Annotated in this window: 46 protein-coding genes (1 of these 46 only partly in view); 18 read left to right on the top strand and 28 right to left on the bottom strand. The window is 67.7% G+C overall.

Going from position 1 to position 46,911, the window contains the following annotated elements; genetic code table 11:
• A partial coding sequence (locus tag AC1D29_RS16090; RefSeq protein WP_477899123.1) for a sigma factor-like helix-turn-helix DNA-binding protein occupies window positions 1-135 on the bottom strand: 135 nt, incomplete at its 3' end.
• A gap of 119 nt (window positions 136-254) precedes the next feature.
• Here AC1D29_RS16090 and AC1D29_RS16085 point away from each other — a divergent pair.
• The 3 genes from AC1D29_RS16085 (at window position 255) to AC1D29_RS16075 (ending at window position 2,396) form a co-directional block, all read left to right on the top strand.
• Window positions 255-518 (top strand): hypothetical protein, encoded by a 264-nt coding sequence (locus AC1D29_RS16085; RefSeq protein WP_477899115.1) that lies wholly within the window; start codon window positions 255-257, stop codon window positions 516-518.
• A gap of 164 nt (window positions 519-682) precedes the next feature.
• Window positions 683-1,825, top strand: a complete 1,143-nt coding sequence (locus AC1D29_RS16080) for an ImmA/IrrE family metallo-endopeptidase (protein ID WP_477899113.1) — start codon at window positions 683-685, stop codon at window positions 1,823-1,825.
• Window positions 1,815-2,396: a PIN domain-containing protein gene (locus AC1D29_RS16075; protein ID WP_477899111.1), complete on the top strand. Its 582-nt coding sequence runs from the start codon at window positions 1,815-1,817 to the stop codon at window positions 2,394-2,396. The genes AC1D29_RS16080 and AC1D29_RS16075 overlap by 11 nt, the downstream gene beginning before the upstream one ends.
• A 1,177-nt stretch (window positions 2,397-3,573) precedes the next feature.
• On the opposite strand, the gene AC1D29_RS16070 is transcribed toward AC1D29_RS16075, so the two are convergent.
• The 7 genes from AC1D29_RS16070 to AC1D29_RS16040 all read right to left on the bottom strand — a co-directional run bounded on the left by AC1D29_RS16070 (window position 3,574) and on the right by AC1D29_RS16040 (window position 13,024).
• The gene (locus AC1D29_RS16070; RefSeq protein WP_477899109.1) at window positions 3,574-3,714 is read right to left on the bottom strand and encodes a cysteine peptidase family C39 domain-containing protein; all 141 of its coding nucleotides are present in this window, start codon (window positions 3,712-3,714) and stop codon (window positions 3,574-3,576) included.
• Complete coding sequence (locus AC1D29_RS16065; protein WP_477899107.1) at window positions 3,711-4,817, bottom strand: TraB/GumN family protein; 1,107 nt, start codon at window positions 4,815-4,817, stop codon at window positions 3,711-3,713. Before AC1D29_RS16065 ends, AC1D29_RS16070 begins: the two co-directional genes overlap by 4 nt.
• A 332-nt stretch (window positions 4,818-5,149) precedes the next feature.
• Window positions 5,150-5,740, bottom strand: a complete 591-nt coding sequence (locus AC1D29_RS16060; protein ID WP_477899105.1) for a carbohydrate binding domain-containing protein — start codon at window positions 5,738-5,740, stop codon at window positions 5,150-5,152.
• 37 nt (window positions 5,741-5,777) lie between these two features.
• Window positions 5,778-8,630, bottom strand: coding sequence for a hypothetical protein (locus tag AC1D29_RS16055; protein WP_477899103.1), 2,853 nt, complete (start codon window positions 8,628-8,630; stop codon window positions 5,778-5,780).
• 52 nt (window positions 8,631-8,682) lie between these two features.
• Window positions 8,683-10,011 (bottom strand): HlyD family type I secretion periplasmic adaptor subunit, encoded by a 1,329-nt coding sequence (locus AC1D29_RS16050; protein WP_477899101.1) that lies wholly within the window; start codon window positions 10,009-10,011, stop codon window positions 8,683-8,685.
• 46 nt (window positions 10,012-10,057) lie between these two features.
• Window positions 10,058-11,761, bottom strand: a complete 1,704-nt coding sequence (locus AC1D29_RS16045; RefSeq protein ID WP_477899099.1) for a type I secretion system permease/ATPase — start codon at window positions 11,759-11,761, stop codon at window positions 10,058-10,060.
• A gap of 639 nt (window positions 11,762-12,400) precedes the next feature.
• Window positions 12,401-13,024 carry a hypothetical protein gene (locus AC1D29_RS16040; protein ID WP_477899097.1) on the bottom strand — a complete coding sequence of 208 codons (624 nt, stop codon included), beginning with the start codon at window positions 13,022-13,024 and terminating at the stop codon, window positions 12,401-12,403.
• A gap of 227 nt (window positions 13,025-13,251) precedes the next feature.
• On the opposite strand from AC1D29_RS16040, the gene AC1D29_RS16035 reads away from it, so the two are divergent.
• Entirely contained in the window at window positions 13,252-14,058 is an 807-nt protein-coding gene (locus tag AC1D29_RS16035) for a TSUP family transporter (RefSeq protein ID WP_477899095.1), read from the top strand.
• Here the strand turns inward: AC1D29_RS16035 and AC1D29_RS16030 are convergent.
• The 3 genes from AC1D29_RS16030 to AC1D29_RS16020 form a co-directional block, all read right to left on the bottom strand.
• A complete protein-coding gene (locus AC1D29_RS16030; protein ID WP_477899121.1) occupies window positions 14,055-14,555 on the bottom strand; it encodes an ECF-type sigma factor in 501 nt (166 codons plus the stop codon). The genes AC1D29_RS16035 and AC1D29_RS16030 overlap by 4 nt on opposite strands.
• A 28-nt stretch (window positions 14,556-14,583) precedes the next feature.
• Window positions 14,584-15,780, bottom strand: coding sequence for a serine/threonine-protein kinase (locus AC1D29_RS16025; protein WP_477899093.1), 1,197 nt, complete (start codon window positions 15,778-15,780; stop codon window positions 14,584-14,586).
• 97 nt (window positions 15,781-15,877) lie between these two features.
• Window positions 15,878-16,150: a DUF4242 domain-containing protein gene (locus tag AC1D29_RS16020; protein ID WP_477899091.1), complete on the bottom strand. Its 273-nt coding sequence runs from the start codon at window positions 16,148-16,150 to the stop codon at window positions 15,878-15,880.
• Between the two features lie 77 nt (window positions 16,151-16,227).
• Here AC1D29_RS16020 and AC1D29_RS16015 point away from each other — a divergent pair, with 77 nt between their 5' ends.
• On the top strand, window positions 16,228-18,813 hold the full coding sequence (locus AC1D29_RS16015) for an ATP-binding protein (RefSeq protein WP_477899089.1): 2,586 nt from the start codon (window positions 16,228-16,230) through the stop codon (window positions 18,811-18,813).
• Window positions 18,814-19,418: 605 nt separating this feature from the next.
• Here AC1D29_RS16015 and AC1D29_RS16010 read toward each other — a convergent pair.
• From AC1D29_RS16010 to AC1D29_RS15995, 4 genes are all read right to left on the bottom strand, one after another.
• Window positions 19,419-19,613, bottom strand: coding sequence for a hypothetical protein (locus AC1D29_RS16010; protein WP_477899087.1), 195 nt, complete (start codon window positions 19,611-19,613; stop codon window positions 19,419-19,421).
• A 356-nt stretch (window positions 19,614-19,969) separates the two neighbouring features.
• Window positions 19,970-20,152: an MbcA/ParS/Xre antitoxin family protein gene (locus tag AC1D29_RS16005; protein ID WP_477899085.1), complete on the bottom strand. Its 183-nt coding sequence runs from the start codon at window positions 20,150-20,152 to the stop codon at window positions 19,970-19,972.
• A 333-nt stretch (window positions 20,153-20,485) separates the two neighbouring features.
• Window positions 20,486-21,484: a competence protein CoiA family protein gene (locus AC1D29_RS16000; RefSeq protein ID WP_477899083.1), complete on the bottom strand. Its 999-nt coding sequence runs from the start codon at window positions 21,482-21,484 to the stop codon at window positions 20,486-20,488.
• 418 nt (window positions 21,485-21,902) lie between these two features.
• Window positions 21,903-22,874: a LysR family transcriptional regulator gene (locus AC1D29_RS15995; protein ID WP_477899081.1), complete on the bottom strand. Its 972-nt coding sequence runs from the start codon at window positions 22,872-22,874 to the stop codon at window positions 21,903-21,905.
• Window positions 22,875-22,975: 101 nt separating this feature from the next.
• Here AC1D29_RS15995 and AC1D29_RS15990 point away from each other — a divergent pair, with 101 nt between their 5' ends.
• Entirely contained in the window at window positions 22,976-23,350 is a 375-nt protein-coding gene (locus AC1D29_RS15990; protein ID WP_477899079.1) for a nuclear transport factor 2 family protein, read from the top strand.
• Window positions 23,351-23,367: 17 nt separating this feature from the next.
• Here AC1D29_RS15990 and AC1D29_RS15985 read toward each other — a convergent pair whose 3' ends face one another.
• Complete coding sequence (locus AC1D29_RS15985) at window positions 23,368-23,913, bottom strand: pyridoxamine 5'-phosphate oxidase family protein (RefSeq protein WP_477899077.1); 546 nt, start codon at window positions 23,911-23,913, stop codon at window positions 23,368-23,370.
• Window positions 23,914-24,023: 110 nt separating this feature from the next.
• Entirely contained in the window at window positions 24,024-24,914 is an 891-nt protein-coding gene (locus AC1D29_RS15980) for a LysR family transcriptional regulator (protein WP_477899075.1), read from the bottom strand.
• 95 nt (window positions 24,915-25,009) lie between these two features.
• Between AC1D29_RS15980 and AC1D29_RS15975 the strand changes: the two genes are divergently transcribed.
• The 3 genes from AC1D29_RS15975 (at window position 25,010) to AC1D29_RS15965 (ending at window position 28,089) form a co-directional block, all read left to right on the top strand.
• Window positions 25,010-26,035, top strand: a complete 1,026-nt coding sequence (locus AC1D29_RS15975) for an NAD-dependent epimerase/dehydratase family protein (protein WP_477899073.1) — start codon at window positions 25,010-25,012, stop codon at window positions 26,033-26,035.
• Window positions 26,032-26,775 carry a proteasome-type protease gene (locus AC1D29_RS15970; RefSeq protein WP_477899071.1) on the top strand — a complete coding sequence of 248 codons (744 nt, stop codon included), beginning with the start codon at window positions 26,032-26,034 and terminating at the stop codon, window positions 26,773-26,775. Before AC1D29_RS15975 ends, AC1D29_RS15970 begins: the two co-directional genes overlap by 4 nt.
• 210 nt (window positions 26,776-26,985) lie before the next feature.
• The gene (locus tag AC1D29_RS15965; RefSeq protein WP_477899069.1) at window positions 26,986-28,089 is read left to right on the top strand and encodes a PEP-CTERM sorting domain-containing protein; all 1,104 of its coding nucleotides are present in this window, start codon (window positions 26,986-26,988) and stop codon (window positions 28,087-28,089) included.
• Between the two features lie 24 nt (window positions 28,090-28,113).
• Here AC1D29_RS15965 and nadC read toward each other — a convergent pair whose 3' ends face one another.
• Both nadC and AC1D29_RS15955 read right to left on the bottom strand, forming a co-directional pair.
• Entirely contained in the window at window positions 28,114-28,980 is an 867-nt protein-coding gene (gene nadC, locus AC1D29_RS15960; RefSeq protein WP_477899067.1) for a carboxylating nicotinate-nucleotide diphosphorylase, read from the bottom strand.
• A complete protein-coding gene (locus tag AC1D29_RS15955; RefSeq protein WP_477899065.1) occupies window positions 28,977-29,675 on the bottom strand; it encodes a fumarylacetoacetate hydrolase family protein in 699 nt (232 codons plus the stop codon). Before AC1D29_RS15955 ends, nadC begins: the two co-directional genes overlap by 4 nt.
• Here AC1D29_RS15955 and AC1D29_RS15950 point away from each other — a divergent pair.
• Window positions 29,674-30,582 (top strand): septal ring lytic transglycosylase RlpA family protein, encoded by a 909-nt coding sequence (locus AC1D29_RS15950; protein WP_477899063.1) that lies wholly within the window; start codon window positions 29,674-29,676, stop codon window positions 30,580-30,582. The genes AC1D29_RS15955 and AC1D29_RS15950 overlap by 2 nt on opposite strands.
• On the opposite strand, the gene AC1D29_RS15945 is transcribed toward AC1D29_RS15950, so the two are convergent.
• The gene (locus tag AC1D29_RS15945; RefSeq protein ID WP_477899061.1) at window positions 30,579-31,325 is read right to left on the bottom strand and encodes an SDR family oxidoreductase; all 747 of its coding nucleotides are present in this window, start codon (window positions 31,323-31,325) and stop codon (window positions 30,579-30,581) included. The two genes, AC1D29_RS15950 and AC1D29_RS15945, sit on opposite strands and share 4 nt — an antisense overlap.
• Window positions 31,326-31,376: 51 nt before the next feature.
• Here AC1D29_RS15945 and AC1D29_RS15940 point away from each other — a divergent pair, with 51 nt between their 5' ends.
• On the top strand, window positions 31,377-32,570 hold the full coding sequence (locus AC1D29_RS15940) for a GGDEF domain-containing protein (RefSeq protein WP_477899059.1): 1,194 nt from the start codon (window positions 31,377-31,379) through the stop codon (window positions 32,568-32,570).
• Window positions 32,567-33,730 carry a GGDEF domain-containing protein gene (locus AC1D29_RS15935; protein WP_477899057.1) on the top strand — a complete coding sequence of 388 codons (1,164 nt, stop codon included), beginning with the start codon at window positions 32,567-32,569 and terminating at the stop codon, window positions 33,728-33,730. The genes AC1D29_RS15940 and AC1D29_RS15935 overlap by 4 nt, the downstream gene beginning before the upstream one ends.
• Here the strand turns inward: AC1D29_RS15935 and AC1D29_RS15930 are convergent.
• Window positions 33,727-34,749 carry an alpha/beta hydrolase gene (locus AC1D29_RS15930; protein WP_477899055.1) on the bottom strand — a complete coding sequence of 341 codons (1,023 nt, stop codon included), beginning with the start codon at window positions 34,747-34,749 and terminating at the stop codon, window positions 33,727-33,729. The two genes, AC1D29_RS15935 and AC1D29_RS15930, sit on opposite strands and share 4 nt — an antisense overlap.
• A gap of 90 nt (window positions 34,750-34,839) precedes the next feature.
• Between AC1D29_RS15930 and AC1D29_RS15925 the strand changes: the two genes are divergently transcribed.
• On the top strand, window positions 34,840-35,448 hold the full coding sequence (locus tag AC1D29_RS15925) for a DUF4337 domain-containing protein (RefSeq protein ID WP_477899053.1): 609 nt from the start codon (window positions 34,840-34,842) through the stop codon (window positions 35,446-35,448).
• A 59-nt stretch (window positions 35,449-35,507) separates the two neighbouring features.
• Here AC1D29_RS15925 and AC1D29_RS15920 read toward each other — a convergent pair whose 3' ends face one another.
• The gene (locus AC1D29_RS15920; RefSeq protein ID WP_477899051.1) at window positions 35,508-35,756 is read right to left on the bottom strand and encodes a hypothetical protein; all 249 of its coding nucleotides are present in this window, start codon (window positions 35,754-35,756) and stop codon (window positions 35,508-35,510) included.
• 85 nt (window positions 35,757-35,841) lie between these two features.
• Window positions 35,842-37,890 carry a M13 family metallopeptidase gene (locus AC1D29_RS15915; RefSeq protein ID WP_477899049.1) on the bottom strand — a complete coding sequence of 683 codons (2,049 nt, stop codon included), beginning with the start codon at window positions 37,888-37,890 and terminating at the stop codon, window positions 35,842-35,844.
• 180 nt (window positions 37,891-38,070) lie between these two features.
• On the opposite strand from AC1D29_RS15915, the gene AC1D29_RS15910 reads away from it, so the two are divergent.
• The 3 genes from AC1D29_RS15910 (at window position 38,071) to AC1D29_RS15900 (ending at window position 41,556) form a co-directional block, all read left to right on the top strand.
• Window positions 38,071-39,003: an NAD(P)-dependent oxidoreductase gene (locus tag AC1D29_RS15910; RefSeq protein ID WP_477899047.1), complete on the top strand. Its 933-nt coding sequence runs from the start codon at window positions 38,071-38,073 to the stop codon at window positions 39,001-39,003.
• Window positions 39,004-39,083: 80 nt separating this feature from the next.
• Complete coding sequence (locus AC1D29_RS15905; RefSeq protein WP_477899045.1) at window positions 39,084-40,181, top strand: patatin-like phospholipase family protein; 1,098 nt, start codon at window positions 39,084-39,086, stop codon at window positions 40,179-40,181.
• 88 nt (window positions 40,182-40,269) lie between these two features.
• On the top strand, window positions 40,270-41,556 hold the full coding sequence (locus AC1D29_RS15900) for a M23 family metallopeptidase (RefSeq protein WP_477899043.1): 1,287 nt from the start codon (window positions 40,270-40,272) through the stop codon (window positions 41,554-41,556).
• Here AC1D29_RS15900 and AC1D29_RS15895 read toward each other — a convergent pair.
• The gene (locus AC1D29_RS15895; RefSeq protein ID WP_477899041.1) at window positions 41,553-41,798 is read right to left on the bottom strand and encodes a hypothetical protein; all 246 of its coding nucleotides are present in this window, start codon (window positions 41,796-41,798) and stop codon (window positions 41,553-41,555) included. The two genes, AC1D29_RS15900 and AC1D29_RS15895, sit on opposite strands and share 4 nt — an antisense overlap.
• Window positions 41,799-42,047: 249 nt before the next feature.
• On the opposite strand from AC1D29_RS15895, the gene AC1D29_RS15890 reads away from it, so the two are divergent.
• Window positions 42,048-42,746: a DUF899 family protein gene (locus AC1D29_RS15890; RefSeq protein ID WP_477899039.1), complete on the top strand. Its 699-nt coding sequence runs from the start codon at window positions 42,048-42,050 to the stop codon at window positions 42,744-42,746.
• Window positions 42,747-42,771: 25 nt separating this feature from the next.
• The gene (locus tag AC1D29_RS15885) at window positions 42,772-43,398 is read left to right on the top strand and encodes a LysE family translocator (RefSeq protein ID WP_477899037.1); all 627 of its coding nucleotides are present in this window, start codon (window positions 42,772-42,774) and stop codon (window positions 43,396-43,398) included.
• Between the two features lie 3 nt (window positions 43,399-43,401).
• Here AC1D29_RS15885 and AC1D29_RS15880 read toward each other — a convergent pair whose 3' ends face one another.
• From AC1D29_RS15880 to AC1D29_RS15865, 4 genes are all read right to left on the bottom strand, one after another.
• Window positions 43,402-45,798 (bottom strand): ATP-binding cassette domain-containing protein, encoded by a 2,397-nt coding sequence (locus AC1D29_RS15880; RefSeq protein WP_477899035.1) that lies wholly within the window; start codon window positions 45,796-45,798, stop codon window positions 43,402-43,404.
• Window positions 45,799-45,825: 27 nt separating this feature from the next.
• Window positions 45,826-46,236 carry a VOC family protein gene (locus tag AC1D29_RS15875; RefSeq protein ID WP_477899033.1) on the bottom strand — a complete coding sequence of 137 codons (411 nt, stop codon included), beginning with the start codon at window positions 46,234-46,236 and terminating at the stop codon, window positions 45,826-45,828.
• Window positions 46,237-46,330: 94 nt separating this feature from the next.
• The gene (locus AC1D29_RS15870) at window positions 46,331-46,750 is read right to left on the bottom strand and encodes a helix-turn-helix transcriptional regulator (protein WP_477899031.1); all 420 of its coding nucleotides are present in this window, start codon (window positions 46,748-46,750) and stop codon (window positions 46,331-46,333) included.
• Window positions 46,751-46,788: 38 nt separating this feature from the next.
• Window positions 46,789-46,911: the final stretch of an AAA family ATPase gene (locus AC1D29_RS15865; RefSeq protein WP_477899029.1), read on the bottom strand. Its footprint extends 1,761 nt past the window's final position; only the last 123 of its 1,884 coding nucleotides appear in the window; its start codon lies off the right edge, out of view; its stop codon occupies window positions 46,789-46,791.

Raw genomic sequence — 46,911 nt, 5'->3', positions numbered from 1 at the left:
CTCTTGGTCGCCGGCGCGCAGGTACTTCCTGATGGTGTTGCGAGACAGGCCGGTGCGTCGGGCTATCTCGCGGATGGACAGCTGCTCTCGCAGGGCCCACCGCCTGATGACACTCAGTGTCGCCACGTCAATCACTCCAGTGCTCCTGCCGCAAATAGCGGCAGGCTAGGGTTCATACGTGGGTCAGGTTTGAACGGAAATCACTGAATGGGGTGGGTCAGGTTTCGGAGGAAATCAACAACCTGCTCAACGCCATGATCGCACTCATCATCTCCTTCTTGAGGCTGCTCGGTGGGTACGTCATGGCGGCCGTCTGGTATCTGACGCGGGCTGCGGCCCGCGTGCAGGCCTATTGCGCACAACTGGCTTCCGAGGTCGATGAGCTGTTGGCCAATCGGCTAGCGACGGCGAACCCCAACGTCGTGGATGTGGAAGCTCGCGTGGTTCCGGAGCCCGCGCGCCCTAGCCCCTCTCGCCCGAAGAAGCCATTCCGCTACCAGCGCTCGCGTCGCATGTAAACAGGAGCGAAGAGCGGCTTCAACGTCGCGAAGTCGACATGCTTTAAGGACGCCGCGTCGACCAAGGCGAGGCTGCCGTTCAGCGAAGCATGGACATGCTTCAGCCATGGAGTCGATGCCGGCTGCACGGCGCTCGATCTGCCAGGCGAACCTATCATTCTTGGATGGGAATCAATCTCGCCATGTTGGGGGCAAAGCTCGCCAAGTACCGCGACCAGCTCAAGGAGTCGGTCGCGGAAGTTGGGGCGCTGACTGGCATTGACGCGGGTCGGTTGGAGCAAATCGAGGCCGGCGCCGCGGAGCCCACTGGCGATGAGGTCTTGATCCTCGCCGATCACTTCCAGTGCGATTTCAAGTTCTTCATCTCGAACGAGCGGGTCGCCCCCTTTGAACAGACCGACACGCTCTACCGCGCGCACGGGCAGGACTTCACGAAGGCCGATCGTCGGGCAGTTCAGGAGTTCTTGTATCTGTGCGAGACCGAAGCGTTCTTGATGGTCGAGCTGGGGCGTTCAGCCCACGAATTCGAGTTCGTGCCAAGGGGCACCTACATGAAGGCGCATGGCGAAGAAGCTGCCCACGCTCTGCGGGCAGCGCATGGCTATGGCGACCACGAAGTGCCGCGCGACGTCTACGACGAGTTCCGCAAAGCGGGGGTGCATCTCTTCAGACGGCACCTGGGCAACTCTGACATTTCAGGGCTCTTCATCAACCACCCGGTCGCCGGCAAGTGTGCGCTGGTCAACTACAGCGAGGATGTGTACCGGCAACGGTTCAGTGCGGCGCATGAAATGGCGCACGCCATATTCGACGGCGACGAACAGGCAAGCGTCTCCTACTACTCGCCGCGCGGGAAGGACCTGCGAGAAGTGCGGGCCAATAGATTTGCCTCGTGCTTCCTGATGCCGCCCGCTTTTCTTGCAGGCCTTCCCAACCCCCGCCGATGGAGCGACGAAGATGCGGTGAACTGGGCAAGCAAGCTGCGTGTGAGTTGTCACGCCCTTGGCATCGCGCTACGCGAGGCCCAGCTGGTAGACGACTTCCGTAGCCAGCAGATTCAGCAACTTCATGTGCCGAGAGACGCAAAGATTGACCCCGAACTACCGGAGAGCCTGACCGAGGTCCAGCGGGAGCGCAAGGCCCGCCTGCTGCAGCTGGGGCTGTCGGACTTCTATGTCGGGCTTTGCTTTGATGCTTGGAAAGAGGGCATCATCAGTGTCGGGCGCCTCGCCGAGGCGTTGTTGAGCAGTCCGGCGGAGTTGGCCGGGCTGGCATCTCTGTACGGACGGAGCCTCCATGGCCATTGACCCGTCCAAGTTCCACCTCATCAACGTCGCAGATACCTGCTCAGTGTGGAACGTGCTGTCCTCGCCGCGCCTCTACAGCGCAGCGAAAGAAGCGAAATGCGACTTCTGCATCACCGAGTTCGTACGGTACGAGTGCCTGGTCAAGCCGCGAAAGGCGCCCAGCGCGGCGGACGACAAGCTGATAAAGCGGCTGAAGACAGAGCAAGGTCGTGGCGCGTTCCGAGCACACGCTTGTTCGATTGATGATTTGCAAGCCATCGAAATGCTGGAGAAGCGAAAGCGCCTTGGCAAAGGTGAGCTTTCGTCTATTGCCTTTGCGATGAAGATTCGGCAGGCAGTGATCACTGACGATCAGAAGGCCCGCAAGCTAGCGTCAGACGCCGGTCACGCGCTGGTGCAGACGACACCGCATCTTTTTTCGTGGCTCATGTTCACAGGGAAGCTTGGAGACTCGGACAAGGCGCTCGTGATCCAACAGCACGAGGAGATGGACCAGGATCTCGCACCGCATTTCGAGAAGGCATATGCCATGGCGTTGGAGTGCAAACTCAACAGCGTGCCTCGCGGCTGAAAAGGTGAGCCCCTAGCAGCCCTCGCTCTTCTGTCTAGGCCGTCAGTGATGGCGAGCAAAGCCGCTAGCGTGATGCCGAATGCCTGGCCGTGACGTCGACTGCAATGCGGCCGCCCAACAGCGCGTCGCGGTGAGTCTTCTGCTCCTGCAGCTCCTCTGGGCTCGCCGGCGGCCCCTCCAAGGTATAGATGCTGCCGGACCTGGTCACGATCTGCCCCCCTGTGTATTCCAGTGGCCGTGAGCATCCAGTTCAGCACGATGAGCACGCGATCCGGTGCTCATGAGCACCGGCGGCGGCCCCGCACGAGCGCCACCTCAGCGATTGCTGACGGTCGCGACCGGCGTTCTCGCGGCAGCAATGTGCCCAAACACGCCGGCAGGCACTGTTCTCAGCCCACGTCGGTTCGATCAAGCATTGGGGATATCGCGTGCGCGCCAAATTTCCTGAACGGTGTCTGGACGGGTCCGAATGAGGCTGATTTTGGCGTTGCTGGACGGTTCGAGGAGTGCATGAAAGGTCTGCCTGGCCGCCGAAATTTCCGGGCTCAGCACGGCTACAACACCTCTGCTGATGGTCGCCCGGAGGTGGCCTATCGCCTCAGCGCCTCCCATAGGAAGGTCTGCCTCGGCGGGATTCCGCCTGTACTGGTAATTGCTGGTAATTCTCGATAATTGGGCGGGAAGAGCCGGTTGGGCTCCTCGGGGCCAGCGCCAAATTTACAGCGCTATCAGCTTAGGCCCTCCCTGGGCAACAGCCCCGGCGGGTATCGTCCATTGAGACAACCAACGACAGGTGGCGGGACCGCTTCGGGCTGGTTTCAGCCGCTCGGATCCGGCAGTCGAGCGGCTGCAAAGTGCCCAAAGGAGCCGTCGGCCGACCGGGCGCCTGGAGCCTTGGCTCCGTGCCGACCGGCCGTTGTGGAGGCGCCGGATCACGGCCTCGGATGTCGGCTTAGGGACAGGAAGCCGTCATCTCTTAGCTTGTGAAACAGCTATCCAAGCGATCTTGCCGCCGCTCACCGCGTCAAACTACGGTGATGCTGGACGGGCCGGACGGGTGATCTCGACCAAAGCTGCATGTCGCTGCAGTACTGAACAGATTGGCTGCTCCAATTCAATTTGGTCCCAGTTCAGACTGCGCAGGACCGTGCACTAGGTCGTTTGACCGCCTGCCGTCTCATATGTGCCGGCCGTGATAGCTGGCGACCATCGACAGGCACGCCAGCCCGCATTTCGCGGCTTCGATCTGAAAGACCACGGGCACGCGACGACGGCCCCATTCGAGCCTTGCCAGCTCCGGCAGGAAGGAGCCGCTCACGGCAGATACCCCTGCTTGAGATCCTTCTCGGACTCTACGGCCGTCACGGAGAAGCTACGTTCGCGCAGTAAGGACAGTAGGCCTGGCTGCGTCTTCCCCTGGACGATCAGATCCGGCAGGTGCATCGCGCCTACGACGGCTACGACACGCGCGTTGCGGGCCGAGACGTCCAGCAACCTGTTCAGCCAAAGCAGATTCCGGTTGCGCACGGCGATCTCATGAACGGCGGGTGTCCGAGCCGGGCTCGTGCCGGACAAGACTGCTGCCTGCGAGGACTGCGAGGTCGTGAATTCACACGCTGGCCGGCGGTCAATGCATGCCAGCGTGCTGACGAAAGAGGTTTCCAGGTCAGCGCTGGCTGCCTGCCATGACGTGCCGGCACGGTTGAGCCACTGCAGCAGGCGCTGGGCTCCCTGCAGTTGCTCGCGGAGGTACGCATCCCGGATGTCGGGCGCCGCGGCGCAAAGGGCGGCCCAACGGTCACCGATCGTTTCGATGGGCCGGATCTCGGGCAACGCCCGACCTGAGGCGTCCAGGCGAATCAGGCGCTGTGCCAGGCCGCGGAACAGGCCCTCGACGCCTTGGCGAGCCGGCGCGTCCTGTGCGGCAGCCAGGCGCTGCCATGCGACGCTCGAGAGCTGGGGTAGCACCACGTAGTCCAGCTCCAACTCGCCATGGCGCAGCAGCACGTCGCCATTGGAATTCCACGCCGGCTCGAACGCCTGGAATTGAAGGGTCAAGTCTCTGACGGTGGCCTTCGTTGCGTCGGTGTACGACGTTGCTCGCTTGTCGATCGGCAGGGCCGGCTTGCCGCCCGGTGGCGAGGCGCAATCCGCAGCCAGGTACATCGCATCGGCCGCGGTCGGATGCCACGGTGCACCGTTCTCGATCAGAGCCACCTGTGCCGCCCGGTATGCCGGCGCAATCACGCGCTCTGTGTAGCCATCGCCCTCCAGGCGGGTGCCGTAGTGGCTCTCGGCCACCACCAGGATGCGTGCATCCCCTCGACGCAGGACATATGCCCGGGCGTGCGCAACGGATGCAGCCGTCGCATCGCCGGCAATCAGCGCGAGGGCTGCCGTCATGGCCAGTGCGAACGACAAGCCGATTCGAGGGCGCCGCGCTGGACGAGCGGCGTCGAATGGTGGGATGGGGGTCAGGGGCGTCATATCAATGGACTGCGGCGAGCGGCAATCGGGATGCATGCGCAAAGCAGGCGGTAGATGGTTCGTCGGTTACCGGCGGCAGCGGCCGTTGAACCATTAGAACTGGATCGGCAGTTAACCTTCCAGCGATGGTCGATCTGGCGCGGTGGGCGGCTGCTATGCGCACCAAGCTGCCGACGGCCTGCCGGTCCGCGTCCCGGGGGCAGGTCAGTGCCCAAAGCGGTCATCGACCAATCCGCCGAACCAGTGGAGAGGACCGGTTTGAGCGATCACTCGAATCGGCTGCGGCGAGTGAGTCGCGTGCGAAGTCTTCTGCCCATTGCACCACCCAAGGCCGCCAGGGCGATGCTGGCCAGCCCCGGCGCGGCGGGTTCGGGCACCGTTCTCGTTGCCCGTTCGGACACGGATACATCGTCGAGATAGAAGAAGGCGGGCTCGTGGAAGAAGGTGAACCGCAGGTCGGTGGCGGTCCCCGTCGCGGTCAGCGCCACGGTGTACTGCTGGTAGCTCGTGGCTGGCATATCCGTCAGGCTGACTTCCAAGGCGCCATCATCCCAATTGAAGTCGAAAGAGTTTGGCGTTCCCGATTCGGCGCGCAGCCAGAAGCTCACGTCGTAAGTGGCGCCTGCCTGGGTCGCGAGGGTCTGAAAGATTCCTCCCGGCCCGCTGAGCGAGCCAAAGTTCGCTCCGAAGTCGCCGCTGTGGACCGCATTGCCTGCGCCAACGGAAGAAAAGTCGGTGTCGCCGAACTGGGTCCAACCGGTGAAATCCCCTGCCTCGAAGCCACCGTTGACGACAGGGGCGGCATGCACGATGCCGGCAGACATCAGCGCGCACAACGCAACAGCGTATCTGTTCATATTTGACCTTCGTAGTTGAGAGCTCGGCCGCGTGGCCTCATTGGATGACGACGTTGTTACCGAGCCCGCCGTCGAGCACATCGTTGCCGGGGCCGCCGATCAGCACGTCGTCGCCGTCGCCGCCAAAGAGCGTGTCGGCGCCGTCGCCACCGAACAAGACGTCGTCACCCATGCCGCCGTCGGCCACCAGCTGGATGCTGCCTGCACTCAGCCCGCTGGCATCAACGACATCGTCCCCGCCCAACGCGTTGATCACCAGGCGGTCAAGGCTGGCCTCGAAGTTTTCGATGATCACGGTAGCCGCCAAGCCGATCACCTGCACCGTGTTGCCGTTGCGGATGACCTGAATCACGTCGTCGCCGTCCGTGCCCTGTAGCACGATGGTGTCGGCCTGGCCGTCTCCGGTGCTGCCTCCAGTCGAGCCGGCCAGATTGATGTGCACCTCGTCTACATCGGTGCCCGAGAGATCGCCAACTGTGATGGTGTCGGCACCGCCCAGCGCGTTGTAATCAATCACTTCGGTGTCATTGAGGTCCATCACCACGTTGGCGACGTCTCGGGAGAAGAGCACGCGGGCACCGTTCGCCGAGATCTGAATTTTCTCAGCTATGTTGGCGCCGTTGAACAGCATCGCGTCGCGTCCGGCCTGGCCTTCGATGATGTCGTTGTCATCGCCCGGGTTCCAGACGAAGGTGTCATCGCCAGCGCCCATCAGCGCGGTGTCGTTGCCGTCGCCGCCGCTGATGAGGTCATTGCCGGCACCGCCGATCATCGTGTCGCGGCCCAAGCCGCCGTTGAGTGTGAGCAGCGGGCCGTTGACCTGCAGGCCGCTGGCGTTCATGACATCGTCGCCGGCCTGGCCGTTCAGAACGATGCGGTCCAGACCCGCGTCCATGAAGGACACAGCGGTGCTGCTGCCCTGGCCGAAGATCTTCACACCGTTGGCGTTGCCGGTGATGTTGAAGGTGTCGCTGCCCTGAGTAGCGTTCACCGTCACCGTATCGGCTGCGCCATCGGCCACACCGGCCGCGCCGCGCAGGTCGATCAGCACCTGCGTCACGTCGGTCCCGACGAGGTCGCCGACGATGATGTTGTCTGCACCGCCAAGCGCACGGAAGTCGATCTTCTCGACGTCGTTCATATCCATTGTCACGTTGGCCACGTCGCGCAGGAACAGCGTGCGGCCGCCATTGGCGGCGATGTTGACGGTTTCGGAGGCGTTGGAGCCGGAGAACTGCATCGTGTCCCTGCCGTCCTGGCCTTCGAGCGTATCGCTGCCGTCGCCCGGGTTCCACTGGAACACGTCGTCACCGGCGCCCATCAGGGCCATGTCGTCTCCGTTGTCACCGACCATCAAGTCGTTGCCGTCGCCGCCAAGCAGACTGTCGGCGCCCTGGCTGCCCCACAGGGTGTCGTTGCCGGCGCCGCCATCGAGCACGAGCTTCATCACGCCCGCAGGCAGGGCGGTCGCCGTGATCCTGTCGCTGGCATTGCCGCCATTCACCACAAGCGTGTCGTTCGCGCCTTCGGCGTTGCTGATCGACACCTGAGCGAAAAGCCCGACGACGGTGACGCCGCTGCCGGCACCGGAAATGTCGACGATGTCGTTGCTACCCGTTCCTTGCAGCACGACGCTGTCGGCCGCCCCGTCGCCTGCGCTGCCGCCTATCGTGCCCGCCAGGTTCACGTTCACCTGGCGCAGGTCGGTGCCACTCATGTCGTTAACGGTCAACGTGTCACTGCCACCCAGTGCTGCCAGGTCGATGCGTTCGACGTTGTCGAGGTCCATCACGATGTTGGCGACGTTGCGCGTCTGGCGCACGCGGCCGCCGTTGGCTGCGACGTCGAACACCTCGCCGATGTTGCTGCCGTTGAAGGCCATGCGATCGTCGCCGCCGCCGCCGTCTACGGTGTCGCTGCCGTCGCCCGGGTCCCACTGGAACACGTCCTGGCCCTCGCCGAGGAAGATGCTGTCGTTGCCTTGCTGGCCGTCGATGAAGTCGTCGCCTTCGCCGCCGAACAGAAAGTCTGCGCCGTTGCTGCCAAGTATGGTGTCGTTGCCCGTGCCGCCGTCGACGGTGATCTCGATCAGCGCCGCCAGGTTGCCTGTGGCGCTGAAGGTGTCGTCGCCGCCGTTCATGTTGACGACCAGACGCTCTGTGGTGCCAATGTCCAGAGCGAACGGCGCCGGGTTCAGGCGGTCGAAGCGCACGCGCGTGCCGTTGGCAGTGGCCGTGAAGGCTTCGGAGCCGTTGCCGCCATTGACTTCAGCGGTGTCGGTACCGGCGCCACCTTCGAACAGGTCACTGTCGTCGCCCGGGTTCCAGATCAGGCGGTCGTTGCCGGCCTCGCCGAACATCTGATCATCTCCATCGCCGCCGGTGAGCACATCGTCGCCTTCGCCGCCGAACAGGAGGTCGGAACCGCCCTTGCCCAGCAGCGTGTCGTTGTCGCCCTGGCCGAACAATTGGTCGGCGCTCGAGCCACCGGTCAGCAGGTCGTTGCCGGCGCCACCGAAGAGGTTGGCTCTCGGCAGGGCGCCGTTGCTTTCGTCGAGCGCGATCACGTCGTTGCCGCCCTGGCTGAAGACCTGGATCAGCGACGTGTTCGCCACGGTGGGCGAGCCACCGATCACTGACACGGCGCCGCCGTTAACCAACAGTTGACCGGCGGCGTTGCGACCCACGGTGATGGTGTTGTCCAGGAGGTCGCCGAATACGGTGAGCGTGCCACCGGAGAAATTGCCGCCGATGGCGTCTGTTTCGGCTTCGGGCACCAGCAGGCCTGGACTCAAGGCCTGTTTGGCGGCGTCGACGTTGGCGCCTCGTTCCAGCGCCCCGCCGAGCGTGGACGTCTGGCCGATGGGGACGCGGGTCTGGGTCGTAAGCATGATGATTCTTTCGATGCAGGGCAGATGTGGAGGAAACGGATTTCAGACACGGTCACGGCTCGCGTAGCGCGCGGCGGCTGAACAGGTCCAACGGGCCGGCGAGGTAGCCGATGAGGCTGCGCGCGCCGGTGGAGACGTACACCTCGGCGGGCAGGCCGGGTTGAAGCGGTGGCAGGCCGGCGCGTTCAAGGGCCGCGGCGTCCACCTCGACGGTGGCGTGGAACCACGTCCGGCCGGTGGTCGCGTCTACGCTGCGGTCGGGCGCGACCGTGGCCACGCGTGCCGGCAATGCCTGCGCGTGCCGCATTGCGCTGCCCAGCAGCTTGACCTCGGCGCTGCCCCCGGCGCGCACGTGCTCGACGTCCGAGGTGGCGATGCGGGCCTCGAACACCAGCCTCTCCTTCGACGGCACCAGGTCGAGCAGCACCTCGCGCGGCCCGACCACGGCGCCGGTGGCCGCCACGCGCAGCGCCATGACTGTGCCGTCGGCCGGGGCCCGCACGGTCTGGCGCTCGGACTGGTCGCGGCTGGGCTGCAGGCGTTCTTCCACCTCGCGCAGCAGCGCGCCCGCTTCGCGCAGTTCGTCGGCGGCCTGGGCTTGCGCCTGCAGGCGCAACTCGGCAATGCGCGCTCCTATTTCGCTGCCGCGTTGCCGTACAGCCGCCAGGTTGCCTTGGTGTTCGGCCAGGCGGGCCGCGTAGTCGGCGCTGATGCGCTGCAGGCCGATGAGACGTGAGCGGTGCACGTAGCCCTGGTCGGCCAGGCGCTCGTTCATCGTCAGCTCCTCGTTGGACAACGAGGCCGAAGCGTTCGTGGACGCGATTTGACGTTGCAGCGCCGTGACCTGGGCCTGCGCTTGTTCGGCCTGGGCCCGCAGTTGCATGGTTTGTTCTTCGAGCGTGCGGCGACGCGCTGCGAACAGCGCGCGCTCGCGGGCGACGTGGCCGGCGGCCGCGGCATCCTGGTTCAAGTCCGCGGGCACCTCGAAGGCGGGCGCGCCGCTGGCCTCTGCCTCTGCGCGCGCCACCCGCAGCCGCTGCGCGCGGCGCTGGTCCTGCAGCACGGCGAGCGAGGCATCGGTGCGCAGGTCGCCCACCACCATCAAGGCCTGGCCGACCTTCACGGCTTGGCCTTCGCGCACCAGGATCTCTCGCACGATGCCGCCCTCGGCATGCTGCACCGTCTTGCGATTGAGCTCGACCTTTACCTCTGCCGGTGCCACCACGGCGCCGGCGATGGGTGCCAGCGCCGACCAGACGCCGACCAGCGTCACCGCCGTCGTCAACGTCACCAGGGCCTGAAGCATCAGGCGACGGACTGCGCGGCGGGCTTCGACCGGCGCATCGGCCTGCAGCAGTGCGGTGGCGAGGGTGGTGTTCATGGCGGCGCGTTTCGATGACGGGGGCGTGTCGATCTCACGAAGGAAGTCAAGCTGTAGCCGCGACGGCATTCACCGCGCGTATGTGCGACACCACAGTGCCCATGGCCTCCAGCTGCCCGTCCTTGAGGACTGCCACCTTGTCGAGCGCCGCCAGAACCGGCTTGCGGTGTGTGACGACGACCACCGTCGTGCCGTTGGTTTTCAAGGTGCGCAGTGCGGTGACGAGCGCCGCCTGACCCTCGCTGTCGAGGTGGGCGTCCGGTTCATCCAGCACCACCAACTTGGGCGTGCCATACAGCGCGCGCGCCAGGGCGATGCGCTGCCGCTGGCCGCCCGAGAGCTGGGTGCCGCCATCACCCAGCGGCGTGTCGTAGCCCTGAGGCAGTTGCAGGATGAGTTCGTGGGCGCCGGCGCACTGAGCCGCGGCAACCACGGCTTCGGCATCTACCGGTCCCAGGCGGGCGATGTTCTCGGCCACGCTTGCTGCGAACAGCTCCACGTCCTGCGGCAGGTAGCCGATGTGCGGTTCCAGGCGCGTGCGGTCCCAGTGCGCGATGTCGGCGCCGTCCAGCCGCACATGGCCGGCCAGAGGCCGCCACAAACCCAGCAACAGGCGCACCAGCGTGCTCTTGCCCGAACCGCTGGCGCCGACCAGCCCGAGGCTTTCGCCGGGTGCGAGTGTCAGGTCCAGCCCCTTGATGACTGCCGGGCGCTCGCGGCTCGTGGCAAACACTAGGCGCTGCACATCCAACCGCCCCACGGGCACGGGCAGCGGCAGCCGCTCGGATTCAAAGGCAGCGGTGGATGCGTCGGCCAGACGCGCCCACGCGGCGCGCGCCTGCACCAGCTTGTGCCAGCCCCCGATGAGCTGAGCCGCCGGTTGCAGCGCACGGCCCACCAGCAGGGTAGTGGCCACCATGATGCCGGGCGACGCATGATCGACGATCACCAGCCACGCTCCATAGGCCAGCAGGCCGGCCTGCAGCCCTTGCTGCAGCAGCCGCGCACTGGACGCCAGCACCGCGCTGCGGACCGACAGCGCATGCAGCGCTTCGGCCAGCCGCGCCTGTTGTTGTGCAGCGTGGTCCACCGCGTGCCGGCTGCTCCCGAGGCCGACGATGGCTTCGGCACGACGCAGGAGCGCCGTGCTCCCATGCTGTGCGCTGCGGGTGTGGCGCTGCACGGCCTCGGCCTGCACGCTGGTGAGGCGGTTCGTCAGGGCGCCCAGCGCGAAGAGCGCCAGCGCGCCCGCCGCCGCGGCCAGGCCCAGCGGCACGCTCATCAGCAGGATCACCGCCAGATACAGCGGCAGCCACGGCACGTCGAACAGCACGACGATGCCGCCGGTCATGTAGCTGCGCAGCAAGGCCACGTCGCGCAGAGGGTCGGCCGGCTCCAGCGCCGCGTTCTGAGGCGATGCGCGCCGCTCCAGCATGCGGCGCAGGGCCAGAGGCCACAGCACGCGCGATAAGGTCGCACCGGCGGCTTCGACGGCGCGCGTGCGTGTCAGGTCCATGACCCAGGCGAGTAACAGCGCGACGACCACCAGCGCCGAGAGCATCACCAGCGTCTCGACGCTGCGGCTTGTGAACACGCGCTCGAAGACCTGAAGCGTGAACAGCGACGGGACGAGCAGCGCCAGGTTCAACACCAGGCTGCATCCTGCCGCCAGCAGCACCGCGGGACGCAGCGGGCGGGAAAACAGCCAGCCGGCGTGATGCGCGGAAAGCGAGTTGGAGTTTGTCGCCATGCCTGTGTTGTCACGTTGATGGGCTATCGCTGTGGCCGATGCCGTGGGTTCTTCTGAGAAGTCGCGGTCTGGACTTACCCGGGTTTCGCGCCGCTTTGCTCTTGGGTCCGCCTCTTGTTTCAGCCGTGCATCCGTGCCCAAAGAGGATCCGTGAACCGGGCTCACTTGAGCTCTCATCAGCAAACATGCCCCTACGTAGGTGACATGGCGGAGGACGAAACTCGCGTTCTGAAACGGTTCTGCCGCCAGGCGCCGCCGGATCTAGACGCACTCACCGCCGTAAAGGTCGTCCACTCGCTCAGTTGCAGACTCGACGCGCCCCATTGGATGGTGGGGCTGTGATCGTTGTCATCCCCCACATTCGCGCAATGGCCGTCACCGCATTCTTAAGTTTGATGACGGTTTGAACCTAGGCAGCAGAGACGAAGGCGGCTTGAATGGCAGCAACCGCTGCGGCGCCGCCTTCGACGTCAATCTCGACCTTTCGCTTCGGCAACTTTTCAGAACCTTGGACGAAGCCTGCAGAGGACTGCACCCAGCCTTCAGGCAACAGCAACTGACGCGCAGCAGCTCTGCAGCGTTCTCGGTCGAGCGCGGGGTGACGCCCATCCGCTGGCCCAGCCGCATGAACGGGCCGCTTCAGTTGCGTGAAGCCATACGCTGGCTATCGCAGGAGACGCGCGGGTTCCAGTCTGAGAAGCTGCCGCTGGGGTTCTCCTCCCAGGCCCAGACGTGCAGCTCATAGAACGCGGGCAGCGCATAGCGGTTGGGCTCACCGACAAAGTTGGCGAGGTGCCCGTCAACCTGCGGCGCTGTGCCGGGCGGGTTGCGGCCTGCCCATTCGCTTGCGAGCACCAGGTATTCCACGCCGACGAGGCGGTAGGTACCGCCGCGCTCGGGCTCGTAGATCAGCAGTTCGGGCTCGTCGGCCTTCAGCAGTCCGTCGTGCAGCCGCTCGGGCTTGATGAAGTGCACGCCCATCGCCCCCTCGTTGGGGCCGCTGACGCAAGGCGTGGCCTGCACCCAGCCTTCGCCCAGTGCCACGTTGATGTCGAAGTAGCGCCGCGTCGCGTGGCGCACCTTGTTCACGAGCGGCGCGGTGATCGCGTTTTCGCCACCTCCGTGGTTGTGTCCGGCCGCCGTGGTCATGTCGACCGCCATCGCGCCGGAGGACAGCGCGATCGGCAGCATCAGCGCCGCGGCGCGAACGAATCGGGGGAGGCCAGCGCGCCGCGGCGCGTTGATGTGTGTCGTGTGGGTCATGAGGTTCCTGTGCCGGACAAGGCGGCGATTGAGTTGTCGAAACGCGGCCCGCAGCAGGGCAGGTCGCCGTGGGGAGATCGCAGACGCGGCGCCAAACCGGACATACCCCCCACGAATCGCACAGGAATGTCCAGTTCGCGGCCGCAATCGCGATTCCCCCGAACGCCGGATTCGTCCAAGGCCCGCGCCGCGGCGCCACCGGTCCGGCGTTCTTGCTTGCCCCCACCATGCCTTCCTTCTTCGACTTCACGTGCCTCGTCGGCCCCGCCTCCGCGCTCGCACTGGCCGCCATCTACACGACCGCCGCCGTCTTCAGCGGCCTGTCCGGCTTCGGCTTCTCGGCCATCGGTTGCTTGAGTCTGATGGTGCTGCCGCCACAGCTCGGCATCGCCGTGCTGATGGGCTTGTCGCTGCTGACGCAGGCCTTCAGCCTCGGCTCGCTGTGGCGCGAGTTGCGTTGCCACGCTGGTCCATGGCACCGGCGCGATGGCGTGCTGCCCTACCTCGCGGGCGGCACCGTGGGCATGCCCATCGGCTTGCGGGTGCTGGCTGCCGCCGGTACGGCAGAGCTGACGGCGGGCCTCGGCGCGCTACTGGTGGCCTATGCGGCATGGTGCCTGTTCAAGCCGGCGGCGCTGCGACTGTCCGAGCGGGCGTCCAGCCCCGGCTGCTCGTTCATCGTCGGCGCGGCGGGCGGCATCGTCGGCGGGTTCTCCGCCTTCCCTGGCTCTGCGATGCTAGTGTGGAACAGCCTGCACGGCATAGGCAAGCACCAGGGCCGGGCACTGACACAGCCGTTCATCCTGTGGATGCAGCTGGTCGGCTTGGCCGTGCTCGCGCTGGTCAGGCCACAGCTGTTCAGTCACAGCTTCTGGATGATTCTCGCGGCAGCGGCGCCGGCGGCCTTGCTGGGCAACCTCGCTGGCGTGGCCATCTACCGACGCACGGGCGATGTGGGCTATCGCAAAATCACGCTGGCCGCGCTCGGCGTGGCCGGCCTTGGGCTGCTATTCAAGGCCGTGCTGACGCGCTAACTCATCGCATACCGCAGCAGCAAACGGGCCTTTTCCCACTGGCGCTGCACCGTGCGCTCGGACACCCGCCGCATCGCCGCAATTTCCGCGAATGTGAAACCGCAGAAGAACTTCAGGTCGACCACCTCGGCCAGTCCGGCGTCGAGCGCTGCCAGCTCCTCCATCGCCTCGGCCAGGTGGTCGATCTGGTCTGGCGGTGCGGGCGACACGGCGTCGATGTTGTCGGCGTCCAGCGACGTGACGACGAAGCCACCGCCGCGTTTGTGGGCGCAGCGCGCACGCAGCCGGTCGATAAGCAGGCCTCGCATCGTGCGCGCCGCGTAGGCAAGAAAGGAGCCTGGCGTTTCGAAGGCTAGCCGGCTGCGTTTGCCGATGTCCAGCCAGGCCTCGTGCACCAGCGTCTCGGCGCCAACGAGGTGCTGCCAGCCGCTGCGGCGCACCTCGCGCCGGGCCATTCGGCGCAATTCTTCATACAGCGAATCGAAAAGGTGGTTCATAGACATTCGGTTCCCAGGCTCAAGTCGATCAAGGCAATCGCGACGCCCACGCAGTGGCGACGCAGCAGGCCGCCCCACCGGTGCGCGAGCGAATCCCGCCTGGCCAGCACCGGCTGGCACGCAGGCAGCGCAGCACGTCGGCCGCGCAGGCGGCGGCGGATGGGTAGCGCTCGGCGGGGTCGCGGCGCAGGGCCGTCGAGACAATGCGCTGGACGTCACCCTGCAGCTGCCGCCTTAGCCGCTCGGTTTGGGTGCCGCGCGCCGCGGCAATGGCCGCCGCGGCAGGTGGGTTCGCCGGCAGGGCGTTGGCCAGCGGCGGCGGCGGCGCGGCTTGCAACATTTGGCGTATCACACCTCGCCCGCATGTCGTCGCGCTGACGGGGCTGCGCCCGCAAAGCAGCTCGTACAGCAGCAGACCGACAGCATGCACATCCGTTGCCGCGGTTGCGGGCAGGCCACGGAGCTGCTCCGGCGCGGCGTAGCGCAGCGTCATCACGGGGCGGCCCTCCGCGGTCAGCGGGGCGCTCTGGCTCCGAGGAGCGCCCTGCCATCTCGCGATGCCGAAGTCCAACAGCTTCACGCGCCCGTCTGGCGTCACGAGGATGTTGCCGGGCTTGATGTCACGGTGCAAGATGCCATGGCTGTGCGCATGCGTCAGCGCGCGCAACACCTGCCCGACAAGCGCCAGTCGCGCGGCCACGTCCAAGGCGTGCGCATCACAATGCGCATCGATCGGCAGGCCGTCGACATGCTCGAGCACGAGGTAGGGCTGGCCCGCCGGCGTCTCGCCCACATCGAGCAGCCGCGCGATGTGGGGATGCGCGAGACGCGCCAGGATGGCACCTTCCTGCCGGAAGCGCGCAGCGCCGGGCCCGCCCAGCAGCGACAAGTGAAGCAGCTTGATCGCCACGGGTGACAGAGACCGCCCCTCGACGCGCCGCGCCAGCCACACTGAGCCGCTGCCGCCCGATCCCAGCGCCGCCTCGACCCGGTAGGCGCCAAAGCGCTGGCCCACCAGCCCCGCCGGCAGCTGGCCCGCCATCAGCGTGCCGCTAAGGAAGCCACCGAACGCGGCGGGCAGCGCCGCGCGCAACTGCGCCGCGAGCCGGGGCTCAGCGAGTGCGACGGCCTGCAGCCGCAGCGCCCGGGCGGGCTCGTCGAGCTCCAGCAGCTCGTCCAACACACGGCTGAAATGCGGCCACTGGCGGCGGTCCGGCAGCTTCATGGGGACGGTGGAGGGTTTGGCGTGGATCCCAGGTGGCGGCCACGTGATCTTTCACGCGCCGTGGGCACGGCGGTCCAGCACCGCTGCCGTCTAATCCTCATTCCGCGGTCGACGGGTCAATGACGGTGCGGATCTGGGACACCTTGTCGCACGGGAACCCGCCTTCGCGGGCATGGCGGAGGATCGCAGCCTCGTCCGGCGCCAGGTAGATGCAGTACAGGCGGTCATCCGTGACATAACTCTGTATCCATTGAATGCCGGGCCCCATGCTGTTCAGCACGGCGCAGGATTTTTGCGACACGGCCTTGAGGTCCTGCGGCGTCAGCTGGCCGGCACCGGGGATGTTTCTTTCGATGACGAATTTGGGCATGGTTGCTCCTTCGGTTGAAGAGCCCTCATGCTCGGCGCTGCGACCGCGGCGCGTACTTAAACGGTTATGAATTGCCGATGAAAACCACTGCGTCCTCTCCTCTCGCACTGACGGCCGAAGCCCCCGACGCGCCGCCGCGCGATGAGTACCGCTTCGGAGAGTTCGTGCTGCGCCCGAAGGAGCGCCAGTTGCTCAGGGCCGGCGAGCCGCTGGCTGTCACCGCCCGCGCCTTCGACGTGCTGGCGCTGCTGGTGCAGCGCAACGGCCGCCTCGTGAGCAAGGACGAGCTGATGCAGCGCGTCTGGGCGGGCGTCATCGTCGAAGACAACAACATCGCCGTGCAAGTGGCGCAGCTGCGCAAGCTGATCGGCGCCCGCGCCATCGCAAACATCTCCGGCGTCGGCTACCGCTTCGCCGTGCCGCTGGCAGACGCCGGCTACGCCGACAGCGACACCCTGGCGTCGCACGCGCCCAGCGCGTCGGGCAACCTTTTGGCACGGGTGCCGGCGCTCATCGGCCGGCAGCCCGAGCTGGCCGAGCTGGTAGCCCTGCTCCGGGCACAGCCGCTCGTCACGGTCTGCGGCGCTGCAGGCATCGGCAAAACGCACCTGGCGCTCGCCGCGACGCGGCAGCTGACGCCGCACTTCGCCGACGGCGTGTTCTGGGTGGAACTCGCGCCGCTGACCGAGCCATCGCAGGTGGCTGCGCTGCTGTCGCGGGTGCTGGGCATCAAACTCGCCAGCGAAGACGAGCCACTCGCCGTCATCGTGCGAAAGCTAAAAGCACTGCGCATACTCATCGTGCTGGACAACGCCGAGCACCTGCTCGACGAGACGGATCGCATCGCGCAGGCGCTGGTGCAGGGCACCGAGCAGCTGGCCCTGCTTGTCACCAGCCAGATCCCGCTGCGCGCGCCGGTCCAGCAGCTCTATCGGCTGGGGCCCCTCGAGCTGCCAGCTGACGACGCCACGCCCGACGAAGCGCGCAGCTGCGGCGCGCTGCAGCTGCTGGCCCAGCGCGCCGCGGGGTGCGGCAGCTCATTGCGATGGGACGAACACAGCACTGCCCTCGCCGCCGGAATTTGCCGCGAGCTAGACGGCAACGCGCTGGCTATCGAACTCGCCGCCGCGCGACTTCCGTCGCTGGGCATCGCGGGACTGGCGTCGCGGCTGCACCACCGCCTGAGCCTGCTGGCCCCGCCGTCGCTGGCCCAGCCCTCGCGGCGCAACGCGCTGGCTGCGGCGCTGGACTGGAGCCACGGCTTGCTCAGCGAAGCCGAGCAGCGGATATTCCGGCGCCTGTCCGTATTCCCCGGCTCGTTTGACCTCGACTGGGCCGCCGGCTGCCTCGCCGACGAGTCGATGAACGCCTGCCGCGTCGTCGAGGTCATACTCGATCTGGTCGACCGCTCGCTGGTGAGCATCGACCGTGCGAACGCACCGCGCTACCGCCTTCTCGAAACGGGCCGGTTGTTCGCGAAGGGCAAGCTGGCGCAGTCAGGGGAGGCCGCAGAGATTCAGCTGACCTTCATGCGCGGCATGCGTTGCCTGTTCGAAAAGAGCTTCGACGAGCACTGGCAGCAGCCGCCGACGGCTTGGACGGCGCGATGGACGCCGGAGATCGACAACCTTCGCGTCGCCTCGGATCTTGCGCTGCACGCCGATGTCGAAACCGCCATCGCGCTCTACGGCAGCGGCTGGCCGCTGTGGCTGGCGCTGCTGCAGCATGGCGAGGCGCGCACTCGCGGAGAGATACTGGCCGGCCGCATCACGCCCGAGACGCCGGCGCGCGTGGCCGCACTGTTCTGGGAGGGCCTGGCACGCGCCCACAGCACCGAGTTTCCGCCACGGGCCCGCGAGGTCGCCGAGCGCGCTGCGCGGCTGTTCGCCGAGCTGGGCGACGCGCGTGGGCAGTACCTCGCATGGTCGGAATACGCCTTCAACTGGCGCGTGGACCACCCGGACGCCCGCCGCGCGATGGCCCTGGCCAAGGCCGTGGAAAACCCGCGCTGGCCGTCCAACGTGCTGTCACGCGGGCGCACCACCGAGGCCACGCTGGACCTGACGGCCGGCAAGATCGACAGCGCGCACGCGCTGCTGCTTTCGGTCCAGGCGCTGTGCGAGCGCGACGGCGATGTCGAGGGCGTGCTGCGCGCCGGCACGAACCTAGCCGACGCGGAGCGGGCGGCGGGGCGGCTCGACGAATCCGTCGCGCGTAGCGAGGCGCTGCTGCCCCTGATTCCGAAGGACGGCACATCGCCCGCCGAGTTCAGCATCTTGGGCAATCTCATCGGCGCGCTGGTGGCGCAGGGCAACCTAGCTCGCGCAAAGGAGATCGTGCAGGAATGCTGCAGCCGCCAGCGCCGCATGGCGGCCGACAACCTTTGGTGCGCGCTCGACGCGCTGGCACTGCTGCACGCGTTCGGAGGCAACTGGCGCACCTCCGGCCGTCTTGCTGGGGCCGCGGATCGCGCCTACCGCGACCGCGGGCAGGAAAGCCGGCAGCCCAACGAGCTGGATGACCGGCATCGCTTGGACTCCATCCTGGCCCGGCACGTGGACGCCGCCGATCTCGCCGCGTGGCAGGCCGAGGGCGCCGTGTTGGAGATGGCCGAGATCTGGCGTTCAGCGCTCGACGTGGCCAGCCTGCGCTTCAAGACGTGACCTGGCGCCTCCCGGCTGAGGCCCAATGACACTATGCAGACCATCTAGGGTCCGTCTGAGCTTCCAATCGGCCAGTCCTGCACTTCAGTCGAGGTGGTCGGACGTCTCGTATGGATCGACTTGACGCGGTCGCGCCGCCAAGGACCGGTCGTTAAACGATGTACAGATTTATGTCACTGTCGAGCGACCGGCTCGAACAGCGAAGCCGCGCCGTGCCGCAACCCGAGCGACTGGTTTGGCGGGAGCGGCCACTCAGATCCAGTACCGCGACCGACTGAGATCATTGTGTTGATGTCCGGCGAGTTTCTGCTACGGGCACCGGCGCTGGATGACTGGTGTTCGTTGTAGCCGCCGTTCGGGCCTCTAGCGGCGAACGTCTCAGAACAGCCTGGACCCGCAGTTCGACCGAAGTCTGCTATGGGCACATTGCTGCCCCACGACTGATGAAGCCGAGCGGCAGCAACCAGCCTGAGGCGGCCAGCATCTCCCCATTTGGCCCTGGACCGAGTGGTCAAGTCGCCGGACACGCTGCCCTGCGCGACACCTCCGGACAAGGTGCTCATCAGGCGCCGGATTCCGTGCTCAGAAGACGCTAGACCTGGTGCTCAGGTCGCGTCGGAATATGCACCCCCTTCGAATTGCCCTACCGGGCTCGTGATCCTGAGCTTGGTTGCGATGATCCAACCGACAGCCAGTCGCACGAGGCTGTCGTCGTCATCCACCGCCTCCAGCACCGACCAGCTGCGCAGCGTGGCAGTCGATGGCGACTCGGGGAATCCGATGGGTGCCAACAGATTCATGGATGCATCTCCGTCAAGTTGCGACTTCAACGAAGGCGTCGCAGCTGGGCTCTGCGTTGCGGAGTGATGCCCACTACCTGCGGCCGCCGCGCTTCTCTGTCCCCGATTGCCGGCTTTGAGCGTCGGCCGTCAGGCTTCCTCCCCTCGGCTTCGAAAGAGCCAACGGCTTTTTCGAACCGGCCATCAGGCCGGCTGCGTGGCGCGGCTCAGTCGCCATGAGATCGAGAACCTGCTCGCGCGTGAGGCCTGTAGCGAACACGCGTGCCGCCTTCGCCGCCAACTCAGGAGAGATGACAACGTGCTTACCTGTGGCAATGCGCACTCGTTTCACTGGAAGTCACCCCACTGGTAGCTGCTTAGGCAGGAAGACCGCCGCGCATCTGCTCAAGAAGGACTTCTACCCGTTGCTGTCCGTCCTCGGTGACCATCAACTGCGCCGGTGTCGCGCCATTGAACTCAGGCAACGGCTCAGCAAACCAGGTATCCAGCCAATCAGACAGCGCGACGTCGTCGCGGGCGCCGCCACTGTCTTCGATCATCTGTCCCAACTTGCTCAGAAGCGTGGCCTTGGCTCGTGTGGATACCTTCAAGATGAGCGTCCCAGATCTGCATGTGTGCAGCCGCTCGTGGCAAGACGACGGCGTCCGAGGCGACGCGGCCGCGCGATCCTAGAAGGCACCGATCGACTGCGCACCAAAGCTGCACTCATATTACACATATAAATCGACGGCTCAAATCTCATGACCGCATACGTGGCCAGTATTCTTTTGGCACCGGATTCGCGAGAGGCGCGAGTTACTATACAAGTCGCTCGCTTGTATATCAACACCCCGGGAAATAGTATTCCCGCTTTGAATAGCTTGGCGGACTGATTAGCGAATCTTGGCGATAAAACGGTCGACCGGGGACGGCCCTCGCGCGCCTTCGATGTCCCGCTGCGGCATCTGCCCGAGCGGCGCGAGGCCCATCAGATACAGGAAGTTGTCGCCAAGCGGAGAGCCACAGTGGGCGCAGTTGTTCATCCAATACTTGCCGCCGTAGGCCTTGCTGTTCCTGAAGCGCACCGACGGTGGTCTCGGCGCGGGCGGTGTCTCCTCTGCGAACGGCGCGCCTTCCCACCAGTACACCGGCGTGTCTTGCTTGCAGCTCCAGCAGTTGTCCAGCGCGCACAGGTAGGTCGCCTTGCCAAGCTCGCTAGGCCGGGCGAGCCCGTCGCAGGGCATGCCGAGCGCGGCCGCCACCGAGTGCACCTTCTTGCCCCAGTCGCGGCAATCAGGGCACCGCACCGGCTTCAGGCGCCTCCGGTTGTTCGGCCACCAGGCGAAGGGTCCTTCTGGGTTGCGATCGAAGTCACCAAGAACATCGGCGGCTCGCAGCTCTATCCATGGGTGCTGGAGGTCGAGCCCCTTCTTCTGTCCCACCAGGTGGGTGTGGAAGATTTCAACTACCAGCGCGATGGCATCGTCGCCCTCCGGGCCTCGCACGCCTGCAACGTCGCAGACGTATGTGCCTACGGGCACTTCGACGCGCGCCCGATCAATCGCTGATGGCGGCACGGCATAGGGAAAGTCAGCGCTGCACCAATCGCAGCTCAGCTTGATCGACACCAAAGAACTAGCCGCCTTGGCGTTGTCGTTCAGGATCTGCTGGGCCAGGCGCTTTGCGGCCTGATGCTCCGTTGACTCCGGCGAGCAGGCCTTGCCGCCTCGGTGGGAAAAGTGAGGCCGCAGTTTGGCGCCGCGGTGTAGGTCGAGTTGGTCGTCGCAGCCTGGGCAACGATGCTCTTCGCCGCGCACGGCAACGGATGCGTGCACCAACCGGTCGTCAGCGTTGAGCCCGAAGGGGAGGAGGATCGGATTGAGTCGGAACACGGCGCAAATCAGGATACCTGCGCCTGCGCCGCCCAAGCCGCCGGCTCCGCGCCAGGCAACGGCGACGTAGCCCGCCTGATTGGCGTGGTCCCGGCGGCCCAATTTCAGGCCAATCTTTGCCCACCATCTGGCATCCGGACAAATATCTTGTTGTCGCGGCAGGATTTAATTCCTGGCCAAAGCCGGAACGCGCATTTATTTATGGCCGACCTTTGACGAAAAAGGGGTCAAAAAGCTCATTTCGGCACCACGAATATCCATCGTCAATCGAGTATCTGGGCGAAGATCGGCCAAGAATTGGTCAGAGTTGTTGCGAACTTGTGGCCAATCTTGGAAGCGAGTCACACGGCTAGGTGCTTTTTCTTTGCCGGTACCGTACCAGCGCCGTGAACCGGCCGCCGGAAGCGGCATGCAGAGGTCACAACGCAGCTTGCTTGATTTCTAGCGGTCGGTGGGCGGTCGCCCCTCCGTTGGCGGCCCCAGGCATCATGCTGGCGACAAAGTCGATGAACGCTCTGACCTTGGCCGGCACGTGGTTCCGACTGGGGTAATAGACGTAGAGAGGGAACGTCTCGCCAGGCCAGTCCGTCAGAACTGGCTCCAGCGTGCCCGCACGCAGGTGTGCGTCGATCCCGAGGTCGATCACCTGAGCGATCCCGTAGCCAGCAAGGCAGGCGCCAATCTTGGTTCCCGCATCCGTGACCGTCAGGTTCCCGCGGACAGCCACCTTCACCTTCTCATCACCACGCCAGAACTCCCATTCAAAAGGCCTGCCGGTCGCCGGGTCGATGGCCTGGATGCATTCATGGCCATCGTCGACGAGATCCTTGGGCGACCTGGGTCGACCACGTTGCGCTAGGTAGGACGGCGCGGCCACCGTCAGGACCCGCGGGCTGTACAGCCTGCGGCAGACCAGGCTTGAAATGGAAGGCGGTCCAAACCGTATGGCGAGATCGAATCCGTCGCTCACCAGGTCCGAGAGGTCGTTCCTGGTCTCCAGCTTCAGTTGCAGCGCAGGGTGGTCCGTCAGGAACTGGGCCAGTTCTGGTGCCAGCACAAGGCGAGCGAACACAGCGTCGCACGCCACACGCAGTGTGCCGTTGACGACGGAGGTCTGGTCCGAGGCGCCGACCGCCGCCTCTTCAATCCCCTGCAGGAGCGGCAGCACCTTGGACAACAGCTCATGCCCGGCATCCGTCACTTCCACATGTCGGCTGGTGCGGTGCACAAGCTTCGCGCGCAGGCGGTCTTCCAATCGCTGGATGGCGCGACTCACCGCAGGCTGAGTCTTGCCAAGACGAGATGCAGCACGACCAAAGCTCTTGGATTCGGCCACGGCCGCAAGGGCAAGCAAGTCGCCGACAAGTCGTCCATCGAGGCCTTCCACCATCTATGTGTTCCGGTAATGGCAGCGATGACCGATTCGCAGTAGCCGAGGGCAGGTTGAGCTTTCACTATACGAGTCGTTCGACTCTTGAAAGAAAGCCAGCCATGACCCAGACCCAAGCCGTCGTCGCCTTGATGGATGACTATTTCAACTTGGCCTATGAACCGAAGAGCCGTGACTTCAACAAGGTCTTCCATCCGAGCTGCCTGGTCCAGTGGCTTCAGGATGGCCAGCTGAACACCTTGTCGTCGTCGGACTATGCGGCGCTCATCAACGGGAGGCCGAGTCCTCGCTCAACTGGCGCTCCGAGAGATGAGGCGGTTCTCGCCATGGCGCACATCTCGGAGAGCCTTTCCACAGCGACTGTGAAGGTGCGGATTGGAAAGAAGCTGTTCAACGATCACTTCGTGCTGCACAAGCTGGAAGACCGCTGGTTGATCACAACCAAGGCGTCCTTCGTGGCGCATACGTTCGACTGAAGCGCATCTCCGCGCGATCAGAGCTTCAGCTTGCCGTGCACGCCCTCGTCCACGCGTTGGCCGGTGAGCGCGCCGAACAGCATCTTCATGCCGGCGATAGCGGCACCGTGGCGGTTGTCCCAGTACTCGCCGCTGACCGGGTCCACGCGCAGCAGGCTGATGCGCGGATCGTTCTCGCCCTCGGTGAACCAGGCGCGCAGCTTGGGGGTCCACAGCCGGTGGATGGTCGCCTTGTCGGTCACCTCGGTGGCGGTGCCGTCAAGCTTAAGGTGGCCGCTGTTGTCGCCCTCCTTGAAGAACAGCGTCACGCGCGGGTCGCGGTCCAGCTCGATGTTCTTCAGGCTGTCGACCTCGGTGAAGAACCACAGCCGGCCGCCGTCATCCACCTCGATGACCGTCATCGGCCGCGCGTGCAGGCCGGCGCTCATGCTGAAGGTGCAGAAGAAGCAGCTGTTGCCGGACTTGACCAGGTCGGCGATCTTTTGCGCGGCGGCGGGGCCGCTCAGGTTTTCTTCGGTGCTGACGTCCTGGTCGGACGGATGGTTGCGGCTGGCGTCTTGCATGTCGGCTCCTTGGGCATTGACTGACTCTGCAGCCTATTGAGAGCGCCGCCGCGCGGGTGTCGGCCACCAGGAGGGCGCGCTGTCGGAAGGCGCCGTCGGGCGCCCGATCGTCACGCCGTCACGTGGCGCGACAGCTCGGCTACCAGTGCGTCGAAGACGACGCGGCAGGCCCGGTTCTGGCGCAGGTCCTCATGCATGGCCACCCAGGTCTCCAGCGGCCAGGCGAAGGCGCCCGCCAACACACGCTCCAGCACTGGCTCGCGCTTTGCCAGCGCGACCTGGCAGACGCCGATGCCGGCGCCGGCACGCAGCAGCGCAAGCTGGGCGAGGTCGGAGTCGCAGCGCAGCGCAAAGCTCTCGCGGCCCATGCCACCCATGCGCAGGGACCCGGCACGGATGAAGGGCGTGATGGTGTCGAAGCCGATCAGCGTGTGGCCGCTCAGCTGCGCCAGCGTGGCCGGGCGGCCATGGCGGTCCAGATAGTCCGGCCGCGCATGCAGGCCCAGCTCCACGCTGCCGACGCGCCGGGCGATCAGCTGCGCCTGCTCGGGCGGCGTCATGCGCACGGCGATGTCGGCCTCGCGGCGCAGCAGGTCTTGCAGCTGGTTGCTCAGCGCCAACTCGAGCACCAGGCCGGGGTGCTGCCCGCGCAGCGCGGCGAACACGCCCGCCAGCACCTCCACGCCGATGACCTCGCTGGCCGTCACGCGCACGGTGCCACGGACCTCGTCGCCGCGCGCCGTCGCCGCGCGTTGCAGTGCCGCGGCGGCGGTCTCCATCTGCTCGGCGTGGCCACGCAGCGCCAGCGCCGCCTCGGTCGCCAGCAGCCCCGTGGGCGAGCGGGTGAACAGCGGCTGGCCCAGCGCCTGCTCCAGCGCGGCGATGTGGCGGCCCACCGTCGGCTGGGTCAGCCCCAGCCCGCGCGCAGCGCCGGACAGCGAGCCCTCGCGCAGCACGCCCAGGAAGGTGTGCAGCAAGTCCCAGGGCAAGGTCGAAGCCATGCATAAATGTATAGCCGCAAGCTCAAGATCAGCAATTCCCAAATGGGCTGCCGGTTTCCAGAATCCGCTCATCGACAAACGGCTGGAGAGCAGCGATGGCAGGCAAAGACAAGACGGTTCTGGTGCTCGGCGCGAGCGGCGGCATTGGCGGCGAGGTGGCACGGCAGCTGCGCGACGCCGGCTGGCGGGTGGTGGCGCTGCAGCGCGGCCTGGCCACGGCCCAGGAGCAGCGCGATGGCATCCATTGGCTGCGCGGTGATGCACTGAACGCCGCCGACGTGCACGCCGCTGCACGCGACTGCGGCGCGCTCGTGCACGCCGTCAACCCGCCCGGCTACCGCGACTGGGACCGCCTGGTGCTGCCCATGCTGCAGAACAGCATGGCCGCGGCGCAGGCCCACGGTGCCACGCTGCTGCTGCCGGGCACGGTCTACAACTTCGGCCCCGACGCCTTCCCGCTGTTGCACGAGGACTCGCCGCAGCGCCCCGTCACGCGCAAGGGCGCGATCCGCGTCGAGATGGAGGCACGACTGCGGGCCGCCAGCCAGCAAGGCCTGCGCGTCATCATCGTGCGTGCCGGCGACTTCTTCGGGCCGCGACCCGGCAACAGCTGGTTCTCGCAAGGTCTGGTGCGGCCGGGCAAGCCGGTGACGGCCATCAGCAACCCGGCCGCGCCCGGCATCGGCCATCAGTGGGCTTATCTGCCCGACGTCGCGCGCACGATGGTCGAGCTGCTGGCGCGGCGCGACACGCTGCCCGCGTTTGCCAGCTTGCACATGGCCGGCCACTGGGACGGCGATGGCCGCCGCATGGCCGAGGCCATCCAGCGCGTCGTCGCCCGCCACACCGGCAAGCCGCCGCGCGTCAGCGCCTTCCCCTGGTGGCTGCTGACCCTCGCGTCGCCCTTTGTCACGACCTTCAAAGAGATGCGCGAGATGCGCTACCTGTGGCAGCGGCCGGTGCGCATGGACAATGCCCGCCTCGTCGCGGCGCTGGGCCGGGAGCCTCACACGTCGCTGGACGACGCCGTCGAGGCCTCGCTGCGCGGCCTGGGCTGCCTGCCCCAAACGGGGCCCGATCGTGATAATCGGGTCAGCTTGTCTGCCACCACCTCCCCATGACCTACTGCGTCGCGATGCGCCTGCGTTCAGGCCTGCTGTTCGCCTCCGACACCCGCACCAACGCGGGCGTCGACCACATCGCGAGCTTTCGCAAGATGCACCAGTTCCAGATCCCGCATCAGCGCGAGATCGTCATCCTGAACGCGGGCAACCTGGCGACCACGCAGTCCGTCATCTCCATGCTGAACGCGCGGCTGAATGGCGAAGGCGAGCACCTCCTCAACGTGGCCAGCCTCTACGACGCGGCGGTGCTGCTGGGCCGCACGCTGAAGGAGGTCGTCGACCGCGACAGCGACGGCGGCTCGCACAGCCAGGGGGTGGACTTCGGTGCCAACTTCCTGATCGGCGGCCAGATCAAGGGCGAAGGCCCACGGCTCTTCCACATCTACCCGCAGGGCAACTTCATCGAGGCGACCGAAGACACGCCCTATTTCCAGATCGGCGAGAGCAAATACGGCAAGCCCATCATCGACCGCGTCATCCGCTACGACACGACGGCGTTGGACGAAGCGGCCAAGTGCACGCTGGTCAGCTTCGACTCGACCATCCAGTCCAACCTGTCGGTGGGCCTGCCCATCGACATGCTGATGCTGCGCGCCAACCAGTTCGACATGGCGATGAAGCCGCCGCACCGCATCGGCCGCGACGACCCGTATTTCCTGGCACTGCGCACCGGCTGGAGCGCAGGCCTGCGCAAGGTCTTCGACGAGCTCCCCAACGAGCCCTGGTTCGACGCCTGACGGCCTCCCGCGGCGCGCGGGTCGTCAACGCGAGTCATCTCGCGGCGCGAAGGATGACAACGCTTTCCACTCATTCGCCTGTGTCGACGGTTTTGACAGTGCGTTGGCGGGCTTTGGAGTCAACTGCATGGAAATCAACAACTTAGGGGGGCTGGCCCGATAAATGCTCATTTCTGACTGCAGCAGACCAACTATGCGCGGAGGTGGCATATGAAGAAGAATCTCTCGGGGGCGCACGCACTCTGGCTTCTCGCCTTGTCCTTGTCGGCCGGTTCGGCCCTCGCGGCGCCACTGCCCGTCTACTCCCCGACCTACCCCTCGCCCAACTCAGCCTGCGCGACCAACGGCAACTTCGTGTCGTGCTCGACGACGGTGCTGGACTATCTGGCGACCAACAACTACCCAGGCTTCACCGGGCCGTACTCCTTCGCCGCGGCGCAGGGCAAGTTGATCGACACCATCGTCGTCACGGCCAACAACGGCAACATCCTGAACAACGGCGACCAGGTCAACCCGTCCGAGGACGGCTTTTCGACCAACAACGGCGGCAACAAGAAGTACTTCTTCACTGGCGACGCCAACGACCCCGCCAACAACGGCGCGCTGTCGGGCGACACGCCCTTCAGCTGGGACATCGGCCTGGCCGCGCTGAACCAGAAGCTGACCTTCGACGGCGCGTACCACAAGATGGCCATCGCCTTCGACTTCAACAATCCGCAGGGCGACATCGCCAGCCTGCCGATCTGGGCGCTGGTCACCATCCGCGACAAGGAAGGCGTGCTCAGCAACAAGTACTTCGAGACCCAGGCGCTGGACCTCGGTGATCTCTTCAAGGACCCGTCGCTGTACGTCTCGGACAAGACCTTCGACGGCAGCGCCATCACGACACCCGGCGCCGACGACTTCGCGCTGACGGTGGGGACGATCTGCGTCGTCAACGCCACCGTGTCCTACCCGTCACCCGACGGCACCACCTGCCCCAGCGGTGGCAGTCCGGTCAAGACGAACCGGGCCTCCAACGAGGTGGAGTTCATCAACTACCTGCCGTCGCTGGACGCGCTGGACCTGCAGGCTCAGGGCTATGACACGATGTCCGTGCAGATCTGGATGGGCTGCTTCAACAACGGCGTGCGTGGCGCCGGCCCGGCGCTGGCGGATGGCGGCTCCATCGGCCCCTGCGACACCGGCGGCTTTGGCGACATCTTCCTGCTGGCCGCTGCCGCCGAGCCGGGCCGCCTGCCCGAACCTGGCACGCTGGGTCTCACGGGCCTGGCACTGCTGGGGCTGTGGCGCCGCCGCCGCGCGGCGCACTGAGGCGCGACTCGCCTTTCCTGCGCTTCAGACCGGCCCGAGCACCCGCATCGAATAGTCCACGGCCCTGACGTCCTTGGTCAGGCGGCCGATGGAGATGCGGTCCACGCCGGTCGCGGCGATCCAGCGCAGTTGATCCAGCGCCACGCCGCCCGACACCTCCAGCAGCGCGCGGCCGCCGTTCACCGCCACCGCCTCGCGCATCTGCGCTTCGCTGAAATTGTCCAGCAGCACGCTGACGGCGCCGGCGTCCAGCGCCTCGTGCAGTTGCGTGACGGTCTCGACCTCGATCTGGATGTCCACGCCCGCATCGAGCGCCTGCGCGGCGCGCAGTGCGGGTGCGACGCCGCCGGCCGCCGCGATGTGGTTCTCCTTGATCAGGATGCCCGCGTACAGCGCCAGCCGCTGGTTCTGCCCACCGCCCACGCGCACCGCGTACTTCTGTGCCAGGCGCAGGCCGGGGACGGTCTTGCGCGTGTCCAGGATGGCGCAGCCCTTCGCGTTCGGGCTGGCGCCGGCCACCGCGTCGACATGGGCGCGCGTGATCGTCGCCGTGCCCGACAGCAGCTGCAGGAAGTTCAGCGCCGGCCGCTCGGCGCTGAGCAGCGCGCGGCCGTCGGCCTCGATCCGGCAGGCCAGCGTGTCCGCCGTCATCGCGGCGCCCTCCTCGTACAGCCATTCGATGTGGCTGCTGGCATCCAGCGCGGCGAACACGCCGTCGAACCAGTCGCGCCCGCACAGCACGGCCGCCTCGCGCACGCGCACCAAAGCGCTGACGCGCCGGCCCGCGGGCACCAATTGGGCCGTCCAGTCGCAGCGGCCGATGTCTTCGGCCAGCGCTTCGCGGATGTTGCGCGCGCGCGCCTCGGCCAAGGTCTCTTCGGTGAACTTCACTCCGCCGGCCCCACGGTCAGCTGGATCTCGCCCAGGCCTTCGATGCGGCCCACCAGCACGTCACCCGGCACCACGGCACCCACGCCGGCCGGCGTGCCGGTGTAGATCAGGTCGCCAGGGTGCAGGTGATACAGGTGCGAGAGGTTGGAGACGATCTCGGCCTGGCTCCAGATCATGTCGGCCAGGTCACCACGCTGCTTCTCGACGCCGTTGACCGCCAGCGTGATGGCGCCCTTGTCGAGCGCGCCGAGTTCGCTCTTGCGCACGATCTCGCCGAGGATGGCCGACTGGTCGAACCCCTTGGCCGTGTCCCAGGGCTTGCCGCCGGCCTTGGCCACGGCCTGCAGGTCGCGGCGCGTCATATCCAGGCCCGCGGCATAGCCCCAGATCGCGGCGATGGCCGCCTCGGGCGTGACCTTGAACACCGGCGCGCCGATGGCCAGCACCAGCTCCATCTCGTAGTGATAGTTCTTCGTCTCGGTCGGGTAGGGCACCGTCGAGCCCGAGGGCGTCAGCGCGCTGGCCGGCTTGGTGAAGTAGAACGGCGGCTCGCGCGTCGGGTCGGCGCCCATCTCACGGGCATGATCGGCATAGTTGCGGCCGACGCAGAAGATGCGGCTCACCGCATATCGGGCGTCCGTGCCGCGCACGGTGGCGCTGGGAATCTCGGCCGGAGGAAAGACGAAATTGCTCATGGCATGGCTTCGACATTGGAAGGACAGTGCGCAGCATACTGGGCTGGCCCTGGCGCTGGTCGTGCTGGCGCTGATGACCGGCTGCGCGACGCGCCCCTCGCTGCCCGGCGTCGGCATCGACCGCGACGGCCCGCTGCCCAACCCGCCGGCCGACCTGGCCAAGGTGCCCGACGCGCTGCCCCGCGTCGAGTCCATCCGCAGCGGCGGCCCCAACAAACCCTATGAGGTGCTGGGCGAGCGCTACGAACCCATCACCGGCGACGCGCCCTACGTCGACCGCGGCCTGGCGTCCTGGTACGGCCGCAAGTTCCACGGCCGCCCGACGGCCAGCGGCGAGGTCTACAACATGTACGCGATGACGGCCGCGCACCCGACGCTGCCCATCCCCAGCTATGCCCGCGTGCGCAACCCGGCCAACGGCCGCGAGGTCATCGTGCGCATCAACGACCGCGGGCCCTTCCACAAGGGCCGCATCGTCGACCTGAGCTACACGGCCGCGCTGAAGCTGGACGTGCTGCGCGGCGTCGCGCCGGTGGAGGTGCGGCGCATCACCTACGCCGAGATCCGCGCCGGCCTGTGGAGCAAGCCGGCCGACGACCCGCCGCCCGTCTTCGTGCCCGAGACACCGCCCGGCGCGCCGCAGCGCGAGACCACGGCCGTCGTCGCCACCGGCATGAACTACTGGCTGCAGTTCGGCGCCTTCGCCAAGCTGGACGGCGCCGAAGGCCTGCGCCAGCGCGTCGCCGAGGCCGACCTGGGCCTGCTGCCGCTGCTGACCATCGTGCGCGAAGGCGGTCTGCACCGGCTGCGCGCCGGCCCGTTCCCCAGCGCCGACGAAGCGCGCCTGCAGGCCGACAAGCTGCGCACGGCGCACGGGCTGGACACCAGTCTGATCGAGAAGCGCTAGCGGCCGCCGCCCACGTCCAGCAGCGCGCCCACCGTGTAGCTGGCTGCGTCCGACAGCAGCCAGGCGACGGCCTCGGCCACCTCGTCGGCGCGACCCATGCGCTGGATGGGGATGTCCTTCACCTGACCCTGCGCCCGCTCCAGCATGCCGCTGCTGGCGTGGATGTCGGTCTCGATGATGCCCGGCCGTACCGCGTTGACGCGTATGCCCTCGCTGATCAACTCGCGTGCCAGGCCCTTGGTCAGCGTGTCGATGGCGCCCTTGGTGGCCGCGTAGTCGACGTAGATGCCGGCCGAGCCGAACTCGGCCGCGCGCGAGCTGAGGTTGACGATGGCGCCGCCCGCGCCGCCATGCCGGGTGCTCATGCGCCGCGCGGCCTGCTGGCAGCACAGCAGCGTGCCCATCACATTGACGGCGAAGAGGCGCTGCCAGCGCGCCATGCCCATGTCCTGCAGCCGCGCGGCAGGCGCCACGATGCCGGCGTTGTTGACCAGACCCGCGAGCCGCCCGCCGGCGGCATCCAGCCGCTCGAACATCGCCTCGACCTGCGCCTCGTCCGCCACGTCGGCCTGCAGCAGCAGCGTGCGCCGGCCGAGTCCGTGCAAACTGCCCGCCAGCACCTCGGCGGCGGCGCTATCCTGCGCGAAATTGATGGCCACATCCCAGCCGGCCCTGGCGCAACGCAGCGCCGTGGCGGCCCCGATGCCACGCGAGCCCCCGGTGATCAAGACCCAAGCCGTCATGGCGGCATTGTGGCGTTGTCGGGGAAGATGCGCGGCTGCACCCCAAGCTGCATGGAATTCCTCGACGTCCCGACGATCCTGAAGGTCAGCGCCCTCTTCAACTTGATGGCGGCTCTGGCGTGGCTGACGCTGGCCGAGGCCTTCCGCATCGCGCCGCGTGCGGGTCGGTTGATGGCGGCGGGCCACGTCGTGCGCATCCTGTCCCAGGGCTGCGGCGACTGCCTGGCCGGCTGGCCGCTGCTGCTGCGCCAGGCGCTGCCGGAGTTCGGCCTGCTGGCTTGCGCGGTGCTGCTGCTGCTGGCGCTGCGGCGCATGCTGCGCAGCCGCCTGCGCCTGCGCCACATCGCCTGGGTCAGCGGCCTGGGCGCGGCCACCATCACGGCCGGGCTGGCCAGCGGCTCCAGCCTGGCGCCGCAACTCGCCAGCACCCTCGCCGTCACGGTGTTGGCCGCGCTGGCCGTGCGCGAGGTGCAGCGCGGCATCGGCGACAAGCTTTCGCCACTGATCACCGCCTGCACGACGCTGCCCTTCGTGTTGATGACTGTGCTGGGGGCGGCGCACGCGGCCGAGCTGTTGCTGGTGCCAGGCTGGGACGATCACATCCTGCGCGGCGAGCTGCCGTCGCCGGCGCGCGCGGTGCTGTGGTTCGTCGTCACGGCCAGCATCACGCTGAGCCTGATCGCGCTGATGATCTGGCGCCTGATCACGCGCATCCAGCACCTGACCTTCCGCGACCCGCTGACCGGCGCGCTGAACCGCCGCGCCTTCGAACAGGCGCTGGCCGACGCGCAGGCCCAGCTGCAGCGGGGCCATGGTTTTGCGCTGGCCATGATCGACATCGACCACTTCAAGCGCATCAACGACGAGCATGGCCATCCGGCGGGCGACGCGGCGCTGCAGCACTGCGTGCGCATCTGGCAGGCGGGGCTGCGCGAGGTCGACCGCCTGGGCCGCATCGGCGGCGAGGAGTTCTGCGCGCTGCTGCCGCTGGGCGCGGCCGATGACCCCGCGCCGGCAGCCGCCGTCGCCGAGCGCCTGCGCAGCAGCCTGGCGGCCCAGCCGCTGCGCTGGAAGGACGTCGAGCTGCACCTGTCGGCCAGCTTCGGCGTGGCCCTGCCCGTGGCCGCCGATGCGCAGGGCGAGGTGGGCCTGGCGCGCGCCGATGCCGAGCTCTACCGCGCCAAGGCCGAGGGCCGCAACCGTGTCTGCGTGTCAACGCACCTGGCCGCGGCGGCGAGCCCATGATCACCACCGCGCAGACGCAGACGCTGCTGGCCGCCATCATCCTGGTGGCCGGCGTGGCCACGCTGGTCTGGCTGGCGCTCGCGCTGCTCGCGCGCATCGCGCCGCGCGCCTCGCTGGCCATGGCCTGCGCCAACGCCACCGCCGCGCTGTCGCTGACGCTGCATGCGCTGCGCGGCGTGCTGCCCGACAGCCTGACGTACTGGCCCGGCGACGTGCTGGCCGTCGCCTCCTTCGCGCTGCTGGGCGTGGCGGTGCCGGCCATCACGACACGCCAGCTCACCTGGAAGCCCGGCGCTGCCGTCGTCGTCGCGACCGCGTTGCTGCTGCTGGCGCTGCCCGACGACGGCGACCTGCGCTGGCAGGCCCGCATCGTCAACGGCGCCGGGGCCGCGCTGACGCTGGCGGCCGGCATCACGGCCTGGCGCAGCCTCAGCGGCGGGGGCGCCAACGGCCGCCGCACGCCGGCACCGCTGGCGCTGCCGCTGTTCCTGATCGGACTGCTGATGGCGGCGCGCGGCATGGAAAGCTTCATGCACCCGGACAGCACGCCCGACATGCGCCTGCCGACCGAGTTCAACGTCGCCTTCCTGTGGACAGCGCTGGTGCTGACGCTGCTGCAGAACGCGACGCTGGCCTTGCTCGTGCTGACGCGGATGATCCTGCGCATCGAGCGCCTGCTGGAACGCGACCCGCTGACCGACACGCTGAACCGCCGCGCCTTCGATCAGGCGCTGGAGCATACCCATGCCTGGCTCAAGCGCGGCCGCGCCTATGCGCTCGTCATGATCGACATGGACCGCTTCAAGCAGCTCAACGACACGCTGGGCCACGCGGCCGGCGACGCGGCGCTGCGCCAGATGGTGCGCGAGCTGCAGCCCTGCCTGCGTGAGGTGGACCGCTTCGGCCGCCTGGGCGGCGAGGAGTTCTGCGTGCTGCTGCCCGACACCGACATCGCCGGCGCGGCGCTGGTGGCCGAGCGCATGCGCGCGCTGGTGGACATGGCGCCGCTGCGCTGGCTGGAGCAGGACTGGCCGCTGAGCGCCAGCTTCGGCATTGCCGAGGCCGAGCGCGATGACGCGAGCGCGGACGCGGTGCTGGCCCGCGCCGACGCGGCCATGTACCGCGCCAAGAACCAGGGCCGCAACGTGGTCCAGGCCTAGGGTGTGGCGCGGCGGAAGTAGGCGTCCACGCCGGTCAGCATCTCCTCGGTGACCTGGCTCCAGTAGTGGAAGGTATGGCCGCCCGCGTCTTCGCGGTAGCCGGGGGTCAGCCCCTGGGCCCGCACTGCCGCCAGCAACGCTCGGTTGGTCGGCAGCAGCTCGTCTTCGGTGCCGCAGCGCAGCACCAGCTCGACCGGCAGCGGCCCAGCGCGCTTCACGTCGGCGATGAGTTCATCCGGGTACCAGCCGCTCAAGCCATGGGCATAGCCCCAGCGCTGCGGCGCCGCCAGCGGCAGCTTGACCGAGCCATAGCCACCCATGGACATGCCGGCGATGGCCGATTGCGCGCGCGTCGGCACCAGGCCGTGATGGGCCTGCAGCCAAGCCGGCAGTTCGTCGACGATGAAGCGCTCGGCCGGGCCGTCGTAGGAGCGGCCACCGCTGCTGGGCATGACGATGACGAAGGGCTTCACGCGGCCGCTGGCGATGAGGCGGTCGGCATAACGCTCGACATGACCGGTGCGCCACCACTGGTCCGCATCCATGCCGCCGCCGTGCAGCAGCGTCAGCACCGGCAGCGCCTGGCCGTGCTGGAAGCCGGGCGGCAGGTAGACGTTGACCTTCAGCGCCCGACCGAAGGCCGCCGAGGGCACTTGATGCGTCTGGACCACTCCGCGGCCTGTGGCCGGCGGCGTCCACGCGCCTGCGCCGACGAAGACGAAGGAGTGCTGCCCGCCGTGCCCGTCGGCGTCATGGTCGGGCGTGGCCGGGTCGTGCACCCAGCGGCCGTCTACGACGAACTTGTACAGCCACTGGCCGGGTGCCAGGTCCAGGCGCAGCCGCCAGACGCCGTCTGCACCGCGCGCCATGGCTTTCTTGCCGGCATCCCAGCCGGTCATCTCGCCGGCCAGGAACACCTGGCGGGCCGTGGGTGCGGCGAGCGAGAACGTGACCGGATCGGCCCAGGTCGACGCGGCAAAAAGCAATGCGCTCAGGCAGGACAGCAGCGTGGCTTTCATTCGGCTTGCAGTAGCGGCGGCGAGGCCGCGAGATTGCCACAACGCGGCCCGCACTGGGCCAAACTTTGGCCCTCCTCCCACGCAGCCGCCATGGACCTCGACCCCAAAGACCTCATTGACCAAGCCGCCACCGCCACGCAGGCCCGCGAGACCAGCGCGATGCGGCTGAACGCCGCCGTCGCCGTGACAGTGGCCGTGCTGGCCACGTTCATGGGCATCTGCAAGGTGAAGGACGACAACATCGTGCAGGCCATGCAGCAGGCCCAGGCCGACAAGCTGGACCACTGGGCCTACTACCAGTCGCGCAACCTGCGCGTGGATGTGGCCGAGGCCACCGCCACGCAGCTGGAACTGGCCAAGGCCGGCGCGCCGGCCGCGCAAGGCCAGGCCTATGACCAGGCGATCGCGGGCTACCGCACCAAGGCAGCCGACCAGGCCAGGAAGCGCGACGAACTCAAGACCCAGGCCGAGGCTGATCAGGCCACCTACGACTCGCTGAACTACCGCGACGACCAGTTCGACCTGTCAGACGCGCTGCTGGCCATCGCCATCGCGCTGCTGGCCGTGACGGCGCTGACCAAGCTGTGGCCGCTGTTCTACGTGTCGCTGGTGCCAACCTTCTTCGGCGTGCTGATGGGCGTCGCGGGCCTGGCCGCGCTGCCCATCCATCCTGCGGCGCTGGTGAGGCTGCTGTCCTAGCGCCAACGCCGTCGTCGGCATCGAAACGCCTCCCCCGCCTGGCGCGGGTCCAATTCGGATCAGTACACGAGAGAGAAGGTGACGTGGCCGCCACCTTCCTCGGCCAGGTGCTTGATCCCCGACGTGCTGGCACTGATGGCCAGGAACTTGACGGTCCGTTGCGTTGCCTTGGCGTGCTTCGCAAGCTCCAGCGCCGCGCTCATCCTGTCGTTGGCGTGTGGCGCCAGATCGTTGTACGGGAGCTCGAGGTTCGCTCCGGCCGTCATGAGCGAGTTCAGGAACGCGGGTTGGAGCGTGTTGTTGTGCACGTGATCTCTCCGTGGGTTGAAGGCGGCATCGTCTCCCACGGACCTCACATCGACAAGTGCTGTGAGGTCCGGCGGCCAGCAGCGCTCACCACACCTTGCAGTGCTGGCCGGCCGGCTTGACCAGCTTGGCGCCGGGCTTGCAGGCAAAGGCCTTCTCGAACTCCGGCATGTTGACGACCACGCCGTTGATGCGCCACCGCGGCGGCGAGTGCGGGTCGATCTTGGCCTGCACGCGCAGCGCCTCGGGGCGGCCGTCGGCGCAGTCCCACTGCGCGAAGCCGACGAAGAAGCGCTGCTCCGGCGTCATGCCGTCGCGGTTCTCCAGCGTCTTGCCGGTCATGTGGGCCTTCCAGGCCTCCCAGGCGAGCACCAGGCCGCCGAGGTCGGCCAGGTCTTCGCCCAGCGTCAGCTTGGAATTGATCTTGATGTCGTCGACGACGGTGTAGGTCGCGTACTGGTCGGACACGCAGGCCGCGCGCTTCTCGAACTCGCGGCCGTCCTTCTTCGTCCACCAGTTCTTCAGGTTGCCCTGGGCGTCGAACTGGCGGCCTTCGTCGTCGAAGCCATGCGTGAGCTCGTGGCCGATGGTGCCGCCGGTGTTGCCGTAGTTGGGCGCCTCGTCCAGGCGCGCGTCGTACAGCGGCGCCTGCAGCACGCCGGCGGGGAAGTTGATGTCGTTCATCTGTGCGTCGTAGTACGCATTGACCGTCTGCGGCGTCATGCCCCACTCGCCGCGGTCCAGTGGCTGGCCGATCTTGGCCAGGCGACGCTTGGCCTCGAAGGCATTGCCGCGCACGACGTTGCCGAGGAAGTCGCCGCGCTGCACGGCCAGCGCCGCGTAGTCGCGCCAGCGTTCCGGGTAGCCCACCTTGTTGACGATGGACTTCAGCTTGGCATGGGCACGCGCCTTGGTCTCGGCACTCATCCACGTCAGGCTGTCAATGGAGCGCGCCATCGCGGCCTCGATCTCGTCGGTCATCTGCACCGTCGACGCCTTCAGGTCGGGCGTGAAATTGCGCGCGACGAACTCCTGGCCCAGGGCCTCGCCCAGCTGCAGGTCCACGAGCTGCACGCAGCGCTTCCAGCGCGGCTTGAGCTGGGGCGTGCCGGTCAGCGTCTGGCCGTAGAAGTCGAAGTTGGCCTGCACGAAGCCGTTGTCCAGCGCCGGGCTGAGGCTGCTGGCCAGCTGCCAGCGCAGATAGGTCTTCAGGTCCGCCAGGCTCATGGTCTTCAGGCGCGCGCCGAGTGCCTTGAAGAAGGCCGGCTCGGTGACGTTGTAGCGCGCATGCCAGGGCGCGGTGCCCAGCGCAGCCTGATAGATCGCCCAGTCGAACCCGGGCATCAACGCCTTCAGCCCGCGCGCGTCGACGACGTGGAAGGTCTTGTAGGGGTCGCGCTTGTCGACCTTGGACAGCGACGCCTTGGCCAGCACGCCTTCGATCGCCAGCACGCTGCGCGCGGCCGCCTTGGCCGCCGCCGGCTCGTCGCCCAGCAGCTCGAACATGCGCGCCACATGCGCCTCGTAGGCGGTGCGGATTTTCAGCGTCTTGTCGTCGCGCTTGAGGTAGTAGTCGCGGTCCGGCAGGCCCAGGCCGCCGGCCGAGGCGAAGGCGATCTGGCGCGTCGCGTCGGCGAAGTCCTGGCCCGAGCTGAAGCCGAAGAACAGCCGGTCATTGCCAGCCGCCAGCTGCAGTTCGGCCAGCAGCGCCGGCAGCGCGCGCTTGTCTTTCAGCTCGGCGATGCGGTCCAGCAGCGGCTGCAAGGGCGTGAGGCCCGCCGCCTGCACGGCCGTTTCGTCCATGCAGGCGCCGAAGTAGTCACCCAGCTTGGCCTGTGCGGCGCTGCGCTCCGTGCCCGCCTCGCCCAACTTGTTCAGCACGCCCCACAGGTAGCGCTGGTTCTCGTTGGCCATCTTGGCGTAGACGGACCAGCGCGACTGGTCGGCCGGGATGGGGTTGGTCTTGCTCCACGCGCCGCAGGCATAGCGGTACAGGTCGTCGCAGGGGTCAACGCTGCGGTCCATGGCCGTCACGTCCAGGCTGGGCGTGTAGGGCAGCGCGTCCAGTGGGGTCTCGTTGGCGGCATGCGCGCCAAGCGTCGCCGCCAGCAGGGCGGGGAGCAGCAGTCGTTTCATGGTGGCAGGTGGTATTGAAGTGCAGTGATTGTGGGCGCTCGGCCCGCCCCGGCCATTCGCCATCCCCCGCCCCGGGGGCGAACGCGCGCCCGGCTGGCTGACTGTCGAACCACAGCCAGGCCGCCTTGCTGGCCTGCGGTTCGGCCATGATGTGCGCATGCTGATTCGCACCACCCGCCCATGACCACCCTGCTGCTGCTCGTCGCCATCGCCGATGAACACAAGGCCTTGCTGCTGCAACGCTTTCGCGTCGTCGAGGCCACCGACCCCGCCTCGCGCGCGGCTGCGCTGGCGCAGCATGCCGACGAGATCGAACTGGTGCTGACCAACGGCGCCACCGGCTTTCGCGCCGACGAGATCGCCGCGCTGCCCAAGCTGAAGCTGCTGGCCGCCCAAGGCGCCGGCTACGAGAACCTGGACCTGGACAGCGCCCGCGCGCGCGGCGTGCTGCTGTGCAACGGCGCCGGCACCAACGACGACTGCGTGGCCGACCATGCGATGACGCTGCTGCTGGCCAGCATCCGCGCGCTGCCGCAGCAGGGTGCGGCCGTGCGCGCGGGCGTCTGGCGCGACGCGCTGCCGCTGTACCCGCACTTCAGCGGCCGGCGCCTGGGCCTGCTGGGCTTCGGCGCCATCGGCCGCAAGATCGCCCAGCGCGCGGCGGCCTTCGGCATGCCCATCGGTTATCACAACCGCCGCCCGCGCGAGGACGCCGGCGAGGCCCGCTACTTCGACAGCGCCACGGCACTGGCGACCTGGGCCGACGACCTCGTTGTCGCCACGCCCGGCGGCGCGGCCACGAAGCACATCGTCAACGCCGAGGTGCTGGCGGCGCTGGGCGCCGGCGGCCATGTCGTCAACATCGCGCGCGGCAGCTGCGTGGACACGGCCGCCCTCGCCGCGGCGCTGGCCGCCGGCCAGATTGGCGGTGCGGCGCTGGACGTCTATGAGAGCGAGCCGCAGCCGCCTGCGGCACTGCTGGGCTTGGATAACGTCATCCTGACGCCGCACGTTGCCGGCTGGTCGCCGCAGGCCATCCGCGCGACGGTCGTGAACTTCATCGCCAACGTGGACGCCTGGCAGCGCGGCGAGCCGCTGCGCACGCCGATCTAGCTTGTCAACTTTGGGGTGTTTCCGGCGCCCACCCATACTGGCTGCGCGTCAGGCCTCCTGCCTGTTGCAAAGGAGCCCGGATGACCAGCCGTACGGCCGCCCCCATTCCTGAACAGGCACGCGACCCCGCCCAGCCCGGCGTGCTCGCCCGCTGGTGGCGCGACCTGCGCCGCCCGCCTGCGCGGCTCAACCTGGCGTTGCAGGGCGGCGGCGCGCACGGCGCCTTCACCTGGGGCGTGCTGGACGCGCTGCTGCAAGACCCGCGCATCAGCTTCGAGGGCCTGAGCGGCAGCAGCGCTGGCGCGATGAATGCGGTGGTGCTGGCCGATGGCTGGCTGAAGGGCGGCCGCGAAGGCGCGCGCGAGGCGCTGGCCGAGTTCTGGACCGAGGTCGGCACGCAGCTGCCGGCCGGCATGATCACGCAGGGCGAGAGCGATGCCATCGCGCTGTCCCCGGCCAGCAAGCTGCTGGCGCAATGGGCCGGGCACTTCTCACCCGCGCAGCTCAACCCCTTCGACCTGAACCCCTTGCGCGACCTGCTGGCCAAGCGCCTGGACTTCGAGCGGCTGCGCACCGAGAGCCCGTTCAAGCTCTTCGTCGGCACCACGCAGGCCAGCAACGGCAAGCTGAGGATCTTCCGCGAGCATGAGCTGAGCCTGGACGTGCTGCTGGCCTCGGCCTGCCTGCCCAAGCTCCATCATGCGGTGGAGATCGACGGCGAGGCCTACTGGGACGGTGGCTACTCGGCCAACCCGGCCGTGTTCCCGCTGTTCTACGACTGCGACGCCGGCGACGTGCTGCTGGTGCTGCTCAGCCCGCTGCAGCGCGAGGGCACGCCGCGCAGCCTGGATGACATCGAGGCCCGCATCGCGGAGCTGGCCTTCAGCGCCCACTTCATGCGCGAGATGCGCACCTTCGCGCAGGCCGCCCGCTACGCGCGGCCCAGCTTCATCACGCGCGGCCGGCTGGAGCGGCGCCTGCAGCAGCTGCGCTTTCACATGATCGACGCCAGCGACCTGCCCAGCCTGCAGCGCACCGACACCAAGCTGCTGGCCTACGGCCCGTTCCTGACCCGGCTGCGCGACCAGGGCCGCGAGCGCGGCGCGGCCTGGCTGCACAGCCACGGCGCCGACGTGGGCCGGCGCTCGACGCTGGATGTGCAGGCCTGCTTCGGCTGACGGTTTTCTCCCTAATTCCGCGATTGGCGGGTGGCGGCGGTGTCCAGATACTGGGCCGACACCCCGGCACGACAACAAGGAGACACCCATGTCCAAGCGCCAACTGGTGGTGGCCGCCGCATTGGCGGCACTGGCGTCGCAGGCCCTGGCCGATGGCTACATGGCCGTCTGGCGCCCCGGCTCGGGCACGCAATGGGTCAAGGCCGGCGTGTCCAGCGACGAGTTCAAGACCGCGGACCTGGCCTATTTCAAGCAAGGCCTGCGCATCGTGTCGCTGGCCGTGCGCGACGGCAAGCTGACCGCCGTCTGGCAGCCCGGCAGCGGCACGCAGTGGGTGCACTGGGACCTGAGCGCGGCCGAGTTCAAGGCCAAGGACACGGCTTACTTCAAGCAAGGCCTGCGCATCGCCGCGTTCTCCCTGCACAACGGCAAGCTCGCCGCCGTCTGGCGGCCCGGCAGCGGCACGCAGTGGGTGCACTGGGGCCTGTCGGGCGACGAGTTCAAGGCCAAGGACGGGCCCTACTTCAAGCAAGGCCTGCGCGTGACGCAGATCGAGCTGGACAACGGCAAGCTCGCCGCCGTCTGGCGGCCGGGCTCGGGCGCGCAGTGGATCCACTGGGGCATGGGCAGCGGCGAGATGTCCGACAAGGACAACACCTACTTCGCGCAGGGGCTGCGGGTGACGAGCCTGTCCTCCGACGACGGCAAGTACGCCGCCGTCTGGCGCCCGGGCACGGGCACGCAATACGTCAGCCGCGCGCGCTGCTGGGTCGACTTCAAGACCGAAGACCTCACCTACTTCGGCAAGGGCCTGCGCCTGGACGTGCTGAAGCTGCAGGAGGAGGCGCACGGCGCCTACCACTACCCGTGGAAGAACGGCGTCAGCCACGGCGTGGGCCAGGGCAACAACAACCCCGGTGGTTCGCACACCGGCAGCCAATCCTTCGCCTTTGACTTCTCCCTGCCCTCGGGCACCGAGGTGCGCGCCGCGCGGGCCGGCACGGTCGAGTGGGTGCGCGAGAGCCAGACCACCAGCTACGACCCGACGTCGCCGACGACGGCCACCAACCAGCCCTTCACGCCCGGCAGCCAGGAGAACTGGGGCAATGCAGTGCGCATCCGCCACCTGGGCGGCTTCACGAGCTGGTACTTCCACCTGACGCCCAACAGCGTCAAGGTCAAGGAGGACGACAAGGTCGAGGCCGGCACCGTCATCGCGCTCAGCGACAACACCGGCCGCACGTCGGGGCCGCACCTGCACTTCCAGGTGCAGGCCGACTCCCTCGACTGGGGTCAGTCCGTCGCGATCAGCTTCAACGGCTGCCAGGTGCCCAAGGGCGGCGACAACGTGACCTCGCAGAACGGCAACCCCTAGCGCCGCTGGCGGGCCTCCAGCACCTCGGCCTCGCGCCGCGGCGCGTACTGGCGGCGGGCGCCCTCCTCCAGCGCCACCTCGGCAGCGATGCGGCCGATCTGCGAGCCGGCCAGGCGTTGCAGCATCAGCACGTCCTCGTCGTCGGGCATGCGCGTGTCCTGCGCCTGCTCCGCCGCGGCAGCCGCTCGCCCTCTGCGCGCAAACATCGCGGTGAACGGCAGCAGCGGGCGGGGGGTGGACATGGGCTTCACGGGGACCTCCGGGGCGGTGTTCGACAACCCCGTGTGGAGCAATGCCTTGGGGGGTTCAACAACAGACGCCAATCCGGCACCGTCAGCGACACGCCGCGCCGCCCGCCCGCTCGAATGAGGGGCCGGCGCGCAGCGGAGGGGCTGTAGGTGCAGACCTGCATGCAGGCACGAATCCGGCCGACGTCCGCCCTCGACCGCCCCGTGCAGCATCAACTCTTGCCCCTGCACCAGGAGCCGCGCATGCCCCAACTCACACCCGCCGCCCAACTCGCGGCCCAGGCCAAGACGCCCTTTCCCGGTGCGTCCGCCGACTACGACCAGGCCAGACAGGCCTTGCTCGCCGAGGAGATCGAGTTCCGCCGCCATGCGTCCCGCCTGGTCGAGCAGCGCCGCGCGCTGCCGCCCGGGCCGGTCATCAGCAAGGACTACCGCTTCAAGGACGAGCAGGCCTTCGATGTCGGCCTGGCCGAGCTGTTCGGCGACAAAGACACGCTGGTCACCTATTTCTGGATGTACGGCCCGCAGCGCCAACGGCCCTGCCCCATGTGCACCAACTGGCTGGGCGCCGTCAACGGCAACGCGGCCGACATCAAGCAGCGCGTGGCGCTGAAGATCCTCGGCCGCTCGCCGGTCGAGCGGCAATACGCCTTCGCCCAGGAGCGCGGCTGGCGCGACCTGAACTTCGTGCAGACCGTGGGCGACGACTACGCCAAGGATCTGGGCATCCTGCTGCCCGACGGCAGCGAATACCCGGCGCTGATCGTCTTCAAGCGCGACGGTGACCAGGTCCGGCTGTTCTGGGCCAGCGAGATGACCAAGGCCATGGCCGACCCAGGCCAGGACCCGCGCGACGCGCCGGACATCGCGTCGCTGTGGTCCATCCTGGACCTGACGCCCGAGGGGCGCGGCACGGACTGGTATCCCAAACTGCAATACTGAGCAGACCGCACTTCGGGCCTGCCGCATGACACAGACGCTGCTTGTCTTCTCCCTCGTCGCCTTCATCGGCATTGCCACGCCAGGCCCCACGGTGCTGCTGGCGCTCACGAACGGCTCCCGCTACGGCGTGCGCGCATCGCTGCCGGGCATGCTCGGCGCGGTGCTCTCCGATTTCGTGCTGATCGCGGCCGTGGCCGTCGGCCTGGGCGCGCTGCTGGCCGCGTCGGAGTTCTGGTTCTCGGTCGTGAAGTGGGTGGGCGTTGCCTATCTCGCCTACCTCGGCGTCCGGCTGCTGCGCTCCAGGGGCACGTTGACCGTCCCCGGAGACGGCGACCCCGCGGAGCGGCCGTCGGGCCGTGCCATCTTCATGCGCAGCTTCCTCGTGGCGGCCACCAATCCCAAGGGCTATCTGTTCTTCTCGGCCTTCCTGCCGCAGTTCGTCGCGCCAGCTCAACCGCAGCTGCCCCAGTACGTCACGCTGGCGCTCACCTTCGCGGTCATCGACTTGGTGGTCATGCTCAGCTATGCCGCGGCGGGCGCGCAGGCCATTCGCATGCTGCGCGCCAGGGGCGTGCTGTGGCTGGACCGCCTGTGCGGCGGCGCGCTGCTGGCGCTGGCAGGCTCGCTGGCGCTGTACCGGCGGCAGGCCTGAAGCTCACGCCTTGACGTAGCCCGCCAGATGCTTGCCGGTGAGCGTCTTCTTCGCCTTCACCAGCGCCGCCGGCGTGCCCTCGAAGACGACCTTGCCACCCTCATGCCCGGCGCCCGGCCCGAGGTCGATGATCCAGTCCGCATGCGCCATGACGGCCTGGTGGTGTTCGATGACGATGACGGATTTGCCGCTGTCCACCAGCCGGTCCAGCAAGGCCAGCAGTTGTTCCACGTCGGCCAGGTGCAGGCCGGTCGTCGGCTCGTCCAGCACGTAGACGTTGCCCTTCTCGGCCATGTGCGTGGCCAGCTTCAGGCGCTGGCGTTCGCCACCTGACAGCGTCGTCAGCGGCTGGCCCAGGCTGATGTAGCCCAGGCCCACATCGGCCAGGCGTTCGAGGATGGCGTGCGCCGCGGGCGTCCTGGCCTTGCCGTCGCCGAAGAAGGCCGTGGCCTCCGTGACCGACATGGCCAGCACCTCGCTGATGTCGCGCCCGCCCAGCTTGTAGGCCAGCACGGCGGGCTGGAAGCGCTTGCCCTCGCAGTCCTCGCAGGTCGTCGCGACGCTGGCCATGGGCCCCAGGTCCGTGAAGATGACACCCGCGCCGTTGCAGGCCGGGCAGGCGCCTTCGGAGTTGGCGCTGAAGAGGGCGGGCTTGACGCCATTGGCCTTGGCAAAGGCGCTGCGGATGGGGTCCAGCAGGCCGGTGTAGGTGGCCGGGTTGCTGCGCCGCGAACCGCGGATGGCCGTCTGGTCGATGGCGACGACGCCGTCCTGCGGCGCCACCGAGCCATGGATCAGTGAACTCTTGCCCGAGCCGGCCACGCCGGTGACGACGACCAGCACGCCCAGCGGGATGTCGACGTCGACCTTCTGCAGGTTGTGCGTGCTGGCACCACGCACCTGCAGCGCGCCCGTGGGCGGGCGCACCTTGGCCTTGAGCGACGCGCGGTCGTCCAGGTGGCGGCCGGTCAGCGTGCCGCTGGCGCGCAGGCCGTCCAGGGCCCCCTGGTAGACCACCTCGCCACCCGCCGAGCCGGCGCCAGGGCCGAGGTCGATGACGTGGTCGGCGATGGCGATGGCCTCGGGCTTGTGCTCGACGACCAGCACCGTGTTGCCCTTGTCGCGCAGGCGCAGCAGCAACTCGTTCATGCGCTGGATGTCGTGCGGGTGCAGACCGATGGTGGGCTCGTCGAAGACGTAGGTCACGTCGGTCAGCGCCGAGCCGAGGTGGCGGATCATCTTCGTGCGCTGCGCCTCGCCGCCGGACAGCGTGCCCGAGGGCCGGTCCAGCGACAGATAGCCCAGGCCGATCTCGACGAAGGAGTCCAGCGAGTGCTGCAGCGCGGCCAGCAGCGGCGCGACGGTGGGCGCCTCCTTCGACATCTTCACGCCGCGCACCCAGTCGGCCAGGTCGCTGATCTGCATCGCGCAGACCTCGGCGATGTTGACCTTGCCGATCTTGCTGGAACGCGCGCCTTCGCTGAGCCGCGTGCCCTGGCATTCGGGACAGGTCGCGAACGTGATCGCGCGGTCGACGAAGGCGCGGATGTGCGGCTGCAGCGCGTCCACGTCCTTGGACAGGAAGGACTTCTGGATGGACGGGATCAGCCCGGCATAGGTCAGGTTGATGCCGTCGACCTTGATCTTGGTCGGCTCCTTGTGCAGCAGGTCGTGCAGCTCGCGCTTGGTGAACTTGGCGATGGGCTTGTCGGGGTCGAAGAAGCCGCAGCCGCGGAAGATGCGGCCGTACCAGCCGTCCATGCTGTAGCCGGGGATGGTCACGGCGCCTTCGTTGATGGACTTGTCGGCGTCGAACAGCTGCGTCAGGTCGAAGTCGCTGACGGCCCCCATGCCCTCGCAGCGCGGGCACATGCCGCCGGTGCGGTTGAAGGTCTGCTTGACCGCCTGGCTGGCGCCGCCCTTGTCCACGGTGATGACGCCGGTGGCCTTCACCGACGGCACGTTGAACGCGAACGCGCTGGGCGGGCCGAGGTGCGGCTTGCCAAGGCGGCTGAACAGGATGCGCAGCATCGCGTTGGCGTCCGTCGCCGTGCCGACCGTGGAGCGCGCGTTGGCGCCCATGCGCTCCTGGTCGACGATGATGGCCGTGGTGATGCCGTCCAGCACGTCCACGTCGGGCCGGGCCAGCGTGGGCATGAAGCCCTGCACGAAGGCGCTGTAGGTCTCGTTGATGAGGCGCTGCGACTCGGCCGCGATGGTGCCGAACACCAACGAGCTCTTGCCCGAGCCGGACACGCCGGTGAACACCGTCAGGCGCCGCTTGGGGATCTCGACGCTGATGTCCTTGAGGTTGTTCTCGCGTGCGCCCTGCACGCGGATCAGGTCATGGGTGTCGGCGGCCGGTTTGTTGCCCGGCGCCGTTGTCTTCCTCGTGGCCATGCTTGTCGAGTTCCCTTGCTGGTTGAATCACCGCGCCTGCTGGATACGCAGCATGTTGCCGGCCGGGTCGCGCACGCCGCAATCCCGCACGCCGTAGGGCTGCTCGGTCGGCTCCTGCACGATCTCGGCGTCGGCTGCCTGCAGCTTCTCGAAGGTCGCGTCCAGGTCCTTGGTGGCGAACAGCATCATCGCGAACGTGCCCTTGGCCATCATCTCGGCGATGGTGCGCTTCTCGTCGTCGGTGACGCCCGGCGTCGCGCCCGGCGGGTACAGCACGATGGACGTGCCGGGCTGGCCCTTGGGGCCGACGGTGATCCAGCGCAGGCCGTTGTAGCCGACGTCGTTGCGCACCTCGAAGCCGAGCGTGTCGCGGTAGAAGGCCAGCGAGACCTCGGCGTCGCTGTGCGGCAGGAAGGTCGAGTGGATGGTGATGTCCATGGTCAGTCTCCTTGAGAGGGGTTGTTGAAGTCCACGGAAATCAGTCTAGGTTTGGCGCGCTGGCGGCGCTTCTTGATTCCTGATCGATTGCCGATCAGCCGCGAATGGGCCGCGTGACCTGCTTGGAGACGCAGGACGGCAGCCCCTCGATGGTGCCGGCGGCGTCGCGCTTGTAGGCGCTGGGCGACTGGCCCACCAGCTCCGTGAAGCGGGTGCCGAAGGTGCCCAGTGACGCGCAGCCCACCTCGAAGCAGACCTCGGTGACGCTGAGGTCGCCGCGGCGCAACAAGGACATCGCGCGCTCGATGCGGCGCGTCATCAGGTAGGCGTAGACGGACTCGCCGTAGGCCAGCCGGAACTGGCGGCTCAGATGGCCGGACGACATGCCGATGCCGCTGGCCAGCGCCTCCACATCCAGCGGCTGCGCATAGTCGCGGTCGATGCGGTCGCGCACGCGGCGCAGGCGCGCGAGGTCGCGCAGCTGGGTGTCGGGGGCGGGGCTGGGCGGGCACATCCCGCACAGGATATGCGCTCGCCCGGTGGTTTAGCTTCTCAGGCGGGTTCGCCCGACAGCACGCGCTTCAGCGGCGCGCCGCTGACGGTCTCCTGCCCGAGCAGCATCTCGGCCAGCAGGCCCAAGCGGTCACGCTTTTCTTCCAGCACGCGGCGGCATTC

The sequence above is a fragment of the Roseateles sp. P1_C6 genome, assembly GCF_056406315.1.
This window is presented reverse-complemented; position numbering and strand designations above follow the sequence as displayed.

Coding starts and splice junctions, on each gene's coding strand:
- AC1D29_RS16085 (WP_477899115.1), top strand. CDS start 255: ATGATCGCACTCATCATCTCCTTCTTGAGGCTGCTCGGTGGGTACGTC.
- AC1D29_RS16080 (WP_477899113.1), top strand. CDS start 683: ATGGGAATCAATCTCGCCATGTTGGGGGCAAAGCTCGCCAAGTACCGC.
- AC1D29_RS16075 (WP_477899111.1), top strand. CDS start 1,815: ATGGCCATTGACCCGTCCAAGTTCCACCTCATCAACGTCGCAGATACC.
- AC1D29_RS16060 (WP_477899105.1), bottom strand. CDS start 5,740: ATGAACAGATACGCTGTTGCGTTGTGCGCGCTGATGTCTGCCGGCATC.
- AC1D29_RS16055 (WP_477899103.1), bottom strand. CDS start 8,630: ATGCTTACGACCCAGACCCGCGTCCCCATCGGCCAGACGTCCACGCTC.
- AC1D29_RS16050 (WP_477899101.1), bottom strand. CDS start 10,011: ATGAACACCACCCTCGCCACCGCACTGCTGCAGGCCGATGCGCCGGTC.
- AC1D29_RS16045 (WP_477899099.1), bottom strand. CDS start 11,761: ATGGCGACAAACTCCAACTCGCTTTCCGCGCATCACGCCGGCTGGCTG.
- AC1D29_RS16040 (WP_477899097.1), bottom strand. CDS start 13,024: ATGACCCACACGACACACATCAACGCGCCGCGGCGCGCTGGCCTCCCC.
- AC1D29_RS16035 (WP_477899095.1), top strand. CDS start 13,252: ATGCCTTCCTTCTTCGACTTCACGTGCCTCGTCGGCCCCGCCTCCGCG.
- AC1D29_RS16030 (WP_477899121.1), bottom strand. CDS start 14,555: ATGAACCACCTTTTCGATTCGCTGTATGAAGAATTGCGCCGAATGGCC.
- AC1D29_RS16025 (WP_477899093.1), bottom strand. CDS start 15,780: ATGAAGCTGCCGGACCGCCGCCAGTGGCCGCATTTCAGCCGTGTGTTG.
- AC1D29_RS16020 (WP_477899091.1), bottom strand. CDS start 16,150: ATGCCCAAATTCGTCATCGAAAGAAACATCCCCGGTGCCGGCCAGCTG.
- AC1D29_RS16015 (WP_477899089.1), top strand. CDS start 16,228: ATGAAAACCACTGCGTCCTCTCCTCTCGCACTGACGGCCGAAGCCCCC.
- AC1D29_RS16010 (WP_477899087.1), bottom strand. CDS start 19,613: ATGAATCTGTTGGCACCCATCGGATTCCCCGAGTCGCCATCGACTGCC.
- AC1D29_RS16005 (WP_477899085.1), bottom strand. CDS start 20,152: ATGATCGAAGACAGTGGCGGCGCCCGCGACGACGTCGCGCTGTCTGAT.
- AC1D29_RS15995 (WP_477899081.1), bottom strand. CDS start 22,874: ATGGTGGAAGGCCTCGATGGACGACTTGTCGGCGACTTGCTTGCCCTT.
- AC1D29_RS15990 (WP_477899079.1), top strand. CDS start 22,976: ATGACCCAGACCCAAGCCGTCGTCGCCTTGATGGATGACTATTTCAAC.
- AC1D29_RS15985 (WP_477899077.1), bottom strand. CDS start 23,913: ATGCAAGACGCCAGCCGCAACCATCCGTCCGACCAGGACGTCAGCACC.
- AC1D29_RS15980 (WP_477899075.1), bottom strand. CDS start 24,914: ATGGCTTCGACCTTGCCCTGGGACTTGCTGCACACCTTCCTGGGCGTG.
- AC1D29_RS15975 (WP_477899073.1), top strand. CDS start 25,010: ATGGCAGGCAAAGACAAGACGGTTCTGGTGCTCGGCGCGAGCGGCGGC.
- AC1D29_RS15970 (WP_477899071.1), top strand. CDS start 26,032: ATGACCTACTGCGTCGCGATGCGCCTGCGTTCAGGCCTGCTGTTCGCC.
- AC1D29_RS15965 (WP_477899069.1), top strand. CDS start 26,986: ATGAAGAAGAATCTCTCGGGGGCGCACGCACTCTGGCTTCTCGCCTTG.
- AC1D29_RS15950 (WP_477899063.1), top strand. CDS start 29,674: ATGGCATGGCTTCGACATTGGAAGGACAGTGCGCAGCATACTGGGCTG.
- AC1D29_RS15955 (WP_477899065.1), bottom strand. CDS start 29,675: ATGAGCAATTTCGTCTTTCCTCCGGCCGAGATTCCCAGCGCCACCGTG.
- AC1D29_RS15945 (WP_477899061.1), bottom strand. CDS start 31,325: ATGACGGCTTGGGTCTTGATCACCGGGGGCTCGCGTGGCATCGGGGCC.
- AC1D29_RS15940 (WP_477899059.1), top strand. CDS start 31,377: ATGGAATTCCTCGACGTCCCGACGATCCTGAAGGTCAGCGCCCTCTTC.
- AC1D29_RS15935 (WP_477899057.1), top strand. CDS start 32,567: ATGATCACCACCGCGCAGACGCAGACGCTGCTGGCCGCCATCATCCTG.
- AC1D29_RS15930 (WP_477899055.1), bottom strand. CDS start 34,749: ATGAAAGCCACGCTGCTGTCCTGCCTGAGCGCATTGCTTTTTGCCGCG.
- AC1D29_RS15925 (WP_477899053.1), top strand. CDS start 34,840: ATGGACCTCGACCCCAAAGACCTCATTGACCAAGCCGCCACCGCCACG.
- AC1D29_RS15915 (WP_477899049.1), bottom strand. CDS start 37,890: ATGAAACGACTGCTGCTCCCCGCCCTGCTGGCGGCGACGCTTGGCGCG.
- AC1D29_RS15910 (WP_477899047.1), top strand. CDS start 38,071: ATGACCACCCTGCTGCTGCTCGTCGCCATCGCCGATGAACACAAGGCC.
- AC1D29_RS15905 (WP_477899045.1), top strand. CDS start 39,084: ATGACCAGCCGTACGGCCGCCCCCATTCCTGAACAGGCACGCGACCCC.
- AC1D29_RS15900 (WP_477899043.1), top strand. CDS start 40,270: ATGTCCAAGCGCCAACTGGTGGTGGCCGCCGCATTGGCGGCACTGGCG.
- AC1D29_RS15895 (WP_477899041.1), bottom strand. CDS start 41,798: ATGTCCACCCCCCGCCCGCTGCTGCCGTTCACCGCGATGTTTGCGCGC.
- AC1D29_RS15890 (WP_477899039.1), top strand. CDS start 42,048: ATGCCCCAACTCACACCCGCCGCCCAACTCGCGGCCCAGGCCAAGACG.
- AC1D29_RS15885 (WP_477899037.1), top strand. CDS start 42,772: ATGACACAGACGCTGCTTGTCTTCTCCCTCGTCGCCTTCATCGGCATT.
- AC1D29_RS15880 (WP_477899035.1), bottom strand. CDS start 45,798: ATGGCCACGAGGAAGACAACGGCGCCGGGCAACAAACCGGCCGCCGAC.
- AC1D29_RS15875 (WP_477899033.1), bottom strand. CDS start 46,236: ATGGACATCACCATCCACTCGACCTTCCTGCCGCACAGCGACGCCGAG.
- AC1D29_RS15870 (WP_477899031.1), bottom strand. CDS start 46,750: ATGTGCCCGCCCAGCCCCGCCCCCGACACCCAGCTGCGCGACCTCGCG.